The organism is Actinotignum vesiculae (assembly GCF_051267215.1).
GTDB classification, from domain to species: domain Bacteria; phylum Actinomycetota; class Actinomycetes; order Actinomycetales; family Actinomycetaceae; genus Actinotignum; species Actinotignum schaalii.
The window spans coordinates 1-57671 of sequence record NZ_JBOZGG010000004.1; the positions used below are offsets into that span (position 1 = coordinate 1).

Genomic DNA, 57671 nt, shown 5'->3' on the forward strand with positions numbered 1-57671 from the left:
CAGCGGTGCCAGCGGTGCCAGCGGTGCCAGCGGTGCCAGCGGTGCCAGCGGTGCCAGCGGTGCCAGCGGTGCCAGCGAGGATGTTATCCTCTCCACCCGCAACAATAGGGTTCGCGATGGGAGCTTTTTTCAGGGTTTGCATAGCGGCGGTATCTGGCTTTTTCATCGTTCTTCCGTTCCTGTGGTTGTTTCGTGGGTGTCTTTGATCTTGTCGAGGTGTTTGATCGTCCGTTCGAGTTGGGCGTAGGTTTCGTTGAGCGTGAAGTACAGATCAACGAGCTGCTGGTCGCTGCCGTGTTTGATGACATGGTTACCTGGCATTCTCCAGGGGTCGGAGTCCAGGCGCATTTCGAGCAGGCTGGCGTTTGATGCTGCTGCGTGCCAGAGCGTCACGGTGTCGTTTGCGATCATGTTCCGGAAGTTGATGTCGTGAGGGTTGGCTAGCAGGCGGAGCAAGGTTTTCTTCGTCATTTTCATGGCAGTCTCCTTTACAGGGCGTTGCTGGCATCGCTGGCGCGGCTGGCATTGCCAGCAGATACGGCCATGCCAGCCAATGCGTCATTGCCGGCAAGTGTGGCTTGTAGGGTCTTGAATGCTTCCTCGATCAAGGGATCGGCGTCGCCGATGGGCACGTGGTTGGTTGCGGTGTGGGGGAATGCTTCCCTGGCCGGCATATAGCGCGCGAGTAGGTAGTCTCCGTAGGTTGCTTCTAGCTCGGTGAGCCAACGCTTCGTGTCCAATCGTCCTTGTTGGTAGGAGTTCACGAGGATGCCAGCCAGCTCAAGAGCCGGGTTGTATAGGTTTTTGATGGTGGCGATCGTTGTGACCATTTCCGCGACGCCATCACATGCGGTTTCGCGTGCCGTGGTCACGATCAATGCCACATCGGCCGCGACCAATGCGCCGGTGGTCAGCATCCCCAAGCTTGGTGGGCAGTCCACGACGAGCATCTCGTAGGTATTGCGCAGGGGATCAAGAATGGCCTTGAGCCGGTATTCGCGCCCGAGTGCCGTGTCATTTTCCCGATCCCAGAGCGCCCGGTCAGCAGGGAGGAGATCAATACCCCAGGCAGGTACAGCCAGTATGGCTTGGCGTGCCGTTTCTGGCGGTGCGCCGGCGGCCGTCGCGGCGAGCGCGTCATTGAGGGTGAGCGTGGCGGTGTCTACTTCGATGCCGAGCGTGGTGGTTGCCGAGCCTTGCGGGTCAGCGTCCACCAGCAACACGCGGGAACCGGAGGTGCGGGCGATGCGGTGCGCGAGATTAGTGGCAATCGTCGTTTTACCAACGCCGCCTTTCTGGTTACAGATAGCAATGATCATGGGGGTCTTCTTTCTATAGTCCGGGGATGTGGGCTGGCGTTGCTGGCATTGCCGTATTGGCTGGCGTGGCTGTATCCGCTGGCAGCGGGCCAAAACTTTTGTACCGTTCTTGGCGTGCGCCGAGCATCGCAGCTCGCATTGCCTGGGCGTCGGAGCGCACGTAGCGTTGGGTTGTTGCTACGGATTCGTGCCCGAGGAGGTCTTTCACGGCCATGAGGTCGTGTCCCTCAATGTATGCGCGGGTCGCGAATCGGTGTCGAAGGGTGTGGAGAGTCCATCCGTCTCGGAGTTCCCGGCGTGCGAGTCTTCCGACCCACGCTGCCGAGAGGTGGCCCTCCTTGCTTCCTGGGAATAGCCAGGTTCCGGTCATGATGAGCCTTTCTTCCATCTCTAGATAGATATCTGTGGGAAGGGGAACCGTCCGGGTTTTTCCTCCTTTGCCGCACACTTGGAGGCAGTATCCAAGGAGGTCTTTTCCGAGGTGTTCTTTTCTTATCTGGGCAATTTCGTTGGCCCTTAGTCCGACCTCGCCTGCGAGGCGGAGAATGAGTTGGGTTCGGGGAGGCGCACCGTCGAGTGCATCCTCATACACGGCTTCGGGCGTTGGCCGTGCTGCGGCTCGTAATCGGTGCACCGGGCGCAGCACTTTTGCTGGATTATCGCCTTCTGAGAACCAGTCGAAGAACGCTCTTACCGCGATGTAATAACCGTGCCGGGTTTCGGGGGATATTTCTTTATTGCTCGCCCAGTCGATCACGTCTTTTTCGGTGACGTCGTTCGGCGGCTTATTTACCGCTCTTGCGAAGCTTCTTAGGGTTGCGATTCGGTATGCTCGAGAGCTTTTGCGGTGCCCTGCTAGGGTTTGAGTCTTTTCCCAATCGCAAAGTGCTTCTTCCCACCCGGCGGGAACGGTCCATTTTTCAAGTTTGTTCATGCGTACATTTTTCAGTTTCGCCTCAACGGCTAGACGGAAAGGCCGAACTTTTCTCCGCCTTATAGTTCACCTTTAGCGAACGGTTTGAAAATGTCGCATTATTTTAAAAAGGGTGGGGTGAGCCAGGTAAACCAAGGGTTGTGGGTTCGAATCCCACGGGGCCTACCATTTTCTCTTTCGCTCGTCGAGGGACACCACATTACAGTTTGTCCTAGTCGCGCAGCCGGTAGATGCCAGGCTCTTTATCTTCCCAAAATCCCGTGGATCCTAGCAGGAGCGCCTGACCATCAACGAGTTTGCCCGGAGCCGGAGCCGGATCGATATCATCAGGCAGGGCAAGCGTGATCAGGAATCCACAATCCACTTCGCAGCGCCACCATTTTTGACCGGTCAAGGCATTGGTGACCAGCTCCGCGGTACGGACCGTTCCACGCAGGATAATATCCGGAGTGAGGTTATCTACCTCGCCAGCCTCAAGTTCCTCACCATGTATCGCAAGACTCACACTGAGAATCAGCCGCTCGCCCACAAGAGGATCATCCTTCGCTAAAGGCCGCATGACGCCGTTATCGTTAACTTCGCGACCGCCGTTCCATTCCTCCCAGGAGGAATACACCGCCATCTTTTTGGCGACGGCACTCAACCGATAGTCCTCATACCCGGTATATTCTTCATCTTCACCACTCTCCCACCTGTCGTACATAAAGGGGTCATCCACATATGCAATGAGGGTGCGGGCCGGAATATCCGGAGAGTCGGGCGCGTAAAGCTCGAAGAGTGCTGTGGTGTCATCCACCAGCACCGCCGCCACATCATGCCCGGGAGTCCCGCGCAGAGCCGGGAAAGTGTAAGTGGCGCCGTCGTAATAGCGCGTGACGAGCACCCCTGCGCCTTCAGTATCCTGGTACAGACCTACGGCCGCAAAAGAACCCTCGCGAATGATCGTAGGGAAATGTGTATCAATAACCGCTCGAACAAGATCTTCCCACTCGGGGAAGTCAAAACCCAGCGAGTGCAAATCACGAGAAATCATGTGTTCATGATCTCACAATATGCCCCTGTTGCGGTACGGACCTGACACCTAGTTTTCCGGCCTCTTACCGCCACGCTCTTCACCCCGCTCCACCACCCGCAGCCCGACCACCGCGCCGACAACCCCGCACAGGAACAACACTTTCAGCACGCTGAGTTCCTCCACTCCCCGCGCGGCCGCAATTGCTACGGTGAGCACCGCGCCGATCCCCGTCCACACCGCGTAGGCCGTGCCAAGTGGAATTTCGCGCAGCGCCCGCGAAAGCCCCCACATGGATACAATGAGCGCCACGCCAAACACAAGCGCCGGCAGCGGGCGGCTGAGTCCGCGCGAATCGCCGAGCGCCGTCGCCCATATTGCTTCGAAAATACCGGAACCCACCAGAATCGCCCAGGCCATCAGCTCACCACCTTGAGACCCACCACCGAAGCAACGAGCACAATAAGCAGCAGCACGCGAGCGCGCGAGGTGCTTTCTTGGCCGCTCAGCCAGCCGTAGACCAGCGTGAGGCTCGCGCCCACGCCCACCCAGACCGCGTAGGCCGTGCCGGTGGGGATTTCGCGCATGGCCCAGGCCAGGCCGAGCAGGGAGAGTGTTTGCGCCAGGAGAAAGACCGCGACCGGCCCGCGCCGGGAAAAGTGTTCGGATTTTTCGAGGGCTGCTGCCCATACGGTTTCGAGTGCTCCGGAAAGGAGCAAAATAATCCACGCCATAAGAATTGTGGCCGTCTTTGCGCTGGGCGGGTACGGCTCCCTCGTCCGCGGCGGTTGGTGCGCCCGGGCCCAGGTTAGCACGGGCGCCGGGGAGTATCCTCGAAGCATGAATATCACCTCGCTCACCGTTTCCGGCCAGCCCGTTGCCGCGCTCGATATCACCCCTTCCGAGCAGGGTTTTTGCCTTGTTGCGATCACGCACGCGAACGGCTCGGAGCAGCGCCGTATTCTTTCCGACGACGCCGCCCTCGTGCTGTCCGCCACGCCTATGGATGCTTCCGCCGCCGGGGTCACAGCGCTTCTTTCCGAGCTGGGCGAGGGAGAGGCTGATGTGGCTGCGCTGGCCGGGCAGGTGGTGGCCCTGGGGACTGCCCGCTTCCGGGCGGGTGATCTCACCGACGGCCAGCTGAGGCTCACTCCGGTGGCTCCCGGGCGGGTGAGCGAGCGGGATACTCCGCGTATTGTGCCTGCTGAGATGCTTGAGGGGCGCGATCCGGCCGCGGTGTTCCCGCGTATTCCGGACGGTTTGCCCGATGCGTGGAGTACGCCGGTGGGGCGTTTCACTCCCGAATATGAGGAGCGCGCCCGGGTGGTGTGGGAGACTCTGGCCGCCGCCGGCTACAGTCCGGAGTTCTGGTGGGCGGGCAGCGAGGATGGCGAGGTCATCGCGGTGCCCTTCGGGGAATGCGGGGAGGCTTTCCTCGTCGGCATTGAGGAGCCCGATGAGCAGGTGGAGATCGATGCGCATATTGCCGCCGGTGAGCTCGCCGAGTGGCTGGAAAGCGAAATTGACCTGCTGCGGCCAAATGAGTAGCGCGGCAGAGAGGCGGCGTCGTCGTACCACCGCGCGCAGCGCGCCCGAGCGCGGCGCTGCATCGTAACGCGCCCGCGTACTAACGCCCGCACCGTAACGCGCCCGGCGCGGCACTGCACCGTAACGCGCCCGCGCACTAACGCCGGCACCGTAACGCGCCCGGCGCGGGCCGTTCTTCAGTAAGCTAAAGCTTGTGAAGGAATCAAAGAAGTCACCCTCCCTGATGGATCGGATTCGCTCGGCGGTGTCGCGGCGCGAACAGATTGAGCGCGTGGCCGAAGAGGCCGTGGAACGTTACGCGAAGGACCCGGCCGATAGCGGCGGGCGTTCGCAGCGCACCGTTGTGGAGATTCATCCGGCCGGGGTGCAGCCGGTTCTGGTGACGTGGGGCGTGAGCGCCTGGCTCCTCATCGGCGTGGTTATTGCCATTTGGGGAATTTTCCACATGGCGGCTTCGGTGCAGTGGGTGCTGGTGGCGGTGTTCCTCGGGCTGGTCATGACGTCGCTGCTGCATCCGATTGTCAATCTTTTGGATCGGATTATGCCGCGGGCGCTGGCGACGGCGCTGGCGCTGCTGGGTCTGTTCGCGGCGCTGGGCGGGATTATTTATTGGATTATTGATTCGGTGGCGAATCAGTGGTCGAGCCTGTCCGAGCAGATGCAGCGCGGCCTGGATGGCATTTTTAATTGGATTGCGAACGGGCCGATTCCGATTAATATTACGGTCGATGAGCTGCGCGAGGGCCTGAACGAGGGTATTGAACGTGCGGCTACGTACTTGCAGAATAACGCGGGAAATATTGCGTCGACGGCGCTTTCGCAGGCCGGCACGGTGGCTTTGGCTTTTACCTTGATCGCGCTGGCGCTTTTCTGCTCGATTTTCTTCCTGGCGGCCGGGAAAAATATGTGGCTGTGGTTTATTAATGTGCTCCCAGATCGGGCGCGGCGGCGCACTCACGCGGCGGCCACTGCCGGGTGGTACAGCTTCTCCGGCTACGCGCGCGGCACCATTCTTATTGCGCTATGCGATGGGGTGATGGCCGCGATTCTGCTGGTGGCGTGCGGGGTGCCGCTGGCCGCTCCCCTGGCGACGCTCGTGGTCATCGGTGCCTTTATTCCGCTGTTCGGTGCGCCGGCGGCCATGATTATTGCGGCGCTGGTGGCTCTGGCCACGAAGGGTGTGGTTATTTCCCTGGTGGTGCTGGTGGGTGTGGCGCTGATCGGCCAGTTCGAGGGGCATGTGCTCCAGCCGCTCATTATGGGCCATCAGGTCTCGCTCCACCCGGTGGTGATTGCGGTGGGCGTGACGGCCGGTACGTTCGTGGCCGGGCTGCTGGGTGCGATTATTGTGATTCCGCTGATTTCGATTGTGTGGGAAGTGTTTAAGGTGCTGCGCCGCACCCCGGATAAGCCGCTCACGGAGCTTCCCGAATTGGATCTGCGCGATTTGGCGGGGACCGCGGTGGCCAAGCAGCTCCTCGAATATAACGCGAAGGAGCTCAATACCCGCGCTGAGGAATCTCCCTCGCCGGTCACGGCGAGGGCGGCATCGCACACCCTGGGCGGGGAGGAACGCGTGGTCGATAACGCGGATATTAATTCGCCCACGCCCGCGGCTCCGGACCCGGATTATGCTTTCGACCAGCCGAATTTCGAGGTGGACGGGGAGGAACCCGGCCCGGATTACAACCCGGTCAAGGGCCAGTAGCCCGGAGCTCGCAGTCCAGTCGTAGCTCAGTCGTAGCCCGGAAGCGCGAGCGGCCTTATACCTTAAGGCGGCCTCATACCGAAGTCGCCCTTATACCGTTTGCGCGATGACGGTAATGAGGAGGATGACGAGGAGTGAACCGACCGTGGTGATGATGACGGCGTCGCGGGCCATGGTGACGCCGGAGCGGTAGCGGTGCGCGTAAACGAACACATTGTTGGCGGTGGGGAATGCCCCGATGATGGCGATGGCCATGAGGGCTTCGCCGCGCGCGCCCAGGAGGTAGCCGGCGCCGAAGGCGATGAGCGGCCCGAGGATGAGGCGGCAGAAGATGCCGAGCATGAGGGGTGCGCTTTCGCGCCCGAAGCGGGGTAGGCGTGCGCCGCGCAGGGACATTCCCATGGCCAGCAGAATGATGGGCACGTTCGCGCCTGCCATTTTTTCGAGGGGCGCGGAGATGAGTTCAGGGATGGGGATCTTGAGGAGGGCGACCATAAGTCCGGCGAAGACCGCAATGAGGAGCGGGTTTTTGAGGCGGGAGAGGATGGTGCGCCACAGTCCTTCGGTTTTCTTGCCGGTTTGGTTGTCGAGGATGGAGAAGAAGACCGGCACCATCACGAGGATTTGGAAGAGCAGGATGGGTGCGGCGGGGGTGGGGTCGCCGGTGATGGCCACGAGGAAGGCCACGCCCAGGTTGCCGATATTGGTGTAGCAGGCAACGAGCGCGCCAACGGTGAGTTCGGTTCCGCGGCTTTTGAGCAGGGTGGCGGCTAGGGCCGTGTAGATGAGTCCGGTTCCTACCGAGGAGATGATATTGGCGAGCCCGTTCACTCCGAAGAAGGATGCCGGGTTGGAGTTGGCGAGGGTGGTGAACATGAGCGCTGGCAACGTGGTGTAGAAGACCAGCTGAGTGAGGGTGCGGTCGCTTCCCGGGGGTACGATTTTGCAGCGCGCGACGAGGTAGCCGACGAGCATAATCGCGATAATCACCCAAAAGTTGAGCAGTACTGAGGCCATAACAGCACTAGTGTAGACAGAGTTGTTCGGGCGTGAGGGGGCGTCTCGAGCGCAGGTTCGCCATGACCGTGCAGCAGCAGGCGCGAACCTATTTCCAGACGGCGGTGGCGCGTAGTGCACGGTGGTCGGAGAGCGGCAGGAAGAGGTTTTCCGCGGCCCGCACCTCAACCCCGGTTCCAAGGATATGGTCGATTTGGCTTTCCGGCTCATCGGAGGGGTAGGTGAGGGCTTCGGCAGCAGCTTCGAATCCGGTGGCCGCGAGTGGCACTTCGCAGCCGCGGATATTGAGGTCCCCGATGATAAGCCGCGGGGCTTTCTCTAGCCCGTAGCGCTGGGCGAATCCGGCGAGAGCTCCGGTTACGGTGCGTAGTTGCGTCACGTTGAGGCGGTACGTGTACGTGAGGTGCGTTGCAGCGACGACGACGGACTGCCCTGGCGCCACCTTGATTTCGGCGAGGATGGCAACCCGGGGGATTTCACCGATCCCGATATTTGTCCGTAGAGTTTTCAGCCATGTTTCTTGCTGGTGGACGGGCAAGTTGATGACTTCGCGAGCGCCGATGGGGTAGACGGAGAGGAGCGCGGTACCTACCCCACGGGCTTCTCCTTTTTTGGTGGCGCGGAGCCGGCCGCGCTCGTTCTTAGTGGGCGCGAAGATGGCTTCGTGGTAGTTGCCAGCGGCGAGGAGGGGCGCGTAGAGGTCTCCGCCGGCGGTGGTGACTTTGACTTCTTGGAGGGCGAGGAGTTCCGGGCCGGCGGCGGTGATGAGCCGGATGGCTTTGCTGATGGATTCCCGCTGCCATGTCACTTTGTCCGTGCCCGGGCGCGGGCGCCGTGAGGGCTTACCTTGTTGGAGGTTGGCGGACATGACATGAAGGCTCGGCATGGTTTCTCCTTTGTCGCGACCCGGTGGACACCGCCGCCCGGGGATCTCCACTGGGGGCGGTGTGCAACACGGGTGATTCTACCGAATCTATGCGGTTGTGGACGTGTTTGCGGAATCGGATAGCGGCACGGGCGTGGGCTCGGTGTGGGAGCCGGGCGCGGGCTCGGTTTCGGGTTCGAAGGTGAGCGCGACGGAGTTCATGCAGTAGCGCTGGCCGGTGGGTGTGTGGGGTGCGTCGGGGAAGACGTGCCCGAGGTGGGAATCGCAGGTGGCGCACCGGACTTCGGTGCGGGGGTAGCCGAGTTTGTAATCGACGTCTGTGCGCACGGCGTCGCTGCGGGAGGGGTCATAGAAGCTGGGCCAGCCGCATCCGGCATCGAATTTGGTGGTGGAGCGGAAGAGTTCTGCCCCGCAGGCCCGGCATCGGTAGATTCCTTCGCGGTTTTCGTTCAGGAGTTCGCCGGTGAAGGGCGCTTCGGTTCCCGCTTGGCGCAGGACCGTAAATTCGGCCGGGGTGAGGACCCGGGCCCATTCTTCATCGCTTTGCGGGAGCATCCGTGCCATGGCTTTTCCTTTCTTCATTTTCCTCGCTATCGCTACTTTGTTGAGCTGCTTCAGGCTGCTTAGCGGTCTCGCTTTGCTTAGTTGCGCCAGCTTGCTTGGCGGCGTCAGATTGCTTGGCGGCATCGGATTCGCTTATTTCTCCGGGTACGGCCGGGAAGACGGCGGTAGGGGGCGCCGATGATTCTGAGGGGACTTTGCCGGCTTCGTGGATGGGTTCTTGTTGGCCGGTGCGACGCGCAGCATTGTGTTCCCGCTCTGCCAGGACGTCGGCACCCGGGCCAGAGAATTCTTGGCCGCGTTTTTCAGCTTGGATGGATCCGGTGAACAGTGAGGCTTCGTGGCCTTCCCGGATGCGAGTGGCCGGGCCTTCCGTGCCGGCGGGGCTTGCGGGACGGCTGGCTACCGGTACCCGCTCCGGGCGCACCGCTGCTTCAATATCGGATGCGGAGAGGATGCGGGTTTCTTGGTAGTCCTGCGGGTCGAACGCAGTATCCGGTTCGGTTTGTTCTTGAGCACCGATGGACGTGCGGGTGACTGGGCGAGCCGCCAGCTTGGCCTGCTTTTCAGATTTTGCACGCTTCTTAGATTTCGCGTGCGCCTTGGACTCTGCGTGCGCCTCGGACTCCGCGCGCTCCTCAGATTCGGCACGCTCACCAGAGTCCCCGGCCACCAATTTCTTGGATTCCTCGGATTCCCCCGCCTCAGCTTCGCGTGATTCACCAGCCGCTTCGCTTTCTGCCTGCTCCAAGTCAGCTCCCTGCTGCTCCGAGTCGCTTTCCCCGGTAAGGGCACCGGGGGCGGAAGAGGCTGCGTCGTCGTTATAAAAACGGGTGTGCGGGAAGGCATCCGGGGCGTTGTTCTGCAACCACACGATGAGCTTTTCGCGCACATGGTTACGCAAGTCGGTGAGTTCGCCGGGTGAGGAAGCGGAGACTATCGCGGAGACTTGCAGGCCGTTGGGGTTGGAGGCATCTCCCACCACGAGGATGCCGGTATCACCATCCCAGAGGTCAGTATTGGCGAGGATGCGGTCAAGTTCGGCACGTAGTTCTGCGATGGGGGCGCTCCAGTCCAGTTGGAGGACCACCGATCCCATAATGTCCAGATCGCGGCGGCTCCAGTTTTCGAACGTGGTGGAGGTGAGTTTATTGGAGGGCACGATGAGGCGCCGGCCGTCCCAAACTTTGAGGACCACGTAAGAGAGCGTGATTTCCTCAACCGTGCACATATTCCCGTCCCAAATGACGATGTCATTGACGCGGATGGAATCCGAGAAGGCCAGCTGCAGCCCGGCGAACAGCGTGCCCAGGGTGGATTGCGCGGCAATACCAACAACCAGGGAGATCACGCCCGCAGAGGCGAAAAGTGAGGCGCCGGCGGCTTTTGCACCCGGGTAGGTCATGAGCATGGCGGCCAGGCCGATCACGATAATGAGGGCTACCGCTAGCCGCCGCAGAATCTGCAGCTGCGTTTGCACCCGCCGATAGCGCGTTTCCGCTACCCGCTCCACGAATTTGAGGTAGGAGCGTGCTGCCCCGTTCACCACGCCGACAAGCAGCCAGGTCAGGCCCGCGATAATGAGGAGAAGCAGCAGGTGTTTGAGCACGGGCGACCAATTAGGCCGATCCTGTTCCGGGAAATTCTCCATATAGGAGAACAGCCCGAAGCGCGCACCCACCACCGCGAGCGTGAATTGCGCGGGTACCTGAATGCCGCGCACCACATCGATAAGCCCGGTATGGCGCCGGAAACCTGCCTTGACCACCGCCACGATTACCACGGCGATCACCCAGCCGATGAGGGCACCCAGCAGGCACACCCCGAGCAGCTGCGCGATATCAACCGTGGCAGCCACGGCCTGTTCGGCAACTTCATGCAGATCCGAGGTGGGGGTGGGTTCCGGCGTGGGCGCCTCACTTTCCGCCCGCAGCCAGGGCGCGAGCGAGAGCGTTTTCCAGGCGGCCGGGGCCACCGCGAGTACCGATGCGTTCATGTCTGAAAGCCTAGTAGGTGGCTACGACAGAAAAAGCGGTGTCGAACTTCTTTCGCCTCCGGCGTGAGATCACCGGGAAGCGCCCACAAGGCTCCTATCTGGTACGACGCCGCCCGCGTGCAGCGTGGTCACCTCCCTGAAAGGCGCGGATTACCGCGGAAAACTCGCTTGGTGATCGAGAACACCCTCGTTCAATTTGCTAAGACCTGGAATCCTACGTAAGCTTATACCCGTTCCCTCAGCGGGGACGCTTTGAGAACAACGTTCTTGAGCCCCCATCGTCTAGAGGCCTAGGACGCCGGACTTTCACTCCGGTAACACGGGTTCGAATCCCGTTGGGGGTACGCGATGGTTATTTGCCTAGCAAATGGCCCCGTAGCGCAGTTGGTTAGCGCGCCGCCCTGTCACGGCGGAGGTCGCGGGTTCAAGTCCCGTCGGGGTCGCGAAGGAAGAACGCCCGGGAAACCGGGTGTTTCTCTTTCGGCTCTGTAGCTCAGTTGGTAGAGCGTTCGACTGAAAATCGAAAGGTCACCGGATCGACGCCGGTCGGAGCCACCACCCCTTGCTACAATAGGATTTCCCTGCATTCATGTGTCCTTTTGCTTATTTACCCATTTTCACAGGAGGAAGGGCAAGCCAAGATGGGTGAGCAAACAACGACGCTTGACGAAACTGCTGTTGTCATGACCGGTGAAGAGATAGCTACCAGACAAAGTCATTGTAAGCGCGTGTGGCTATGGCGGAGCATAGCTATCACTGCGGCAATCATGGGGTTAATAGACAAAAAGTGGGTCTAATGACGGCGTGTCGTTGGCTTGGATCCGGATCAGATCCGTACGAATCGGGTACACAAACGAAGTGCGAGGGAGAGCACCGTTTGTCCCCGATTTCGTGTCTCTAACGCGCACTATGGCGCCTACACGGCCCAGAAAGCGGCTCTGACGCCTCTGCCCACCCCGTGGCTGTGGCGCATGGCAGCCCGGACGGAACGAGTTTTCCGTCAAGGCATGTCACGCAACGGATGTCAAGGAAGCAAGCTTATTGAGGTGCCCGACCTCAATAAGGCCGACTTTTCGTTGGTATGACAGGGCAAACTCCCGGTATAAGACCCACCATTTGTCTATTAGCCCCAATCATGTCTGGCGCCGGCGTTTACCTGGTACAACGAAGCAATAGCCTGGACGGAGCGCGCACCACCTACAGCAAAGCCGTCGCGGCTAACCAGCATTCCAGAACCGCACTACAAACCGCAGTTGACAGTGTCGGGTTCACGGCGCAGGAGTGCGAGGCTGACGGCGGTGTGCCCGCAGATTGTCGTACGCTCGCCCAGGCTGTCTCAGCTGCGCGGGTTACCCTCGGTGAGCCTCTCAACCCGGCCGCTGCGAAGAGTTTGGATGCGTCCACCGCGCGTTCCCAAGCTGAGAGCTTGCGTGCTTGTGCCATGCATTTCAAGGCACAAGCAGCCCAAATCACGGATGCGTCCGGGAAACTCAGCAAGCAATTCCAGGCCGCCACCACGGCATACCTAAACGGAGAGGCAGCAAACCTTGCGGCATCGTGTGAGTCGGACACAACTAGCGCCCGTGACATTGAGAGACTTGTCGGCGAAGCTGCTGCGTTGGCTGGGGACTGCAAGTCATTCAAAGATTCTGGGAAGAACGTACGGCTCTCCGTTCTCAAGGAAGAGGCCGCAATGATTCATGGTCGTGTCGAATCTCTGAATCGGAAAGTGACGGCCGCACAGGCTCCGGCACCTGCCCCAGCATTATTTGACGGCGGTTCGGAATCTGCTACCGCCGATTCGAACTCGGGCTACTCGGCAACGGAAAACGGGTCTTCGTGGCCGAGTGGACACTCGTACGAGGCACCAGCACCAGCTCCCGCAGCCCCTGCTCCTACCGACAACGGCGGATGGGTAGACACCTCGACCGGAGGGAATTTCTGCGCGGGCACAGATTCCAATGGCAATAGCTGGACTTACGAATGCCCCTAAAATTACTGGGGTTACGGTCTTAACGGAGGCGGCATCACTCTAAAAAACGTGGACCACTTCATTCAGTTCAACCTTACGCTTGATCCCTTTCGAGTTTATCGCGGTAAACCGGACGACAGGTCAGAACGTTTGCTCGGTCGGCTAGCGCAATTCACATTGCGCTAGCCGTGCAGATTTAACTTGCTCTAGGGAACAGGAGAGTCCTCCCATCCACATAATGACCCCAAAAACGTCACACCCAACAATAAGCGATTCGTGGAAGTTTAGGAGGTCGGCAGGAACGCCGTACACATAGGGTTTATCCGAACGGATCACGCTCTGGAAAGTTATATCGCACAGGGGGTAAAATCGCGCGATGCGATCAACGTCCACCCGACAATCACACCTACCTGGGAATACCTCATCGCAGATCGCTCTCCTAGTTTTCGGCCAATACCTCCCGCACGACAGCTTCCACCACGAAGTTCCGGGAGCTTCGAATGGGAGTCCGGAACGTGACATCCGGACAGTGCCCTTGGAGAACACCAACGAGACGAGCAAGATCGCTCGAGGTTTTACCCACCGGAAGCGTAACTACCATGAAAAAACCAATTGACGTGCCATGCCAGCCTTTAACCTGGCAGATCTCGCGTGTCCGACCAATCTTCCCACGATTACCTATACCAGCCACTAAGTTGATTTTCACCCATTGATGCTTGATACATTTGGCGACATTGAAAGACTCACGATCCCCGCGCAAGCCGCGAATTTTACCGGCACCCTCATGGACGAACCACTGATATCCCCGGAAAACGAGTCTAAGCAGGGCATAGATGACCCATAATAGGAGATTCATGTTCCCGCTAAAGAACATTGGCATCAAATCCTTCAACGCAGAAATGACCCTCAATAGGGCCTTCGTAACATTTTCCTTTTTGGTATTTGATGCAACCGTTTCGACAACGAGTTCTTCTACGATGTAAGACTTGCCAAAAGAGCGACGCACACCTCCCTCAGCCCCAAGAGCCTCCCAGCACTGACCTTTAGCGCGCAGGGGCGCACCTACAGGCCACGGCGCTTTAGGCGGCACGCACACCGCGACAGTAGAGTGCTCATCCACCCCTCCATTGCGAGAAACGACAACCACATCTACGACATATGTAGACATCCCATTAGGTGCGAGCACGAACTCGCCTTGCCGGTCAAGGTGAGGTGTAATTTCCGCGCCCAGCGCGACAATTGACGGCACCGGATTGCTAGCAATCGCATATTGCTTAACCATCACGTTCCTTTCTTCATTTATTGGAGAGCGCTTTGCCCCCTCACCCTTTCCGTGTGCGAAGAAATGGCTAGACCGCGAAGGAAAAGGAACCGAATAACAACACGAAAACCAAAAACCGCGGAAACAAGCCGAATTCAAAACTGCAAGCTTTTATAACTGTGTTGATTATCACTTTTGAAAAGTGAGAAACGCTAAAGAAAGTCGCGAATAACACATCCGATATGGATGTGCCAACTGTCATCCTTAAGGAGATTGTGGACACGTGGCCAATCCGGACATTGAACTCTACAAAGCTGCATGGAGCGTGACGTACATGCTAGTTTTGTGCCGTGACAAAACAACGAAAACGCCTTAAAGCACAACGCGACTCTGCTATACGCCAGGAGATCATCTCAGCCACTTCAGATATGCTCGGCCCAGCTATTTACACGCGCATAAAGAGACAAGCACGACTCGTCGCCGAACGGTATAAGCTTGAAGGAGCAGAAACCCTTATCGAGGTGGCTTTCGCGAGCGAGCTACGGCGCTTTTCCCGTGCACTTTCTGGAAGAATTGCCGCCCAAGCGCGATACGAAGGAGCCACCCTGCAAGAGATTGCTGACGCACTGCGCTACTCCTCTAACTCTCACGTAAAACGCGCCTGGCCCAATCTGGACGATATCGCTGACACCATCGGCAGACTTTCGGAAAACAACCCAGAAGAAAACGTGGAAATAGCCGGCTGGGACGTGAAACTTGAATACACGAGGCCAACACGCCACAAAGAAAGTTAATTGTTTTAGAACACAAGCAAGCTAATCCAACCATACGCACCGAACTCACCAAGCCCCGGCAGAACCGAAACGGCAATCCCACTGTGAGCCAATGCCACTCCTACCGACAGAACCACCATTTCTAAGCAACTTGATTCCGGGATCAAATCGAAATCCAGCCAGGCCCCAACACCCCGACATTGACGGCACCTCGGGATCAGTAACATCACCACGTCCAACCCGCCAGCGAAACTCCTGGCGAACTCAGGGACCTCCACCGGGGCCGCGGCGCTTATTGCTGGCGGATTGCTCGTGGCCGGTAGCGGCGTCGTCGCCAAAAAGACCAGAAAGAAGCGCGCCTAGCAGGCCGCAAGCACGTCCATTCCATAACCGAAGCAAAGAAGGGTGACTGGTGTTCACGCACCGGTCACCCTTCTTTCGCACCCACAAGCAATACGAACGCTAACCCTGCTCTGCAACAACCATCACCGAATACACACCTAGGACTAAAGTAGCGATCACCTCACCATCCGATCATGCATTTACAACAATAAATAAGATGATTACGACCGCGTCAGCTAGTGCAGAAACGGCCATATTTCGCGATATTTTTGCGACAGATCGCGAAGTTTAGAGACACTTTGGCGAGACTCTTGACACGCCTCACACACCTGGGACTAAAGTACTAACCGAGCCGGCGAAGTGGCCGGCGACTCACTACTAAAAGAGGTGATTTTTAATGGCGAAAATTCTGATGGTGCTGTACCCGGATCCCGTGGACGGCTTCCCGCCCAAGTACATTCGCGATTCCATTCCCACGATTGATTGCTACCCGGGCGGCTCCAGCACTCCTACGCCGTCGGGCATCGATTTCACCCCGGGCGAGATGGTGGCGTGCGTCTCCGGCGCCCTGGGCCTGAAGAAGTGGGCCGCGGATAACGGTCACGAACTCATCGTCACCTCCGATAAGGAAGGCGAGAACTCGGAATTCGAGAAGCACCTCCCCGATGCGGACGTGGTTATCTCCCAGCCGTTCTGGCCCGCCTACCTGGGCAAGGATCGCCTGGAGAAGGCCAAGAACCTCAAGCTGGCCATCACCGCCGGCGTGGGCTCCGATCACGTGGACCTCACCGAAGCAATGAAGCGCAATATCACGGTTGCTGAGGTCACCTACTCGAACTCGATTTCGGTGGCCGAACACGCGGCCATGACCATCCTCAATCTGGTGCGTAACTTCGTTCCCGCCCACCGCATCGTCACCGACGAAAAGGGCTGGAACATCGCCGATGCCGTGAAGTGGTCCTATGACCTGGAAGGCATGGACGTGGGCGTTATCGCCGCCGGCCGCATCGGCCGCGCCCTGCTCAAGCGCATGAAGCCCTTCGATGTGAACCTGCACTACTACGATCTGTACCGCCTCGATCCGAAGACGGAGAAGGAACTCGGCGCCACCTACCACGAGACCGTTGAGGACCTCATGCGTAGCGTGGACGTGGTGTCCATCCACTCCCCGCTCACCTCGGATACCTACCATATGGTGGACGAGAAGATGATCAACTCGATGCGCCGCGGTTCCTACATCGTGAACACCGCCCGCGCGGAGATCGTGGTGCGCGACGACATTGTCAAGGCCCTCGAATCCGGCCAGCTCGGCGGCTACGGCGGGGACGTGTGGTACCCGCAGCCCCCGGCCGAGGATCACCCGTGGCGCACCATGCCGCGCAACGCGATGACCCCTCACACCTCCGGTTCCTCGCTGTCCGCACAGACTCGCTACGCTGCCGGCACCCGCGAAATCCTCGAAGATTTCTTCGCTGGCCGCCAGCTGCGCGATTCCTACATTATCGTCCAGGGTGGGGCGCTCGCCGGAACCGGCGCGAAGTCCTACACCACCGACGGTAAGGCCAGCCCCGGATCCACCGGTAAGTAAAGGTAGAGCGTTCTCGCTCTATTTCTAGCTCTCGCAAGTCCTGAACTCTCCATTGGCGCCGCGTTGCGAACCGCGATTTCCCTCGGGAATCCGATTCGCTCCGCGGCGCCGGTGTCGTGTGCGGGTGTTTTCTATTCCGCCGCACGGCCGCCTTTGACGCGAGCCAGCTTCTTCCCACTATGCATCCGGCGTACGCCCAGGAACGGCCACTAACCTGCGCTCCGGGAATTATCCCTTTCACTTTCACGGTCGAAACAGAAAGAGACTCTTATGCGCACATCGGCACTCCTCATGACGGGGGCTCTGCTGGTCCCGCTCGCCGCCCAGGCCCTGCCGGCCCTCAGCCCCGCTCCCGCCGCCGCCAGCGACATCGCGCCAGGTAGTAATGCCGCAACCCGGCTCGCCGAGGCCCGCGCCCGACTCACCGCCGCGATTAAAGCCCGGGATGCCATCCTCGCGGAAATAAAAGCGAGCGGCGCAAGCCTCGCGGATATTCAGAGCGCCGCGCAGGCCTACGCGCGGGCAAACGCGCAGGTGGAGGCCGCGCAACAGGCTTATGATGCCGCGGTAGCGAAAGCTTCCGGTTTCGATTCCGCAAAGAAAGGGTACGACGACGCAGCTTCTGTCATGCCCCAACTCACCAAGAACGCTGAGTCCGCCCGGGCCCGCCGCGATGCCGCGCAAGCCGCCTACGATAAGGCAATCGCGCCCAATCCTGAAGCCGCCAAAGCCGCCCAGGAAAAAGTGGATGCCGCTCAGGCCAAGCTCGAAGAATCCAAAGCCGCAGCGAAGGCGCAGTGGGATCGGGGAGCCCTCGGGTTCTACGAAGCCCGCGGCGCCCAGAAGGCCCTCGAGGTTTTTACTACCGATAAGGACTACCGGGGTAAGCCACTGGCTTCCTATACCCACCCGGGCGCAGCCGATGATGCCACGAATCTGGACTCCATGGCAAAAACCCTGAGCCTCATCACGAAGATCAACGAGCTGCGCGCCGCGCACCAACTTGAGCCCCTCAAGGTCACGGACTACCTCATGGCGGTCGCCCAGCTCCAGGTCAATGCGCAATCCCGCACCAATAAAATGACGCATATCAATGCGTTCAACGTGGCGGAAAACCTTGCCTCCGCGAACTACCCCGGCGATGAGCTCTCCCTCAAGCTCTGGTATCACAACGAAAAAGCCCTCCACGATCAGGGCGTCACGGACTTCGCGAAAGTCGGGCATTACCTTAATATTGTCAATCCCAATTACACCGTGACGGGGATAGCTTTCGCACCTAATATCCAGGCAAATACTTTCGATCACACACCTCTGTACGGCGACCGCTCGGAAGCGCAAACGGTTGCGGACTACTCTGCCGCGCTGCAACGGTACATGAATGGTCTCAAGGATGAGATGGCCCAGGGATCCTCCGTGGCCCGCACGGCTCTGGCAGATGCCACGGCCGAACTCGAGGCGGCTACCAAGGGCGATCCCGAATCCTTGGAGGCTCAAATCGCGAAAACGCAACTAGAGACCGCTGCCCGAGAGTACGAAGAGGCTAAGGCCGCGCTCGATTCCGCGCAGGCCAAACTCACTGCCGCGACCGCAGCGTATGAGAGTGCGAAGGCCGCGAAGCAAGCCGTCCAGAAACTCGCCGAGCAGCTCACCGCCGCTCAGGGTGAGCGGGATCGCGCCGCCGCCCGCGCCGCGCAGCTCGGGGAATTCGGCGAGCGGCTCGCAGCCGCGGAAGCCGATGTGGCGCGCGCCCAGGCCGATGTAGATCGCCTCTCCCCCGCGCCGGCTCCGAAGCCCGCGCCGAATCCCACGCCGGACCAGCCCAAACCCGCGCCAAATCCCAACAACCCCGCCACCGGCAACGTCTTCTACGTCTCCAATGATTGGACCTCACGTGAGGCCGCCAGCGTATTTTCTTACGGGCGGGCCGGCGATGAGGTGCTCGTCGGCGATTGGGACGGCGATGGTAAGGATACGTTCGCGGTGCGCCGCGGCAATAAGATTTACGTCAAGAACAGCGTGGATGGCGGGGCCGCCGATGTGGAATTCGCCTACGGCCGCGCCGGCGATGAAATCCTCGTGGGCGATTTCGATGGTGACGGTAAGGATACCTTCGCGGTCCGGCGAGGCAATGCCTTCTACGTCCTCAATTCCTTGCACGGCGGGGAGGCCGACCGGGTGGTCCACTACGGGCGCGCGGACGATACCGTCCTCACCGGTGATTTCGACGGGGACGGTAAGGATACCTTCGCGGTGCGCCGCGGCAACCTGTACTACGTCAAGAACGCCATCGCGGGCGGCGCGGCGGATACCGTTTTTTCTTACGGCCGTGCCGGTGACGCCACAATTTTGGGCGATTTTAACGGCGACGGCGTAGATACGCTGGCGGTGCGCCGGGGCAATACCGTTTATGTGAAGAATTCGCTGGCCGCTGGTGAAGCAGACCAGGTTCTCACCTACGGGCGCACCTCCGACCAGCTCTTCGTGGGCGACTGGGACGGCAACGGCACCGACACCCCCGCCGTCCGCCGCTAAGGCGCCGACCCAGGAAATAGCACCATCCTGTAGCACCATCCTCGCGTATGTGCAGCTCTGCACTCACCTACCGCACCGAGGTGAGTGCAGAGCTTGTTTTCGCTGCACCTAAATGCGTATAGAAAGAACTCCTTACCAACTCTGGTAACCGCTACGCGCCATGTAGACCCCGTGACCCGTTTCCGCATTCCAACAGGTCATGGCGTAATTATGTGCCGCGCAGACATACGAGTCGGAATAAACAACCTCTCTCGGTTTCACAACCATGTGACCAAAGTTTTTGACCATATACGGTTGAATATCCTGAGTTTCGTGCGCTTCCGGAATTTCATCTCGCCACAGCGAGAAGGACCAACGGGGCAAACTACCACTGTTACCCGGGTGTGATGGATAGAGGTTATGCTCCTTATATGACTTCACCCCGCAGGTAGCACTGCCATTTGGCGGGTCATAAAACTGACATGTCACATTAGCGTCTTTATCAGTGATGGTTCGAACGTCCCGCTGGCTTTGTGGATCATAACCGCTGATCGGGATCTCAATCGCACCTTCAGGTACCGGACCGCCGGCCCCAATGTATGCGCCAGCAGGAACGCCCGGCCGATGGCCTTTGTCGACATACCGTGGTTTATCAAAGTGGTCCGAATTGGATGTTGTGAGCTGTTCTGCCCTCCGCGGGAGTTGACCCACGCGGACAATCTCCGTTTCAGCTTCGTTCATGGTAAAAATCGACGACGCTATACCACTTGCCGACGCCGAATCTTCATCAGCTTTAGCATAAAGATAGTTGATCTGAATTTCGTTTGGCGATATTCGTACGACGCTAGCCGGCATACCGAAAACGTCACTGCCTGTGGCTGGATACAGGTACTCACCGTGGCTATAAAGGATCTGGACACTCATGGGTATCCCCGAGGATTGGCTTGCCGCAACAGAAATGACAGAAAGGGGGGCACACGGATCGTAGCCATCGAGATCGGCATACTGAATGTCTTGTATCCAAGGAAGATCTGGCAAATGCGGCGCTCGCGCAATACCATCGGCAAAAGCCTCTTCCGCACCCATGCCGCATGTGGTAGCAGACCGAGAAGATCGTTCCGGAGAGGAGGTCACAGTGTCGAGAACTGTGCCGGAAACCCCTGACGGATCCACGGCGGAGGAGTCTGGTTGTTTTTGCGAACAACCGCCTAGTAGTAACACGACCAGTCCAGTTAAAACACCAACGCTCTTCTTCATAATGGCCCCTTTTTAGTCATTCGGAAAGCTTCAGGTTGATAATGCCGCCGCGCTAGCGCGCCACTTCGCCGCCGGAGATCTCCGCGATGGTGAGTTCTTCGCGGGTGGGCCCGCCTTCCCAATCGCCGATGGTGCCCACCGCGAAGGCCCCCAGGAGGTGCCCGCGATCCAGGCGCTCCGCGAAGGACAGCTCCTCGAGCCACCCGGAAAGATAACCGGCCACGAAGGCATCACCAGCCCCGATGGTATCCACAACGGTCACCCGCCGCCCGGGTCGTTCTACCGACTCGGTGGGGGTGGTCACGCGCGCCGTCGTCGAATCTTTCCACACCACTTCCGAAACGCCCCAGTCCAGCAGGCGCTGAGTCGCCGCGGCCACCTCGGATTCGCCGGTGAGCAGCTCCAGTTCCTCCGTGCCGCCGAAAACCACGTGTGCCCCGCGCGCGATTTGCGCGAGCACCGGCGCTGCATCCTGAGCATCCCACAGGCGCGAGCGGAAATTGACGTCGAACGACACCGGCACCCCGCGCTCCCCGGCCAGCTCCACGGCGAGCATCGTGGCGGCCCGCGCTTCCTCCCCGAGCGCCGGAGTGATGCCCGTCAGATGCACGATTTTTGGCTCCAGCTCAAACATGGCGCGGATCTGATCAGGGGTAATGAGGCGCCCCGCGGAAAACTTACGATGGTAATCCACCGCGAACGTCCCCAGCCCGGCGTGGCGCGAGACCAGCACCCCGGTGGGGGCGGTGGTGATCTGGCGGGCGTGATCCCAACGCACGCCCTCGCCGCGCAGGGTCCGCATAATCATGTAACCAAATAGGTCCTTGCCGACGCTCCCGACCCACGCGGTGGAATGCCCCAGTCGCGCCATCCCGATAGCCACATTCGTTTCCGCGCCGCCGAAGGACGCGCGCGGCCGCGCCCCGATCTGCGGGGATTCCGTAAAGGTCAGAGCCCCCATCGATTCGCCGAAAGTCACCAGATCCGTCATATTTTTCCTCCTTGATGACGACGCCGCCCGCGCCCCGCCGCCCCGGCCTCGAGTGCCGGGGTCGCGCGCGTGGCGGTCACCATAGCCATCATATCGAGGGGGAGTCCGCGCGTGAATCTCGGCACATCACGGCCCTCAGCACCGTACCTAACTAAAACATCGCCATAGTTTTACTGTACCTTTACTAATGGGAGTGGGTTCCACGCATCCCTCCCGCAAGCTTCGCGTGAATCGCGCGGGCCCGGGCAGATCGTAGACCGCGAGCGCCCGCGCCTCGCGCCAAGCGCAACTATCGCAACCGTAGGAGGGACGATGAACGCATATACGCCGTGGACCATGCTGGTTGACGCCGGAATGATTGGCCTGCTGCTCGCCATTGGGGTGTTTCTGCGCGCCCGGGTGAAGTGGCTGCAGAATATGCTGGTTCCCGCCTCGGTGATTGCCGGTGCGCTGGGGCTGGTGCTCGGTCCGAATGTGCTGGGGGCGGTGGCGGAAAGCCGCGGCTGGCATATCGGGTCGTGGCAGGTGACCGGGATTCCGTTCTCCGAGCATATGGGCACGTATGCCTCGATTCTTATTGTTATTGTGTTTGCCTGCATGGCCCTCACCGATGATTTCGATATTCGCAAAGTCAATAAAGCGGTGGGCGGTTTTGCTTCCTACGGGGTGCTTATGTACGGGGCGCAGGTGGCGCTCGGTATGGCTTTCGCGCTGCTGTTCCTCACCCCGGTGCTCGGTTCGCCGGACGTGCTGGGCATTATGCTGTTCACCGGCTGGGCGGGCGGTTTTGGTACCGCGGCGGCTGTGGGCAATATTTACGCTGAAAATGGGCAGCCGGAAGTGGCCTCGCTGGCTTTCACCTCGGCCACGGTGGGGCTGCTGGTCGGGGTGGTCGGCGGGATTATCCTCGCGAAATTCGGGGCGCGGCGCGGGCAGGCCAAGGCTTTCCGCGGCATGGATTCCCTGCCCGATGAACTCCTCACCGGGGTGCTTGACGCCAATAAGCGCCGCCCGGCCCTGGGGTACCACACCTTCTCCGGCGGCTCGATTGAGACGCTCTCCTTCGAGGTCGGGATTGTGAGCCTGGTGGCGGTGGCCGGCTACGGCATTGGCCAGCTCCTCAAGCACCTCTTCCCCGGTATTTCCTTCCCGCTTTTCGCCATCGCGTTCCTGGTGGGGATCGTGGTGCGGATTGTTATGAACGGGGTGGGGGCATCCCACCTGCTCGACGCGGGCACGCTGCGCTCGGTTTCCGGGCTGTGCACGGACATTCTGATTGTGTGCGGTATTGCTTCGATTCAGCCGGAATTTGTTTCCGACCACCTGCTGGCCCTCGGCTTGCTGTTCCTCTTCGGTCTTATTTTGTGCACGTTTTTGGGCCTGGTGGTGGCTCCGCGGCTTATGGGCGAGGGCTGGTTCGAACGTCAGCTCTTCACCTGGGGGTGGGCGACCGGCTCGGTTTCCACCGGCCTGGCGCTGCTGCGCATCGTGGATCCCAAACTCGAATCAGGCACCATTGAGCAATTCGGTTACGCCTACCTGCCGGTGGTTCCAGTGGAGATTTCCGCGGTGTCCTTCGTGCCGGTTATGGCGCTGGCTGGGATGGGCTGGGCCGTGGTGGGCGTCTGGGGCGCCATAGCGGTGCTCGGGTTGCTCGGCGGCTGGTGGGTGGTGCGCTCCGGGCACGCGAATACCCACGGCGAGCCCGGCCCGGTGGGCACCCTGGGAACCGGGTTTACGGGGTAGCGCGTTTCGGCTCGCGTGCGGTTCGCGTGCGGTTCGCCTGGGGTTCGCGTGCGGTTGCACGCGGTTGCACGGTTGCACGGTTCGCCCACCCACTCCAGTCCGTGCAACGCGGCCCGCTTCGCTACCATGGTGGCATGAACGACGACGCTGCCACCTCCCCGACCGCGAACTCTCTCACCCAGCGTTTCCTCTCCGCGGTGGAAGACCTCCGGGCTGAGCTCGATCATGCCACCGGCCTGGATTCGCGTGGTTTCGGGGATGCCTGGGCGAAGGCGTACGAAAAGCGGGTTCCCGCCGTCGTTCGCAATAACAACCTGGGCGAGGTACTGCGCAATCTGCGCAATACCATCGCGCATAACAACTACAAGAACGGCCAACCCATTGCCACCCCGCGCGCGGACCTGGTCGAAGCCGCCGAGCGGCTACTTTTCCAGGTGCGCAACGAACCGCAGATCCAAAACTTCATGATTCACGACGTCGCGACCGTCTCTCCCGTGGATACTTTCGCTACCGTCGCCGCTATTCTCGACGCGCACGGCTACGCCCAGCTTCCGGTGGTGGATGGCTCCACGATTATCGGGCTGCTCACCACCAATATGGTGGCCCGCTGGGTGTCCGGAATGGTGACTGCCGGGAAAGAATCCCAGCTGGCCAACGTGCCGGCCGGGGATATCCTCGCCCACAGCGGCACGCACGACGCTCCCCTCTACGCCAAACCTTCCGATAGGGCCATGGCAGTATGCACAGCCCTGACCGACCGCGGCCATCCCGCAGTGCTCATCACTCGCACCGGGGATGCCACCGGGGTGCTTATCGGGCTGGTGGCCCGCGCGGATGTGGGGCGGATTTTCAGGGACATCGCCATCGCAAGGTAAGCGGGCGGGGTGAAAGGCTGCGGCGTCGTCGTACTATTCCGTGGTGCGGCGGCGCGCACGCATCAGCACTGCTACATGCACGCATAAGCGCTGCGCCCTCGCTCAGGAAGAAATTTCGGCTTTCCCGTTTCTATTTAAAGCTTTCTGCGGCACACTAGAATGTATCTATCGCCACGTTATTGGCTGACGCAAAGGGGATGTGATGGCGCAAAAAGATGTTGAGAACGCACGGGCAAGCACCACCGGGCCGCTTCCGGGCTCCGGCTACGTGGCGTCCTCCTCCGAAGAAGCGCGGGCAGCCGCGGCGCGCGAACCGAACCGCCGGACCGTGGGCGAATTGTTTTCCTCCGCCACGGCGCAATTCTCCACCCTGGTCCGCGACGAAATTCAGTACACCCAGGCCAGTCTCAAGCATAAGGTCCTCAACCTCGGGATGGGCGGGGTGCTCCTCGCGGTGGCCGGGGTGCTGGCCCTGTTCATGCTCGGGTTCCTGCTGCACGCGGCGGCGGCCTTCTTCACGGTCGTCTTCGGCGGGCGCTGGTGGGCCGGCTACCTGACGGTTGCCGGAATTCTGCTCCTTATTATTGCGGTGCTCGCGCTGCTGGGGCTGCGCAAACTCAAGAAATCCGGAAAGTATCCAACTAATCTTGTTGGCGGCCTGAGCAAGGACGTCGACGCCGTGAAGAAAGGCCTGTCGAAGTGAGCGCTTCCGATAACCGTAAACCTGAGGACATTCAGCGCGATATCGAGCGCACCCGCGCGGAACTGACCGCCACCGTCAATGAGCTGGTGGATCGCCTGGATCCGCGCACGAATATCAAGAACGCGACCGACGCCGCGAAGGACAAGGTGGCCACCACCACGGCCACGCTCAAGGACAAGGCCTCCGCTTTTGCCGAGGCGGCGAAGGATAAGGCTGCGGCTTTCGCGGATAATGCGAAGAGCACCGCGGCGGACGCCTCCGCCAAAGCCTCTGCGAAAGCCTCGGATTTCGCGCAGACCGCGAAGGCGAAGGTGAACGACCTGGCCGATTCCGCGAAGGAACACCTCGCGAGCGCGGGCTTGGGCGGCGGCACTGATGGGGCTGGTGCTTACGGCGCTGACGGTGCCGATTTCGGCGGCCCGTGTGGCTGCGGTTGCGCGGATGCTGATGTTGAAGCGGTTGTTGAAGACGCAGCGTGCGGTGGCGGTGGCGGTTGCGGCGGGGCTTGCGGTGGCGCGCATCATTACGACGACGCCGCCACCGGCCACGGGTGCTCGGGCCATTGTTCCGCTGGCCATTCCTTTGCCGGAATTCCCTCGGCCTCGCAGGTAGCCCAGGATGTTATTGACGATGCTCGACGCGGGGAACAAACCGGGCTCGCCGTGGTGGCTGGCCTCGGGATCGCCGCTCTGGGTGCGGTCACACTGCTGGGCAGCGCCCTCTTCGGGCGCGGGCGCCGGCGCAAGTAACCGCGTGGCGGGCTGGTCAGCGATTAGCCGACTGCCTCGCAGGGATGGTTCACCGGCGGCGCATTGCGTCGTCGCGTGATGCGAAGATTTCTGCGGGCTGGCCTGTGCGGGGAGTCGAGCGTGGCGCGCGACACCTGTCGCACGACTTATGGCCCGCAACGGGCCATCTACCTGGGAAAGGTGAGGAGCGCCGTACTCTTTCCGCGTATGTCACATAGCCATATATAGGCCATAGCGGCTAATATAGGTCACGAAATAGTAAACCGGGCCAGATGAGCCCAGATGAGATGAAGGGGGTCGAGCTCATGGGGCGCGGCCGTCAGAAGGCTAAGCAGCGTAAGGTAGCCCGGAATCTCAAGTACTTTACACCGGATACTGATTACGCCGCTCTCGAGCGTGAGCTGGGTATTAATCGTGATGAGCGCCAGGAATCCCACTACGATTCCTCGGATGATCCGTATGCTCGTTACGCCGACTACGCAGATTACGACGAGTCAGATGACAATGACGATGACTGGGCGGATGATTACGATCCGAACAATATTCCACCAGCCACCAAATAGGTACTCATTCCTGTAACGAACGTGCCGGCGGCCCCAGGGCTGCCGGCACAATTGTTTCCAAAGAACTGGGCAAGCGTATGGACATCGGCCGAAGCAACAAAAAGCAACGGCAACTACATTAACTTTCCCAAATCGTGCGCTGGTGTTGCTTTCTGTAAGCTCACGTCTCGAGGCGTTGCATTCTGAAGAGAGCCCTCGCCGGAAGGTTGCTTTTTGCGAGAGTGCGTGTCGAGGCGTTGCTTTTTACACCCATTCGGGTTGGGATGCTGCTTTCTGTTTGCCACCGCGGCAGGGCGTTGCTTTTTGCGACGCCAGCGGCGACACTGACCGCTCTCAATCACGCCGGATCACAAAGTGGTACTGGAGCTACAGCCAAGACCCGATTTTCTGTCGTGCAGTACCACTCTGTCAGGCCCGCTGTTCTCCAGTACCACTTTGTCTCTGCATCGCGGACCTGGTGGCTAGTCACCACCCGGAGCTGATCTGACATCTGGCGGCCCGGGCCCGTCCAGCCCGGGCGAGTCCAGCCCAACCCCGAAAACATAGTGCGCGTAAGAGCACCGTTTTGGAGTGATGTCGTGTCTCTTACGCGCACTTGACGAGGATGATGGTCCGAAATGCACGTTTTGCGGCCTTGAAGCTTGAATCTGACCCATTCCACCTGCCCCGCGCCGGCGGGAGTCGGGTGTGTTTTTCCGAGATGTACTTCGCATGTACGACATATGCACTACAGCTCGGACAACACATGCCACCCCCGCGGGGACGCGTGTGACTATTGAGACTCTAGAGGCTTGTGTGACTGATGGGATTCCCGCCGTCAGCCCCCACGCACCCTCGGCTCAGTGATCCGCACCGGCCACATGCACCAGGGGGAGAAACTCGGAGAGGTTCGCGCGGGTTCCGGAGGCGTCCACCCGCCCGGAAGCCACGGCATCATCCCAGTTCAGAGTACCCACGCACAATCCCAAGAACGTGCCCGCATCGCATTCGACCACATTCGGCGGGGTACCGCGCCGGTGGCGCACCCCGGCAACCGCCTGCACCGCGCCAACATATGGAACCCGGATTTCCACCGCGTGCCCGGGATGCCGAGCAGCCAATTCCTCGAGCAAAAACCGCACAGCCGTGCGCGACTCACTCGCGCCGAGCTCCTCACCTGCGCGAAAGCGGGCGAGGAGGGGCAGCGCGTCCGTGCTATCGATTTTTCGTGTCACAGATCCACTCTACGACGCCTTGGATGACAACGGCACCTAAGGTACGACGGCGCCACCGCGAGCGCGCCCGCCCGGCGAAGTAGGCAATCCGCCCGGCGCACGCCGCCCCTAGATCACCCCCTGGGCGATCATCGCCTCGGCGACCATCTCGAAGCCCGCGGCATTGGCGCCGACCACGTAGTTGCCTTCGTGGCCGTAGCGGGCGGCGGCATCCAGGGAGGTGTCGTGGATATCGCGCATGATGTCGTGCAGTTTGGCATCTACCTTCTCGAAGCTCCAGCTTTGCCGCGCGGAATTCTGCTGCATTTCCAGCGCGGAGGTGGCCACCCCGCCGGCGTTCGCGGCCTTGCCGGGGGCGAAAAGTACCCCGTTTTCCTGGAGCAGGTGGGTGGCTTCCAAAGTGGTGGGCATATTCGCGCCTTCCACCACCGCGCACACTCCCCCGTTGAGAAGCTGGCGCGCATCGGCCTCGTTGAGCTCGTTCTGGGTGGCGCACGGGAAAGCGATATCCGCGCGAATCCCCAGCTCAGCCAGGTCCCACACCTTCGCACCGGCCTGGTAACACGCGCCGGGGCGCTGCGCCGCGTAATCAGAGACCCGCCCGCGCAGATCTTCCTTAATATGGCGAAGCAGCTCGACGTCGATGCCGGCGTCGTCGTACACCATCCCGGAAGAATCCGAGGCCGTGACCACGCGCGCGCCCATCTGCTGCGCCTTCGCGATCGCGTACAGGGCGACGTTCCCGGAACCGGAGACGATCACGGTGCGCCCGTCCAAGCTCTCCCCGCGCGCGGCGAGCATAGCGTCCGCGAAATAGACCGCGCCGTAGCCGGTGGCTTCGGTGCGGGCGAGCGAGCCGCCGAAGCCGAGGCCCTTGCCGGTGAGCACGCCGGCATCGAAGGTATCGCGGATGCGGCGGTACTGGCCGAACAGGTAGCCGATTTCGCGCCCGCCCACGCCGATGTCGCCGGCGGGCACGTCGATATCGGGGCCGATGTGGCGTTGCAGTTCGGTCATGAAGGACTGGCAGAAGCGCATCACTTCGTTATCGCTTTTGCCTTTGGGGTCGAAATTCGCGCCGCCTTTGGCGCCGCCGATGTGTTGGCGGGTCAGCGCGTTTTTGAAGATTTGCTCGAAGCCGAGGAATTTGAGCATGCCCAGGTAGACGGTGGGGTGGAAACGCAAGCCGCCTTTGTACGGGCCGAGCGCGGAGTTGAATTGCACCCGGTAGCCTTTATTGACGCGAATTTTGCCGGCGTCATCGACCCACGGCACGCGGAAGGCGATGATACGTTCGGGTTCGACCAGCCGCTCCAGGATGGCTTGGTCGGCGTACTCGGGGTGAGCCGCGAGGACCGGGGCGATGGAATCGAAAACTTCGCGCACGGCCTGATGGAATTCGGGTTCGCCCGGATTGGCGGCGACGACCTGATCGTAAACTTTATTCGCGTAATGCATATCAAAATGGTAAAACGTCCGGGTGCTTTCGCGGTATGATTTCGAAGCTCGAACACCACTCCGCGGTGCACGTCACATTGAGGTGCGGTACGTGCGGGGTTCGTGCAGAACGACGACGGCGCCACCGGGCAGCCGCCACCCCGCCACACTTAGTGCCCGGGCCAGCGCTCCCCGGTGAGCATTTCGCATACCCGCAGGTAGCGCTCGCGAATATCGGCCACCACAGCGGCGGGGAGGGCCGGCGGCTGGGTGCCTTGCTCCGCCATTCCACCCGGATTGCGCGGACATGAGCCAGACCTGGGCGGCGTCTTTATCGAAGGGGCGCAGCGCTTCCGGGGTGGGCGGCACCTCCCCCGCTTTCACCGCGCGGTAGTCGGTGGAGAGCCAGTAGTGGGCGGTATCCGGGGTGAAGGCTTCGTCGGCCAGGATGAGGCGGCTGGAGCCGGCATCCATATCCGTGCCGAATTCCAGTTTGGCGTCCGCGAGCACCAGCCCGCGGGCCAGCGCGATGGCGTGGGCGTGCCGGTAGAGGTTGAGGGCCAGCACGCGCACCCGTTCCGCGGTGCTCTCCCCCACTCGCCGCATGAATTCATCCCATGGAATGGGGATATCCGGGCAGCCGGGCCGGCGCTTTTCCGCGATTCCGACCCACGGTAGTTCCAGCTTGGCGCCGAGCTCAATGGCGCCGTCGTACCGCATAGCATCGAGGGTGCCGAGGCTTTCGAGTGAGCGCACCGCGCCGGCGGTCAGATAACCGCGCACCAGCACTTCGTACGGGAGCATGCGCAGGGCTCGCACTAGGATGCCGCGCGCGGCGATATCCCGCGGGACGCCGCCGGGTAGGTAGTGGCTTTCCGCGATGTCCCCGGTGCGGTCGAACCACCAGCGGGCGATCCGGGTGAGGATTTCGCCTTTGTCCGGAATGAATGTGGGAACAACGTGGTCGAATGCCGCGATGCGATCCGAGGCCACAATGAGATAGGTATCCATCCCGGCCATCGCGCCCCCGGGCACGGGCCGGTACAAATCGTGCACCTTCCCGGAATAGGTGCGTTGCCATCCCCGAATGGGGACAAGGCTACCTGTGGTGTATGTAGACATTCCCGCCCCTCAATCTCTTCACGCGGGAGGCTCCTTCGCGTTCCCGCTCCGGTGCTGCGCGAGGGGCCACCGCCGGTTCCGTACCGCGCATCGCGGCACTATTCGCAACCGCGGCCCGCGGCTCATAACGAACTCACGGCCCGAGGTGACCCTCCCCACACAACCTTCTTTTCCTTATAGTAAAGGAATTCTTACCACCTGTCCTGGGAGCTAAGTCACGCACGGCGCATTAGCGCAGGTCAAACGGGGTAAAGTACGACGGCGCAGTTGCCCGCCGGGCAGCTGGCGGCGCGGCCGCGCGGGCGCTTTCACTAGCACGGAGCTGCCGCGAGCCGCCACGCCGGGGCCTGCGCCACGTCACGCCGCACGCACAGGCGCGCCCGCGCCCGGCCGCCCGCGCCGCTCAACTTAGCCAAGCAGATCGTGGAGCACGATGGTTTGCTCGCGATCCGGACCCACCCCGATCAGCGAGAAGCGGCAGCCGGCCATCTCCTCCAGCCAGCGCACGTAGCTTTGGGCGTTGGCGGGCAGGTCCGCGAAGTCGCGCACCGTGGAGATGTCCTCCGTCCAGCCCGGGTGGTATTCGTAAATAGGCTTGGCATTGGCGAAATCCCAGGTGTCGATGGGGAATTCGTGCACCCGCTGACCGTCGATCTCATAGCCCACGCACACCGGGATCTGCTCCACGCCGGTAAGCACATCCAGCTTCGTGAGGACCAGGTCGGTCAGGCCATTGACCCGCACCGCGTAACGGGTGACCGGGGCGTCATACCAGCCGCAGCGGCGCGGGCGCCCGGTGGTGACCCCATATTCGCCGCCCGCTTCGCGCAGCCAATCACCCTTGTCCCCGTGCAATTCGGTGGGGAATGGCCCTTCGCCCACGCGGGTGGCATAGGCCTTGACGATGCCCACCACCCGGTCGATGCGGGTGGGACCCACCCCGCTACCGGTGACCGCCCCGCCGGCCGTGGCATTCGAGGAGGTCACATAGGGGTAGTTGCCGTGGTCGATATCCAGGAGGGTGGATTGCCCGCCTTCGAAAACAACCGTCTTGCCTTCATCGAGGGCCTGATTGAGTTCGCGGGAGGCGCTAATCATCATGGGCGCGAGACGTTCCCCATAGGCGAGCAGCTCGGTGAGCACGTCGTCGACATTAATCTCCTCACGCCCCAGGGCCCGCAACACCAAGTTTTTCTGCGCCACCGCGGTCTCGACCTGCCCGCGCAGGCGCCGCGGGTGCACGAGGTCGACGATGCGAATCCCCACGCGATTGGCTTTATCCGCGTACGTGGGGCCGATGCCGCGGCCGGTGGTGCCGATTTTGCCGTCGCCGAGGACTTCTTCGTTGAGGCGGTCGAACATTTTTGTGTACGAGGTGATGACGTGCGCGTTTCCGGCGATGCGGAGGTTATTCGTGGAGACGCCGCGCGATTCCAGCTCCGCCATTTCCGCGAAAAGCGCTTCGGGATCAACGACGACGCCGTTGCCAATCACCGAGATGCAATCTGAATTGAGAATTCCGGACGGGAGGAGGTGGAGAGCGAATTTTTGGCCATCCACGCTGACCGTGTGGCCGGCATTATTACCCCCGTTAAATTTCACAACATAGTCGGCATGCTGGCCGAGCTGGTCAGTTGCCTTGCCTTTTCCTTCGTCGCCCCACTGGACGCCGAGAATAATGACCGCGGGCATAGTATCTAATCTCCTCGTTATATCAAACAGGTGTAAAGAGCTCCGCCGCCCGTGCCGCTGTGCGGCTACCGTGCCGCCACCATTGGACAGCCGGCTGCCGACCGTAGGTCACCGGGCGACCGCCGTATGGCCGCGCCCCGTTGAGCCTCAGGCCCCGGGCTAACGTCCCGCTTTACTACACAATAATAACCGCCACAGCCCGGCGCGGGCATCTTTGCACATTTTCAGAAAGTTTCTCAGCTAAGGTAGAGGAGGCACGTGCCCGAATACTTTCGAGGAGCAAAATGTCTGAACTGACTCAACCACTCGGGGCTTTTACCCGTTCGGTATCCGGTGTTTCGACCTCCGGATCCTCCCTGCGCGATTACTGGGAGGGGCTGTCCGAGCTCACCATGAGCCGGCTGGCCGATAACTGGGAAGCTACCACTAAAAAATACCGGGAGGGTCAGCGCGCCAGCTACTTCTCCGCGGAATTCCTCATGGGGCGCGCACTCCTGAATAATCTCGTCAACCTTGGTCTGGTGGAAGATGCCCGCACGGCCCTGGAAGATTACGGCCTCAACCTCACCGATGTGCTCGATGAAGAACCCGATGCCGCGCTCGGTAACGGTGGGCTGGGGCGCTTGGCCGCCTGTTTCATGGATTCGTGCGCAACCCTGAATTTCCCCGTGGTCGGCTACGGGATCCTCTACCGCTACGGCCTGTTCAAGCAGAGCTTCGTGGATGGTTTCCAGAAGGAAGAACCCGATCCGTGGATGGAAAACGGTTCGCCTTTCGTGGTGCGCCGGGATAGTGAATCCAAGCACGTGAAATTCGCGGATATGGATGTGCGGGCGGTTCCTTATGATATGCCGATCACCGGCTACGGCACCGCGAATGTCAATACCCTGCGCCTGTGGAAGGCGGAGCCCCTCGAAGAATTCGATTACGATGCCTTCAATTCTCAGCGTTTCACCGATGCGATTGTGGAACGCGAGCGCGTGAACGACCTGTGCCGGGTGCTCTACCCGAACGACACCACCTACGAAGGCAAGGTGCTGCGGGTGCGCCAGCAGTACTTCTTCTGCTCGGCTTCCCTCCAGTGCCTCATTGCCGAACATAAGGAAGCGCACGGGGATATTCGTTCCTTCGGGGAATATAACTCGATTCAGCTCAATGACACCCACCCGGTGCTCGCCATTCCGGAGCTCATGCGCCTGCTCATGGATGAGGAGGGCCTGGGCTGGGAGGATGCCTGGAAGATCGTGTCCCAGACCTTCGCCTACACCAACCACACGGTGCTGGCCGAGGCGCTGGAAACCTGGGAAACGTCGATTTTCACCAAGCTTTTCCCGCGTATTTATGACATTGTGGCGGAAATGGATCGGCGTTTCCGCGCGGAGCTGGCGGAGGCCGGTTTCCACCCGGGCAAGATTGAGTACATGGCACCGCTCTCCGGCGGGCTGGTCCATATGGCGTGGATCGCCTGCTATGCCTCCTTCTCCATTAACGGGGTGGCCGCGATTCACAGTGAGATCCTCAAGCGCGATACCCTCCACGACTGGTACGACATCTGGCCCGAGCGTTTCAATAACAAGACGAATGGCGTGACCCCGCGCCGCTGGCTGCATAATTGCAATCCGCGCCTGGCCGCGCTGCTGACCGAGGTGCTCGGGGATGATTCCTGGGTGACGGATCTGGATAAACTGGCCACCATCGAGGAACGCGGGAATGCGGATATTTACCGGCGTCTCATGGAGATCAAGGCGGAAAATAAGCGTGATTTCGCGCGCTGGATTAAGCGCCGCGACGGCATCGATATTCCTACCGATGCTATTTACGACACGATTATTAAGCGCCTGCACGAATACAAGCGCCAGCTCATGAACGCGCTGTATATCCTCGATCTGTACTTCCGGATTAAGGACAATCCCAGCATGGAGGTCCCGCCGCGGGTCTTTATTTTCGGGGCGAAGGCCGCGCCGGGCTACAAGCGCGCCAAGGCGATTATCAAGTTCATTAACGAAGTGGCGAAGCTGGTGAATAATGATGCGGATACCCGCGGCAAGATCACCGTGCTCTTCGTGGAGAACTACAATGTGTCGCCGGCCGAGCATATTATTCCGGCCACCGATATTTCCGAGCAGATTTCCCTGGCCGGGAAGGAAGCTTCGGGTACCGGCAATATGAAGTTCATGATGAACGGCGCGCTGACGCTGGGCACCATGGACGGCGCTACCGTGGAAATCGTGGACGCCGTGGGCGAAGAAAATGCCTATATTTTCGGGGCGCGCGAAGAGGAGCTGCCGGAATTGCGGGCGCACTACAACCCGCGCGAACGGTACGAAACCGTGCCCGGGCTCAAGCGGGTGCTCGACACCCTGGTGGACGGCACCGTGAGCGACGGCGGGACCGGCGAATTCCACGATCTCCTCGGGTCTTTGCTGGACGGGTCCTCGTGGGAGACCCCGGACGTGTACTACGTGCTCGGCGATTTCGCTGATTACCGGGCCACCCGCGACCGCATGGCCGCGGATTACGCCAACCAGGAAGAGTGGGGCCGCAAGGCGTGGATCAATATCTGCCGCTCGGGCCGCTTCTCCTCCGACCGCACCATCGCGGATTACGGCCGCGATATCTGGGGCGTGAAGGCAACGCCGATTAAGTAGCTGCGGTTACCCAAACTAAGCGGGCGGCTGCGCGACGCTACGCGAACCGCGGGGGGCTACGCGAACCGCGGGCGGCTACGCGTAAGGCGCACGCAAACTAAGCGGGCGGCGGGTGTGTGATTCTTGCACATCCCGCCGCCCGCGCTTGTTTTGTTTCGCCGCCCGGCCTACCCACCGCGAACGTTCATGCGCCGTCGTCCTCTCATTTTTAAGAACGACGACGCCGCACCTATCGGCCAGCCGGGACCCGGATAGCGACCGTGACCCGCGCGGCGAGCTGGTCACGCTGCGGTCGGTGTGGCAGTTTTGCTTTCCGAGCCGGCGTTTCGGGTGAAGAAGAGGAGCACTGCGATGAGTGCGTACACCGCGGCGGACAGCATAATCGCTTTATCCAAGCCGCAGGCCAGCCCGATTGCCGCGACTGCCGGGGCGAATAATGCCGTGACGATGGAGTCGGCCAGGGAGATCACCGATAGGGCACTTGCTCGCACGCTATCGGAGATTCGGGTGTGGTAACGCCCGGAGACCTGGATGATCAAGATTGTTTGCATGGCCACGTGGAGGGCGAACGTTATCCACACAAAGAACTGCTGCTGGGCAAGCGCGAAGAGCGCCGCGGCCAGAATATTGGCGACCGCCACAGCCCAGGCCCACCGCGAAGGAATATTGAGTTTCTCCTGGAGGGTGGCCGCGCCCAAACCACCCAGGCACATGGCAGCGTAACCAGCTGCCACCAGCCAGAGTGAGGCCTGGCCGAACTTGATTTGCCAGAGCATGAACGGCCCGAGCGCTGCCGAATTAACGAGGATTAAGGCGAGTGCCTGGTGTGACCACACCGCGGTTTTCAGATTTGCGCCGAGTTCCCGCCAGGTATATTCGGCAGCTTCCCGCGAATCAGGAACCGTCCAGGAGACCATCGCTGCACCAACAAGCGCCGCGATGCCAAGCAGCCAGATCGCCGGCGGCCAGATCGCATAAACCGCCACTCCAGCCAAGCCACCCAGGAGGGAGGTACCCGACCGCACGAACTGCATGACCGTCAATGTTTTGCTTGATTTTTCGGCGGTCGAGGTATCGACCTGGTTCATCACCAGCGCCTCAAGAGTGCCACTCATAGCGGCACTGGCGATTCCTGCGAGGAACTGACCGGTCAATAGGACGCCGTCGTTCACCGCCCAGAAAAATGCCGCGAAAGCGACGATGCGTACCACGATGCCCGCAAGAAGAACCGCGCGCTGCGAGTAGCGGTCAAAGAGTACGGAAAACGGAAGTTCCGCCAGAGAAACGGTGACATTGAAAACCGACACCATGACACCGAGGAAAACCAGGTCTCGCCCGAGGAACTGCGTGAAGTACAGGTTATCGACCGCACTGAAGCAGGCAACCGCCAGGGTGCAGAGACCTAAGAGGGCTAAAGCTTTACGCATTTCATAAGGGTACATCCTCAATTCCGAAATTCCGAGAGTTACACAAGGGCCAGGCGTCCGCACCCCCGGGGAGGTGGTAGGTGTTTTCCGAGCTGTAGTGCAGATGTCGTACACGCGAAGTACATCTCGGAAAAAGCACCCCGCCTTCGGGCCGGGCGAGTAGCAGCTCGAGCCAACACCCTTGCATTCCGTGGACCAACTTCCCGCGGAGCGGGGTCGGTGGAGTGGATGATCATTTTCAAGTTTCAGGGCTGCAAAACGTGCATTTCGGACTGTTAGGGGCGCAGAGTGTACGCCACGGACATTAAATCGCGGAAAAACTGTCACCTACGTAATTTTGTTAGCCGGGCTGGTCTCTCCTCTCCTCAGAGTGCGCATTTCGAACCGTCACCCCCGTCAAGTGCGCGTTAGAGACAGGAAATCGCCCCGAAACGGTGCTCTTACGCGCACTTCATTTCGGGGCCGCCGGGGCTAACCCGCTGCCACCTCCTGCTGCCCAACAAAGTGGTACTCCACGACAGCGGAACGCACAGAGTGGTACTGCACGACAGAAATTCAGGGTTTGGCTGTAGCTCCAGTACCACTTTGTTTCCGGGCCGGGAATGGCGGGCCGCTGTCCGGGGGGATGCCGAGAGGCTGGCAGCTGCCGGCGCTGCGGGCTAACCTTCGGCTTCGGCGAGGAGAGCATCGAGGACCGGGCGTTGCAGCCAAGCCGTGAGGTAGAGCGGGACGCTCAGCCCGACCAGCGCCAATGCCCAGAAAATGGCCAAGCGCGATACCGGCGCATAAAGCCAGGCCAGCGGGAGCGCCACTGCGGCCGCTACGCACGCGGCCGTGCGTAGCGGCCGGGTGATGGCGAGGAGCACCGAGTTACCTAGGTGTTCCAGGAAGGCGTTGGAGAAGAATGCCTGGAGCGTCACCAGCCAGACCAGCACTGCCAGCACAAGCAGGAGGGCCACGATAATAAGGCCGGAGAGGATACCGGCCAGCCGTGGATCCGCGGCGATTGCGGGGTCAGTAGTGAGCGCCGCGGCGGAGTCAACGGCGGGGAGACCGGCGAGGGCAGAATCGGCCGCGGGGGCGGCGAGGCCGGAGACCCAGCGGTTTTCCCACCAGGCCAGGCCGAGGAGCCCGAGGGTGGGCAGCCACCAGGCCAGCGAAGGCAGCAGAGCAGCGCGGAAATGCTGCCACCACAGGCGCCAGGGCCGGGGCGCTTCGCCGCGAAGCAGCTGGGCGCTCACCCGCGCCGAGGCCACCAGGCTGGCTCCCCCGCTCACCACCGGGAGCAGCCCGAGCAGGGTAATAATATTGAGCTCCACCAGGATGACGGCGTCGGAAAGTCCGCGCTGGAAAGGTGAGTCAGGATCGAAAATCCGGCGCATACATCTCCTTCAGTTCGTGGCGCGCCCGCGGGTGGAAGCGCTACGGGCTTGTGCGGCAAGCGAAGCCCCGCGGACCGGCGCCCGCCGACCAGCGCCTCACGGCTCAAGCCCCTCGTGGCTGAGCTACGGCGCCGCGCGCCCGGTTTCGGGTGCGCGGCGCCGCGTCGTCGTCGTACTTCTTAACCCTTGACGGAACCCGCCGCAACGCCTTCCACAATATAGCGCTGCGCAAAGAGATAGAAAATAATAATCGGGATAATGGCGAGCACCAGCACCGCCATTTGCGCACCCAGATCCTTATTTCCATTCGAGCCCACCAGGAATTGGATCACCACCGGGACAGTCCGGTAGGCCTCCTCGCGCCCGATCACGAGGTTCGGGAGGAGGAAGTCGTTCCAAATCCACATGGTGTTGAGGATCGCGACCGTGACCGCCGTGGGCTTGAGCATCGGCATGACCACCTGGAAGTAGGTCTTGAAGGGCCCGGCGCCGTCGATGGACGCCGCCTCCTCGATTTCGCCGGGAATCGACCGCACGAAGCCCGCGAAAATAAATACCGAAAGCCCCGCCCCGAAGCCCAGGTACAGCACCACTAGGCCCCACGGCGAGGACAGCCCCAGCTTGTCCGCGATTTTCACGGTCGGGAACATGACCATCTGGAAGGGCGCCACCATGGAGAATACCAGCAGGTAGTACAGCAGCGAGGTCCACCAGCTCCGCACCCGCGCCAGGTAGTACGCCGTCATCGCGCAGAAGAATACAATGACCAGCACGGACGCCACCGTCACGAAGAACGACCAGCCCAGGGCCCGCATAAAACCGGACAGGCTCAGCGCGGTCTGGTAATTATCCATCCCCGCGAAGGTTTCGCCGGCCGGCAGGCTGAAGGGGTCGTCCGAAATGAAGAAGCGGCCCTTGAAAGAATTGACGAGGATGAAGAGCAGCGGCACCACGTAAATCACGGACAGAATCCCGAGGAAAACCACCGCCGCCCAGCGCCCGGGGGTCATGCGCACCCGGTGGCGCGGAGCCTTGAGCTTCGGTTTCGCCGTGGGAACGGTGCCGCGCGCTTCCGCGCGTGTAGAATCGCGCGCTTCCGTACGCGTTTCCGCGGGTACGACGGCGCCCTGGGACTCAGCGGCGACCGCGCGTTTGCCAGTTTCGGTACTCACAGGTCCACCTCCTTCGTGCGGGTGGCGCGCAGCTGGATGAGCGCAATCGAGGAGACGATGAGGAAGAAGATCACGGCCTTGGCCTGCGATACTCCCTGCTGCCCGACCTGCTCATACATGCTCTTGACGATATTAAGCGCCGCCATTTCGGTTTCCCGCATGGGGGCGCCGTTCGTGAGCGCCAGGTTTTGGTCGTAAATCTTGAAGGTATTCGCCAGCGTCAGGAAGAGGCAGATCGTAATCGAGGGCATCATCATCGGGATGGTGACCGAGCGCAGGGTGCGCCAGCGGCTGGCGCCGTCGATCTGCGCGGCTTCGTTGAGTTCGGCGGGAACATTCTGGAAGCCGGCGATGTAGATGATCATCATGTAGCCGATCATCTGCCAATTAACCAGCAAGATAAGGCCGATGAAACCGTATTTCGAATCATTGACCAGCGTGGTGCCGTAATTGGAAAGAACCGCGTTGAGGAGGGACTGCCAGGTGTAGCCCAGCACGATCCCGCCGATGAGATTCGGCATAAAGAAGATCGTGCGATAGAAATTCGTGGCGGGTAGCTTCTGCGTAAGCAGATACGCCAGGAAGAACGCGATGATATTGACGCTGATAATGGATACGATCGCCACCGAAGCCGTGAAGATCAAAGCCCCAACGTAGTTTTGTTGCTCCGTGAAGGCATTGACGTAATTCTGCACGCCCACCCAGGTGGCATCATCCAGCGTGGTGAAATTCGTGAACGAAAGATAAATACCGATAAAGAACGGGGCGAGGAATGCGATCCCGAACGCCACGTACGTGGGCCCCACGAAGGCAAGCCCGTGTTTTTTCAATGTTTTCATGAGAAACCCCCTGTGAGAGGCGGGGCCCACCGCGATGGTGAGCCCCGCGCCTCACCTCAGGCAAGGCAGGTGTGGTAGCAGTAGGTGCGGGCGCTGCGTGGCGCGCTTATTGACTTGCGTTCCGCGCCGCGCACCCGCGCGTGGCGCCCGCACCGCCCAGCTACTTCACCCCGGCAGCTGCCTTCTCAGTGTTCCACTGGGTGACGAAGTAGTCCTTCACCTGATCCCAGCTTTCCTTACCGACGGCGTACTGGCTCAGGTGCTGGCCCAGCCCGTTCTTGAAGTCCATGGACGGAGCCACCTGGAAGTCCCAGGCCACGTTGTAGTGCTCGGTATCCTTCATGTACTTGATGACTTCCTTACCGAGCGGGTCGGTGGGCGAGAGGCTGGCATATTCCTTGAAGGGGGCGATGAAGCCGAGGTCCTCCGCGCAGAGCTTGGCGCCGGTGGGATCATTGAGCATCCAGTTGAGGAAGTCCATCGACGCCTTCTTATCGGCATCCGAGGCCTTGTTGTTGATGGTCAGGTAAGCTTCGGTACCCACCGAGATACCGGCCTTTTCTTCACCCTTGACACCCATGTAGATGGGCAGGAAGTGGATATCTTCCGCCTTGACGGTATTGCCATCCACCCCATCAATCTGCGACCAGGCCCAGTTACCGTTCTGCACGAAAGCCACCTGGCCGAGCGCGAATTCCGCCATGGAATCGGTGACCGCCTTCGCGGTGGTTTGCGAGGGATCCACCGTGGAATCGGTGAGGTACAGGTCGAAGATCTTCTTCATATTATCCAGGTAGGTACCTTCGATACTCCCGGTGTCCTGCACGCCCTTATCCCGCAGTTCGTAGAAGAGCGGCCAGTTCATGAGGTGGGTCTGCCAGCGCCAATCCTCATTCGGGGAGAGCGAGGTGACCGCGAAGGCGCCCTTGATGCCGAGCTCGTCCTTCTTGGCCTGCATATCGTCCGCGACTTCCTTGAGCTTGTCAAAGTTCTTGATCTCATCCACGGACTTCGCCTTGGCACCCGGCAGCGCGAAGTACTTCTGCAAAATCGCATCGTTGTAAATGATGCCGTAGCCTTCCACCGCGTGGGGGACGCCGTAAATCTTGCCGTCATCTCCCTTGAGGGCCATATCCTTATCCGTCATGGCCTCAATGAAAGGAGCATCGGAAATATCGCTGGCGTACTGCTTCCATTTGGCCAGGCCGATGGGGCCGTCCACGCGGAAAATAGTGGGGCCATCCGCGCGCCCGAGCTCATTGGCGAGGGTGGGCTCATACGAACCACCGGTCGCGGATACGATCTTAATATCCACCCCGGTTTGTTCGTGGTATTTCTTCGCCAATTCTTGGAAGGCCTGGTCCGATTCCGGCTTGTAGTTGAGGAAGTAGACCTTGCCGGCCCCGCCTTCGCTTCCTCCGCCACTATCGGAATTGGATACGCAGCCACCCAATCCCGCGATGGCCACCAACCCAGCTGCGGCGAGGGCCGCAATCTTCTTCACTGAATGCATCGTTACGTCTCCTATGATCGTCAATGCCAGCAAGAAAGCCGCAACCGCGACAGCACCGTAGCGCCCGGCTCCCTTGCCTGTGTGGTGGTACTAGTTTACACCACAGTGTGACTTATCTTGCGTTCTACAGTTCTAATTTAATATCACCTTCGCGTGTGCGTCCGGGGGTTGCGACGGGCACGCCCATGGTGGCCGCGCCCGTTGTGGCGGGCGCACCATTGGGGCGACGACGCCGCCAGCCGCGCCATCAGCATCCCTCCTCGGTATCCGTGCTGAAAGGCACCAGGTAGACCGTGGTATCGGGCGGGAGCACCCCTTCTTCCAACGGCGCGGAGCTGAGGAGCACCGCCCAGCCTTCGGGCAGGGGTAGGGGCTCGGCAAAGGCCGTCATAATCAAGAGGTCCCCGCGTGAAGTGGCGGCGTCGTCGCCTTGCGCAGCCTCGCCGCCAGCGGACGTGGCGCTCGCGGAAATGGCGGCGTCGTCGCCCGCAAAATTGATGAGCGCGACGCCGCTGCCGGCATACTCGGGCGCGCGGCGCAATCCGCCCAGGCCCAGGTCGTATCGGGCCCGCAGGTGCAGCAGCTCCGTGTAGTAGGCGAGCGCGGATTCCGGATCGGCTTCCTGCGCGTCCACCGCGAAACGGCGCCAGTCCGCGGGTTGGGGCAGCCAGCTTTGCCCCTCGGGTGAGAATCCGAAGGCCGGGGCGTCCGCACGCCAGGGGATGGGCACCCGGCAGCCGTCGCGGCCCAGCTCCGCGCCGCCGGTGCGCGCGAAGGTGGGATCTTCGCGGGATTCGGGCGGCAGCTGGGTGGCTTCGGGCAGTTCGAGCTCTTCGCCCTGGTAGAGGTAGTAGGACCCGGGCAGCGCCGCCGTGAGGGTGTGCCAGGCACGGGCCCGGCGCGCCCCCAGCTCCGCATCGGGCTGCGGGTCAGCGGGGCCGATGCCGCTCGGGCCGTTCCCGCACCAGCCGGTGGTCACGCCCTCCAGGCCCAGGCGCGAGGTGGCGCGCAGGGTGTCGTGATTGGAGAGCACCCAGGTGGTGGGGGCGCCCACGGCGTCGGTGGCCCGCAGCGAGGATTCGATGAGCGCATTAATGCGGTCCGCACGCCAGGGCGCAGAAAGGTATTCGAAGTTGAAAGCCTGTTGCATTTCGTCGCTGCGCACGTAGCGAGCCAGGTCTTCCTCGGTATCCACCCAGGCTTCGGCCACCATCATGCGATCGCGCCCGTATTCATCCAGGATCGCGCGCCATTCGCGGTAAATATCGTGGACGGCGGGCTGGTTGGCCATGGGGGCGGGCGGCACGTTCACGTCCGGGTTGTAGCGCACGTCCTCCACCTTGTAGGGCCAGTCCGGGAGGGCCGGGTCTTTGGCCAGGCCGTGGGCCACATCCACCCGCAGGCCGTCCACGCCGCGATCCATCCAGAAACGAATGGTGTGAGCAAATTCATCATGAATAGCTGGGCTTTCCCAGTTGACATCCGGCTGCGAACGGTCAAACAGATGCAGGTACCAGGTTTCTTCGTGCTCCTGCGGGGTGCCTTTCACCCAGGGAATGTCCTTGACCTGCGACCAGGCCGGCCCGCCGAAGGAGGACAGCCAATCCGTGGGCGGCTCGCTTCCGTCCTCCCCGCGCCCGGGCCGAAACCAGAAATTATCGCGCTGCGGGGCACCCGCGCCGGCCAGCACCGCTTCCCGGAAAAGCTTGTGATCCCAGGAGGTGTGGTTCGGGACGATATCCACAATGATTTTCATGCCGTGCGCGTGGGCAGCCTCGATAAGCCGCTCGGCATCGGCGAGGGTGCCGAAGCGCGGATCGACGTCGCGATAATCGGCCACGTCGTACCCGGCATCGAATTGCGGGGATACATAAAAGGGCGAAAGCCACACCGCATCCACCCCGAGCTTCTCCAAATAATCGAATTTTTCGGTGATGCCGGGCAGGGTGCCGAGCGGCCCGCCGCTCGACGCATAAGACCGCGGATAAATCTGGTAAATAACGGCATCGCGCCACCACTGGTCGCGCTGCTGGGGCGGGTGGATAACAGTGCCGGGGTGTTGTGCTGTCACGATCAACCTCTTCGTTGCCGGGAACCGGTGCCGGTTAGCACCGCACTTCCAAGCTTACGTGATAGGTACGACGACGCAGGCAGCTAGGCGAGCGCTCCCCCGGCAGCGAGAAGTTTGCGGCGGAATTCTTCCAGATCCCGGGCCGGGCCGGCCCGGAGTTCCCCGCCCTGTGCCGCGGCCTGTGCCGCAGCGGCTTCGAGCGCCGCGATGGCGGCCTGCCAAGCCTCGCGCGCGGCGTTCATATCCCGCGTTTCGGCATGTAGATCACCGAGCAGCCCGCGGCAGTGGGCGGCGGAGAGTTCCTCGCCCAGCCCTGCGTAGATCGTGGCAGCTGTGCGCATGGCGGGAACGCCCTGCGCGGGCGCGCCGTTTTTGGCCTGGGCCACCGCAACGTGATGCCAGGACATGGCGGCGACTTCCCAGGCAGCGAGCTCGGCTTCGGTGGCGGTGGTGCTTGGCTCGGGCACACCCGCCGCATCGGCACGCTCGCCAGCCGGCTTCCCGCCGGCCAGCTCCGTGGCGCGCGCCGCTACCTCCGCGAAATGCGCCGCGGCGGCCGGGTAGTCCCCGCTTCCGAGCACCGCGCGGGCTCGCCCGAAAGCGCAATCAATCGCATTAAATTCCTGGCCGGGGAGCGCCGCGAAAGCATCCTCCGCCGCCCGGTAATCGCGCGCGGCCGCCGCGAACTGCCCGGCATCCAAGCGCGCCGCGGCGAGGGTGGCCCGGATAGCCACCCGCCCCAGATCCACCTCCGGCAGCGCACCCGCGGGCAGCAACGCCGCTTCCAAAGCCGCGATAGCAGCGGCTAAGTCACCGGCTTCCGCGTAAGAGATTCCAGCGTTATACAGCGCATTGGCCTGCTGGGCTTCGTGCCCGCCCAGGGCTGCGTACACGCCAGCCGCCTCCCGCATGGCCTGAGCGGCTGCGGCGTCGCCCCCGCCGTCGTGCAAAAAATATCCGTACGTTTCCCAGGCGCGCGCAGCCCGCAAGGACGCCGGCGCCGCGCGATACGCCTCCACGGCGCGGCGCGCGAGGCCGAGGGGGTTCTCCCCCAGCTGCCCGGTGGCCAGCGCCGCGAAATACAGGGCATCCGGGTCGCTCACCCGGGCAAAAAGTTCAGGCGCGGAAGTGCCTGGAAGTGCGGAATCGGAAAGGGCGCCGCTCGAATGGGCGGCAGCGGGAAGGGTGCCGCCCGCGAGAATGCCGCCGGCGCCCCGGCCACCCGCGGCGCAGCGCTCGGTTTCCCGCGCCTCCACGAAACGGGCGCGGGCCTCATCTTCATTGTGGCGCTCGAGGGCGGCGAGCCCGGCGCGCAGCAGCTCGGTAACGGTGGCGTGCATAGACATCGTTGAAATTGATGAGTCGGCCTAGATAGACCGCAGTTTTTGGAGGACTTCGATCTGGAGCTCCTGGGTATTCGGCGCGGTGCGGTAGGCCGAATACGCCTGGTTGTAGGAAATGCGGGCGGCGTCGAAATCGCCGGCTTCCTCGTTGATCTCCCCGATATGCCAGAAGCAATTGCCCATGCTCACAGCGGCATCGCCATTTTCCGGGAACTGCTGGAAGAGCGAAATGGCACGGCCGAGCCGATCCGCCGCCTCGTCCATCTCCCCCACGGCCTTGAGGGAAATGCCCAGCTGGCCGTTGGTGACGGCGCGCTCGAGGTAGAGCTCCGGGTCGCGCTCGAAGGCATCCGCGGCGGCGCGGTAGAGCTCGATGGCATCCTTAATATTGCCGGCACTGAAGGCCTGCTGGGCATCGTTGAAATAGGCAAGGCCCGCACGCTTGCCCTCGTGCGGATCGCGGGCGGCAGGCTCCGGATGCGCGGGAGTGACTGGTGTTTGCGTCATGTGCGGGCTTCTTTCTGACTTGTTCGGTTACGTGAGAGCGGCCGCCGGCGCGAGGCCGTGGCCTGGACCACTGACCATTCTATAACTTGTGAGCGGAAACACAAACCCGGGGAAGGTGTACCTGACGTGGGTACCCGAAGCGTCGCAGCGGTTCCCGCGCACCGTGCCGCGCACCGCGCACCGTGCCGACGCTCGGGCGGGCACGCGAAAGGCGGGAGGCCGGGCGCTCTCACGCTCGGCTCTCCCGCCTGATCGCTACGCGGCTGCGGATGTACCGCCGCGGTTATTCACCCGGCGGCGCTATCCGCCCCGCCGCCACGCCGCCACTATTCTCCACGACGGCGCAGCACCAACACCCCGCTGGCTAGCAGCGCGAGGACCGCTCCCGCGGCTCCCAGCACTCCCGCACCGGTGTGCGGCAGGCGCGGGCCGGAGCCAGCCTGCGCGGGCGGAGTTGGGTTCGCACTCGGGGTCGACGACGCCGCCGGCCCGTCCCTGCTTGCGCTGGGCTGGGGCGCGGGCGCCGTGGTGCTCGCCGTAGGCACCGGGGTGCTCGGGACCGGCGTTGTTGCTTCCGGAGCGCTCGGCTCCGGCGAGCTCGGCGCGGGCACCGTCGGTTCCGGAGTTGTGGGCTCGGGCGATGTCGGCTGCGGCCCGGGTGCCGGCGCCGTGGTTGTTGGCACGGGTTCCGGCGTGGTGGGCTGCGGCTCCGGCGCGGGCGGAGCCGGCTCCGTCGTTGTCACGCTCGGCGTGGGCTCCGGATCGGGCTGCGCGCGATCCGTCGTCGGCTGCGGCGCGGGCGCCGTGGTCGTCGGCGAAGGAGCCGGCGCGGGCGTGGTCGGTTCCGGAGTCGTGGGCTCGGGTGCCGGCGGCACCGGAGGCTCCGGCGGTACCGGGGGCTGGGGCGGCACAGGCGGGACCGGCGCCACGTAGTGGAAGCCGAAATCGGCATCCAGCACATCGGCGGTGCTCAGGGTGATTTCCCCGGAGCTGGCCTTGTCCTTATCTCCCGAGCCTTCCCGGACATGGGTCGTTTCCCAGGTCCCCTCGCGCTTCGGGAGGGTCGCGCGATCAACCACAACCGAGTACGTGCCAGGTTCCAGGCCTCGCACAAGGTACTTGCCGCTGGCGTCCGTCGTCGTCGTTATAAATGGTTCCGTATCGCCGGGGCGGAACACCTTCACGGTCACGCCTGCCAGGCCCGGCTCGCCCGGATCGTCCGCGCCGTTATTATTCGTATCCTCAAAGATGCGGTCCCCCAGGTTCACGCCCACGGTCAGGCAGGCATTCGCCTTCGTGCCCGCGAACTTCTGGCCCTTCGAATCGAGGCGATCCTTGGCCGGGGTGAGGGCCTCGTTGCAGACCTGCTGGGAGCGCGCGGTTTCATCAACCACCGCGTACAGGTGCAGCACCTCTTCGCCGCCCGGGGCGATCCCGCGTTCGTGAGTGAAGCGCAGGTAGGCATCATCGGTGGCGCTCGGGTCCGCGCCCTCCACCGGGTCGCCGGTGCTCGGATCCACAACTTCGGTCACCGTGTCATTAATGCGCCAGGTGCCGGTGGCGGCATCGTATCCGCCGTTGGTGCTCCAGTAGCCCACGTAGGTGACGCCCTTGGGGAGCATATCGGTGATTTCCACGCCAGTGGCGAAGCCGGGGCCGGCGTTCTTGGCGCGCACCACGTACTCCACCACGGAGCCGGTGGCCCAACGCTCGGTTTCGTTCTGCTTCTCGATATCGGCGAGCTGCACGCCCTCGGCCAGGCCGGCGTGCGCGGGATCGGCGGTAACCTTCTCACTCAGCACGCCGAGATCAGCGGATTTCGCGTGAATATTTTCCTTGGTGAGGTCCAGGTCAAAGGGCATGGTCAGCCCCACCTTGGCCGGTTCGGTCGGCATCACGGGCGCGCCGGTTTCGGCGTTCTTGCCGGTCACCGCGTAGCTATTCCAGGCGATGCCGCGGGCGGCGGCCGGGGCCGTCACATTGGCGTTGATCGTCCAGGTATCCGCGCGGGTGAGCTTGGCATCCTGCGGGAATTCCACCCGGAAAGCGCGCACCTGGGAGAAGTCCCCGCCCAGTTCCTCGGCGGTCTTCCACGTGCCCGGCTCGCAATTCTGCGGGCTGGAATCCTGGGCGGCGCCCAGCTCCATGACTTCGCCGCGGCACGGGTTAATCGAGGTGGAGTACAGCACCGAGGTGGGCTGCGGGGTGCCTTCCCCGAAGGTCAGCGAACCGTTGAGGCGCGGGCGCCACGTGGAGCCACGCTCATTTTCGGGGGTATTGGCGCCGCTCACGCCGTGATCACCCGGGTAGGGCAGCACATCGTAGGCCACCACCCCGGAGACCCCCGCATTGCCGTTATTGACCAGGTCCAGCTTGAGTTCGGCATTGGAGGCCGGCGAAACGGTCCCGTAATTCGGGTTGGCCTGGAACTCGGTATCGACGTCGCCCTTCACGTAATTCTTGCCCGCGAGCGCCGGCAAGCCCGCCACGTTGAACTTCGTGGAGGTGGTGCAGCCGCGCGCTTCGGGGCGGTTGAGGCCGTCGAGGTTATCGGTGAGTTTGCGGCTGTCCGTGCGTGCCCACCAATTGCGGATGCACTGGTTCGGGGCGACGGCGGTGCCCAGGTTCGGGCGCTTGGCATCCGCGAGGATCATGTCGTTGGTGTTTTCGCCGGGCTCGGTGGCCGCGGTGATTTTCGCGCCGAAGTAGAGCACCATTTCCGAGGAGTTGGAGCGGCTTTGATCGCCGGTGCTGGGCGGGGCGAAGTAGTCGCCCGCGCCGTCGGGTGTGCCCGCGGCGCCGTTAGCGTCGTCGTTCGGCCAGGTGAAACGCACCAGTTGGCGCTGCTTGCCGTCCACGGTTTTCATTTCGGTTTCCACCCGCATTTTGTCGAGCGGGAGGGTGGCCGGCCAGTTCGCGGAGGTGGTGATCTTCTGCGTGGGATCGTATTCCATGCCGGGGGCGAGCAGGTCCATGATCACCGGGTAGAGTTTGGCGCCCTTGCCGGTGTAGAAGCCCAGCCCGAAGGTGTAGGTCTGGCCGGTTTGGAAGAGCTCACCGGGCTTGGTGTCGAGGTTGCCGACCATCTGGCCGCCCAGGTGCGAGGTTTTCGACACCCCGTAGGTGGGGTAGCCGTCCACAATCGCGACCTGCGCCGCGGCTTCCCGCGTGGTAATCTTCGCGGGCAGGTCCGGGGTCGGGTTGCCGGCAAAATCGAGGGATTGCGCGGTTACGACGGCGCGATTTTCCAGCGTGGGGACCTCGTAGCGCGGGGCGGAGCTGTAGGTGGCGCCGTCGGGCGCGGTGGTGCCGTTATGCACATCGGCCGGGAAGTCCGCCACCACGGTTCCGCGGATTTCCAGCGTAATATCGCTCCGTTCACCGTTGACCACGTCCACGTCCAGGACGATGGAGGTGATCTCTTCGCCCTCGGGAACGGTGAGCGGGAAATCGCGTGTGGTAGTTGGGTCGACGACGACGCTCAGCTGCTTCCCACTCGTGGTGGTGTAGGTGACTTTCGCCGGGACATTCTTACGGAGCGGGCGGACCAGGCCGGCCTTGACATTGCGCAGGGCCGGGGTGGCGCAGGCACCGGGCGTTTCCGGGGAGACGTAGCGGCAGGGCAGGTTATCAGCCACGTGCATACGCAGGGGAACATTCCCGGTATTCGACCAGGAAATATCCCAGCTGGCTTCCCCGTCGCGCTGGGTCACGGCCTTATTGGCGGTTTTGCGGAAATTGCCTTCGGCACGCAGGTTTTGCAGCTGGCGGGTCACGGAATCGGTGGCGGTGACGTCCGCGTGCTTGGGATCGAGCGGGGTGCCGGTGGCTTGCACGTTGTTGGTGGCGCTGGCGCCTTCGGCGAAGGTGCCGGCGGGGAAGGCTACCGTGACGCGGTAATCTTCGATGGCGCGTACGACGGGTGAGCCGGGAACCACCCAGGTGACGGTGCGGGTGGCCGGGTCGTAGGTGCCGTCATGGGTGGCGCGCACAAATTCCGCGCCTTCGGGCAGGGTATCGACCAGGCGGATTTCGGTGAGGCCCATGAGGCCGGGAGTGCCGGTGCCCGGGTCCTTGAATTTGTTCTCGTTGGTATTGAAGGCGCCTTCGTAACCGGCGGTAATGGTGTAGGTGTACTGGCCGCCGATGGCCGGCTGGGATTCGGGAGCGAATTTACGGACCGCGATGGTGGGGGTGGCATGCACCGGGGTGGCCAGTTCCACCGGGTCAGCTACCAGGCCGTTTGTTTCGCCGGCAACCTTCGGGTGGATCGCTTCGCCTTCGGGCCAGCGCAGGTTCTCCGGGCGTACCTGCACGCGCATGGCGCCGGTGGTTCCCACCGGCACGGTGCCCAGGTTCCAGGTGTAGGTATCGCCTTCGCGCACCGGGACTGCGGATTGATCGTGGGAAGAATTGGTGGCGCTCACGTGGGTGAGAGGGAGCTTGTCGGTATCCGAGATGGAATCAACCAGGCCGGGGATGGTCACGCTGAGAGTGGTGTTCTCGCATTGACCTTGCACGCCGGCGCAGGACCATTGCACGTCGTAGCTGGCCAGGGCGCCGGATTTCACGCCGTTGGCTTTCTGCTCGGCGGGTTCGGCCACCGCGACTTCCAGGCGGGCCGAGGCTGCTTCCGCGGCGCGCTCGGCGTTTTCGGAGTTTTCAGTGTTGTTGCCGGTGGTGTTGGTGTTGTCGCCGGTGGTGTTTGCGGCGTTGTCACCATTCGTTGTGACTCGCACATTCGCGGCCATGGCCGGCGCGGTCAGCGGAATCGCTCCGCCCACCGCGACGACGGCGGCAATAAGCGCCGCCACCGCACCCGTGATCAACCGGTGCGCCGCGACTCGCGAACGCGCCGCTCCCGTTCTTAATTTTTGCATTCTTAGATCCCTTATTAGTTACCCGTTTTTACCGGATTCCACGCCCCGGCGGCGCGGTGAGACGCCCCCAAACACATGGCTCAGCTGCGGAAACACCTTGATGACTCGAGGTACTCCTGGCGCCCCGCGATTATAAACCGTTTGGAAGGTGTTCAAGCACGACTTAAATAACTATGTGGTAAATCTTATCTTCCGAGGTAACTGTCTCAGAGTATGACCATTTGCGCTGGTGGCGGCGGTGTGGTGGCGGCGGTGTGGTGGCGGCGTCGATGTCGCGGCGCGGCGGCCTCGTGGTGGCGGTGGCGGCGGTGTGGTGGCGGCGTCGATGTCGCGGCGCGGCGGCCTCGTGGTGGCGGTGGTGGCGGTGGTGGCGGCGGCGCACCAATATTGGCTACGGCACCGCGGTACCGCGGAAGGCCGCCCGCGCCGGAGCGCCATCGCTCGAATGCTGTCGCTCGGCACCACATAATGCAAATCCAGGACCGCGCACGCCACGTAGTGCAACCTGGTGACAGAAAAATCGCCAAAACCGTGCGCCAATTTGCACTACGTTTTTCGCGCCGACGTGGGAGCTGATCGTGGAAATCACACAAGTCACACGAACCACAATCGGCGCACTAGCCCCTGCGGGCGTGGTAGGTGTTGTCAGAGCTGTAGTGCAGATGTCGTACATGCGAAGTACACCTCAGAAAAACACACCCGCCTCCCGCCGGCGCGGGATCGGTGGAATGGGTCATTTTCAGCTTCAAGGCTGCGAAGTGCGCGTTCTGGACATCGACCCCCGCGAAGTGCGCGTAAGGAACACGAAATCGCTCCGAAACGGTGCTCTTATACACACTTCGTTTCCGGGGCGGGCTAGATCGGGCCCGGGCGGCCAGATGCCAGATCGCCTCCGGGTGGTGGCTGGCCACCAGGCCCGTGCTGCAGTGACAAAGCAGCACAAAGGGCCGGTAGCCCAAAAATGAGCTACCGGCCCTTGTTGCCGCTATTACCGCTGTTACGGCTCATGCGCGGAGCCACGAAAGGCTCGCGCACTTGCGAAAGCTAAGCGCGGCGCGTCTACTTCACGCACGAACACGCCCGCTTCGCGAGCGGCCCGAAAGCACCGCCCTTACTTCATGCGGGTGCCGGTGGAGCCGAGGCGCTCGCACGCTTCGACAACGCGGGCGGCCATGCCGGCTTCGGCGGCCTTGCCCCACGAGCGCGGGTCGTACTGCTTCTTGTTGCCCACTTCGCCGTCGATCTTGAGAACGCCGGAGTAGTTGGTCATCATCCAGTCGGCCACCGGGCGGGTGTAGGCGTACTGGGTGTCCGTGTCCACGTTCATCTTGATGACGCCGTTTTCCACCGCGGTGCGGATTTCTTCGGCGGTGGAGCCGGAGCCACCGTGCATGACCAGATCGAAGGGCGATTCCTTGCCAACCTTGGCACCGACTTCCTTCTGGATCTCACCGAGGATTTCGGGGCGCAGCTTGACGTGGCCGGGCTTGTACACGCCGTGCACGTTCCCGAAGGTCAGCGCGGTGATGTAGCGGCCGTTTTCGCCCAGGCCCAGCGCTTCAACCGTCTTGAGGCCGTCCTCAGCGGTGGTGTACAGCTTCTCGTTGATTTCGCCGACGACGCCATCTTCTTCGCCACCCACAACACCGATCTCAATTTCGAGAATGGTATTGGCCTTCTGGGAGAGCGCCAGCAGCTCCTTGGCGATTTCCAGGTTCTCATCCAGCGGCACGGCCGAGCCGTCCCACATGTGGGAGTTGAAGTAGGTCTGCTTGCCGGCCTTGTGCTGCTCAGCTTCGAGCTCCATAAGCGGGCGGATCCAGGAATCGATGTTCTGCTTGGCGCAGTGATCGGTGTGCAGGGCGATGGTCACATCGTAGTTCTTGGCGACGGCGCGCACGTACTCCACCAGGGCGATGGAACCGGCCACGCGGTCCTTGACGGTGGAGCCGGAGAGGTATTCGGCGCCGCCCACGGACACCTGGATGATGCCGTCCGATTCGGCTTCCGCGAAACCGCGCAGGGCAGCGGTGGCCGTCTGGGACGAGGTGACATTGATGGCCGGGTAGGCAAACTTATTTGCCTTGGCGCGGTTGAGCATTTCGTCGTACTGTTCGCGGGTTGCAACAGCCACTGAGATCTCCTTTATTCGGCGTTCCTCGAACCATCTGTCCGAGAGGTTTTCTGTGTGAGCACGCGAACCACCGCGATGTGGCGAAGGCTCCGTGCGAGTGCCGCGACCGACACTCTTTGAGGGTTCCTCAAACAGATTTTATTATCCCACGTTTGACCCCGCCGTGGCCGGACCTTTGCCCTGAGGCGAAAGATTCACCCCGCCGCGCATTCGGGATACGATGAGCGAGGAAGCGGCATGCCGGCCCGGTGCACGCACGCGCGCCCGCATGGGACCGATCCGCACCGGCCGCCGCACCGCCCGAACCACCGGAGCCAGCACGAGGGAGTCACCATGATCACCAGCGACACCACCGAGGCCGCTTGCGAACTAGCCGAGCTCATGGCCGGGCGCACCACCGTAGTTATCGCGGGGGCGGGCGTCTCCACGGCGTCCGGCATTCCCGATTACCGCGGCACCGGCTCCTCCGATACCCCCTCCATTGATTACGACGCTTTCGTTTCGGATCCGGTATGGCAGCGCTGGGTGTGGCAACGTAATCAGGAGACGTGGCGCGCGCTGAGCGGCGTCGTCGCCAATAATGCCCACACGGCACTGGCGCGTTTCGAAAAAGCGGGCCTTATTAATGGTGTCGCTACTCAAAATGTCGATAATCTCCACCAGAAAGCCGGTTCCACCAAGCTCGCGGAACTGCACGGGAATTTTTTGCGGGTCGTATGCGTGGAGTGCGGGGCGGAGTTCCCGCGCGCGGAGATTGCGGCGCAGCTCGACGCGCTCAACCCGGGCTGGCCCGAGGATCCCGATCCGGCGCACGTGGCGATTTTGGCTTCCGCGGATCGTGCCGGGGCGGAGGCCTCCACGTTCCGGGTGGCGCCGTGCCCGCGCTGCGGCGGTCTACTCAAACCCGCGGTGGTATTTTTCGGCGAGGCCTTGCCGCGCGACGCGATGGAGCAGTCTTTTGCGTGGGCGCGCGAGGCGGATGTGGCGCTGGTGGTGGGCACGTCGCTCGCGGTGCTGACCGGTTCGTGGGTGCTGGGCGAGGCGCTCCAGCACGGCGCGGCGTGCGCAATTATTAATATCGGCCCCACTACCGCGGATCGTTACGCCGATCTGCGCGTGGAGGGGGACGTGGGGACGGTGCTCGCGGGCGCCGCGGATCTTTTAGGAGCGTGAGTCCATGCGTGGTTCAGCTTTTAGCGACGACGACGGCGCACGCGGCTGGTTCAAACGCCGCCGCCAACGTAAACGCGCCCAGGACCTGGCCGAATGGCAAACCCGCGCGCACCGTTCGGCGTTTTCGGAAAGCCCGCCGCGCGCAGGCTCCGGCTCGGCTTTCTCGGAGCCGGAAAGCGAGCGCCGGCCGGTGGTGGCGCGGGCGAAGGAAGGTTCGCGGGGTGGCGCGGGTTCGCGGGGCAAAGAGCGCTCGCGCACTCGCCAAAGCTCCCGCACGAAACCGCATCCGCGCGATGAGCGGGCGATGCGCCAGGCTTACGCAAGTTCGGCGCAACTGCTGCCCACCGTCCCGCCGGCCCCCTATCCCGCGAGTGCGAGTGCGCAGCAGGCCGGCGGCGCAACCGGGCCCCACGGCGCAATCGGGATCTACGGGGCAACGCAGGCCGGCGGCACAACCGGTTCCTACGGTGCAGCGCGGGTCAATACCGCGCCGCCACCCGAGGAGCCGAAGAAAAAGAAGGACCGCGGCCTTTTCTGGTGGCTCATCATTGTTTTCGTGTGCTTCCCGGCCGGGTTTTTCCTTGCCGATATGGAAGATGAGGTGAGAGATCCACCGGCCGAGGTGGGGAGCGCGCAGAACGCTGGAGATTCTGGCGGCGCAGATTCCGGCGATGCCGGGGGCGCTGCGGCTGCCGCGGCTCCCGAGGCTGGCGCGCAGCCGCTGGTGAGTTACGCACCCGTCCCGCAGAATCTTGCAGAAACGCAGGCGGTGCGTACGGACTCGCATGTTCCGTCATTCATGGATCGGCCTTTCGTTATCCCCGCCGGGCACGTTTTCGGCGGCTACAACGCCAAGGCGAATTCCACGAGCTTTTATGACACGGAAACCGGGCAGCTGCGCTACACGCTGCCCGGGGAGCTCAGCTGTGCCCCCGCTGGTGACACCACGAATATGTGGTGCAAGCCGAATTCCTGGGGGAACCCTTACGCCAGCTCGTATATTTCGGACCTACCCGCCACCCTGCGCGCCGCAGCGGATGGCGCCGTGATCTGGGAAAGCGGAGAGGACGCGCAGGGCTTCGCGCCCGGGGTGCTACTCTCCCGGGCTGATATTGGCGAAGAACGCTTCTCTTGGCTGTCCCCCACGGATGGCACGGTGTTGGCCGAGCTGACCGTCCCTGCCTCGCTCGGGAATTTTCACGTGGCGCCGAGCGGGGAGCTGCTGCTTTTTGATCGGGAGGGCACCACGGTCAACTGGACTGTTTTCGATTCCGGAGGCCGCACGCGGGGTTCTGGTTCGGTGGAGGCCGAGGATGTGGAAAGCGCCTCGGTCATGCCAACCGCGGATGGCTGGTTCATCCCGGAGGCCAATCTGGCTATCACGCTGGAGGGGAAGGTGAGCACCGGGGCGCCGTTGCCTGGAGAAGTGTCGGTGCGGGAGGCTAGCTGCCCGGCTCCGCAAGCGAGTAACGCGCAGCTGCGGGAGAATCTGGAGAAGCTGCTCGGGCAGCAGCCGGCGGGTTCTGCCGCGCGGTATCAGGTGGCGATCTCCGCCTGCGTGCCGGGCGGGGTGGCGTATCTTTCTAGCTTGACCGGATCTACCACCACGGTAGTGGCGGCGGGTCAGCTGCGCGAGATTCCGCTCGCGAGCGCTAGCTTGGATTTTGTGGTGCTCGGTAACGGGATCGTGCTGACGGGTTACCGCGAGGATTCCCGTGATGCCACCTTTGCTTTCGACTGGAACCAGGGCGAAGCCCCGGTCTGGTCAGTGCCCGCCACCATAACCGATGCCGTGCCTGGCTACGGCTTCGTCGGCACCGACTATTCCGCCGCTGACCCCAAGCCCGTCTACTACGCTTTCCGGGCGAAGTAGATCTTGAACAGCAGCCGCGCTCTTGAGCCGTCGCCTCAGCCTTGAGCCCTTGCCGCGGCATTGCTAGAGTTTATTCACCAGTACCGGCCCGCCCACTCGCTTTGCTGAATGGGTCAGGGCCGGGCTTCACGTACCAATCATTTCTCTTCTGAACCCGCGCCAACCTGCGGCACCGGGTGCCGCTTGTCGATATACGCGCTGCACCCCATCGAGGTCACCAGCATCCACACCACCAGCAGGAACGACGGCCACCGAATCGATTCGTACGCGTACTGAAACACCAGGAAGGACAGCCCGGCAATGATTCCGTAGCCGGCGTCGAGGAGGTACCCGAAGCGCCGCGGCGTCCGCCCCACCGCGCGCGTCATGTAGAAACTGGCGATGCTAAAAAGAATAAGTACGACGACGAAGCTCCATAGCGGGAAGGAATGCCGGCCAGCAAGGAAAACCACCAACAGGGCAAGCCCGAAGCCGACGAGGAGGATGATCAGAAAGCTTGCGATCTTACCGATGGGGACTTTCCTGCTCGGCTGCCGATGCTGCGGTGCGTCTGCCATAGTCCGTTCCCTTCGCCGTTGAATATCGGCCATAATTATCCTATGAACGAGGATGTCACACAAGAACCTAGGCAGCAGCCCACCGACACCACGCAAGCACCCGCCGATTCCGCGCAGGCACCCGCAAGCTCCACACGCGCATCTGCAGATTCCACACACGCACCCAAGAACCGTGAGAAATCCATCGAGAGGGCGTACCGCTACCGCAAGGGCGCTACTTTGCTCATCGTGGTCGTTGCCGGGTTGGCTGCGGCGATACTCCTATTCTGGGCCACCGGTGATCCGGAGGTGAAGATGTGGATGTTCTGGACTTCCACCCTCGTGTACCTGGCGGCGAGCGTGCTTCTCACCATAGCCGCGGCAGCGCTACGCCGAGCGCGTGGCGTGCGAAGCCCGTGGGGCTATGCCTTGGATGCCGTCTACGGTGCTTTCTTCGGCATTTCGTTCATCATCGCGACCGAGCTGCCCCGCATCACGCTCTTCGGCGGCCTCAACTGGTACTCTGCCCTGGCCTGGCTCTGGATCCTCGCCTTCGCGGTGTTCTTCAGCACCTACCTAGCCCAGCGGCATCCTCAAGAGTAAAATGCCCTGATCGAACAGTCCACAGACCCCTCTTCATATAGAAGACACCACTCCAAATACCGTCAGTCGAAACAGCACCCATTCCACGCACTTCTCGATAGCTACTTCGAGGGAGATCACACCCTCTACCGTTTGGTAGTATCGTCAGTGTGGCTGATAATTTGATTCCTCTAGAAGTGATACCTGAACATTCCAGCCAGGCGCGCCCGTTACTCAAATGGGCTGGGGGAAAAACTCAGCTACTTCCGGAGCTGCTGGAACGAATGCCGACAGACTACGGTAAGTATATCGAACCGTTTTTTGGTGGCGGAGCACTCTTTTTCGCTTCACGACCCCAAAGAGCCATAATCGGAGACATAAATCCGGAGTTAATCAACCTGTACACCGCAGTTAAGGATGACGTACATTCCGTAATAGAAGCTTTAAAGCTTCATCGTAACGATGAGGACTATTTTTATACTGTTCGTGCGCAAAACTGGGAGGAACTACCCTCGACAGTTGCGGCAGCACGGACAATTTTCCTCAATCGTACATGTTTTAATGGATTGTACCGGGTCAATCGTTCTGGACAGTTCAATGTACCTTACGGCCGGTACAAAAACCCTAAGATCGTTGATGAACATAACCTTTACGAAGTATCATCCGCACTGCAGAGCGCTGAAATAATTCAAGGCACCTACGAAGATATACTTCAGGCGAACGCCGAGCCAGGCGATTTCGTCTTCCTCGATCCTCCATACTTACCGACAAGTAAGTATTCCGACTTTAAGCGTTACACCAAAGAGCAGTTTTACGAGGAAGATCATCTCCAGCTAGCCCAGGAGATTAAGCGCCTACACGAACTCGGATGTTTCGTAATTTTAACAAATTCCAACCATCCGCTTGTTCACCAACTATTCGACGGTTTCCACATTGACGTAGTTCAAACAAAGCGGTCGATTAGTGCAAAAGCCTCCAGCAGGTATGGAGAGGACGTCATTGTAACAATTCCCCCGAAACGTAAAGTGAATCTAGAAGCCTGCCGTGAACCCCTCGATAAACAAACACTCGCCTTCCCATCAACTCGATACATGGGATCCAAAAAGAAATTACTGTCGGATATCTGGGCTGTGGCCGAGCAGTTTGACTACGAAAACGTTGTAGATCTATTTTCCGGTTCCGGAGTGGTTTCATACATGTTCAAAGCGAAAGGAAAGAGCGTTCTCGCCAACGACTACATGGCTTTTAGTGCAAATTCGGCTAAGGCACTCATTGAGAACTCGGAAGTTATTCTACCTTTAGACAAAGCATGCCGCCTCGTTGAGACCGATTTTAAAACTGATGGGTTCGTCTCCGAGACTTTCCACGACTTATACTACTCAGACGAAGATAACGCTTTCATCGATTCTATGAGGGCGGGCATTAAAACGATCAAGAATCCATACGAACGCTCGATCGCAATGGCGGCGCTAATACGAGCGTGTCTAAAAAAACGCCCGCGCGGAATTTTCACTTATGTCGGAATGCGCTACGATGACGGCAGAAAAGATTTACAGATGTCTTTTCAAGAACATTTCCTCAGAGCTGTCCAAGAAATAAATAGTGCAATTTTCGATAACGGCAAGCAATCGCTTTCGAGGAAAGGGGACGCGATGACTGTGCGTGCCGTACCGAACTCTCTCACCTACATCGACCCGCCGTACTATTCCCTCCGCTCAGACAACGAGTACGTGCGCCGTTACCACTTTGTTGAGGGACTTGCGCGCGACTGGAAGGGAGTCGAAATTCAAGAATCCACTCAAACAAAGAAATTC

Annotated in this window: 44 protein-coding genes and 3 tRNA genes (1 of these 47 running past the window's edge); 19 read left to right on the forward strand and 28 right to left on the reverse strand. The window is 61.7% G+C overall.

The genetic code is table 11. From position 1 onward, the window contains the following. Positions 1–162: 162 nt before the first annotated feature. The 6 genes from ACRQHG_RS03165 to ACRQHG_RS03190 all read right to left on the reverse strand — a co-directional run bounded on the left by ACRQHG_RS03165 (position 163) and on the right by ACRQHG_RS03190 (position 3999). Positions 163–477, reverse strand: a complete 315-nt coding sequence (locus tag ACRQHG_RS03165; RefSeq protein WP_016442217.1) for a hypothetical protein — start codon at positions 475–477, stop codon at positions 163–165. 11 nt (positions 478–488) lie between these two features. Next, entirely contained in the window at positions 489–1319 is an 831-nt protein-coding gene (locus tag ACRQHG_RS03170; protein WP_016442216.1) for a ParA family protein, read from the reverse strand. A gap of 13 nt (positions 1320–1332) precedes the next feature. Next, positions 1333–2253 carry a tyrosine-type recombinase/integrase gene (locus tag ACRQHG_RS03175; protein WP_279058572.1) on the reverse strand — a complete coding sequence of 307 codons (921 nt, stop codon included), beginning with the start codon at positions 2251–2253 and terminating at the stop codon, positions 1333–1335. Positions 2254–2464: 211 nt separating this feature from the next. After that, positions 2465–3286, reverse strand: coding sequence for a hypothetical protein (locus ACRQHG_RS03180; protein WP_435713545.1), 822 nt, complete (start codon positions 3284–3286; stop codon positions 2465–2467). A gap of 48 nt (positions 3287–3334) precedes the next feature. Beyond that, positions 3335–3685 (reverse strand): DMT family transporter, encoded by a 351-nt coding sequence (locus ACRQHG_RS03185; RefSeq protein ID WP_435713546.1) that lies wholly within the window; start codon positions 3683–3685, stop codon positions 3335–3337. After that, positions 3685–3999 (reverse strand): DMT family transporter, encoded by a 315-nt coding sequence (locus ACRQHG_RS03190; RefSeq protein ID WP_284904744.1) that lies wholly within the window; start codon positions 3997–3999, stop codon positions 3685–3687. The genes ACRQHG_RS03185 and ACRQHG_RS03190 overlap by 1 nt, the downstream gene beginning before the upstream one ends. Before the next feature lie 106 nt (positions 4000–4105). Between ACRQHG_RS03190 and ACRQHG_RS03195 the strand changes: the two genes are divergently transcribed. Both ACRQHG_RS03195 and ACRQHG_RS03200 read left to right on the forward strand, forming a co-directional pair. Next, positions 4106–4813: a hypothetical protein gene (locus tag ACRQHG_RS03195; RefSeq protein WP_435713547.1), complete on the forward strand. Its 708-nt coding sequence runs from the start codon at positions 4106–4108 to the stop codon at positions 4811–4813. A 193-nt stretch (positions 4814–5006) separates the two neighbouring features. Further along, on the forward strand, positions 5007–6521 hold the full coding sequence (locus tag ACRQHG_RS03200; RefSeq protein ID WP_435713548.1) for an AI-2E family transporter: 1515 nt from the start codon (positions 5007–5009) through the stop codon (positions 6519–6521). Between the two features lie 90 nt (positions 6522–6611). On the opposite strand, the gene ACRQHG_RS03205 is transcribed toward ACRQHG_RS03200, so the two are convergent. The 4 genes from ACRQHG_RS03205 to ACRQHG_RS03220 form a co-directional block, all read right to left on the reverse strand. Continuing rightward, positions 6612–7538: an AEC family transporter gene (locus ACRQHG_RS03205; RefSeq protein ID WP_435713549.1), complete on the reverse strand. Its 927-nt coding sequence runs from the start codon at positions 7536–7538 to the stop codon at positions 6612–6614. 88 nt (positions 7539–7626) lie between these two features. Next, positions 7627–8424: an endonuclease/exonuclease/phosphatase family protein gene (locus ACRQHG_RS03210; RefSeq protein ID WP_435713550.1), complete on the reverse strand. Its 798-nt coding sequence runs from the start codon at positions 8422–8424 to the stop codon at positions 7627–7629. 87 nt (positions 8425–8511) lie between these two features. Then, positions 8512–8988, reverse strand: a complete 477-nt coding sequence (gene msrB / locus ACRQHG_RS03215) for a peptide-methionine (R)-S-oxide reductase MsrB (protein WP_435713551.1) — start codon at positions 8986–8988, stop codon at positions 8512–8514. Continuing rightward, a complete protein-coding gene (locus tag ACRQHG_RS03220; protein WP_435713552.1) occupies positions 8960–10981 on the reverse strand; it encodes a mechanosensitive ion channel family protein in 2022 nt (673 codons plus the stop codon). Before ACRQHG_RS03220 ends, msrB begins: the two co-directional genes overlap by 29 nt. A gap of 271 nt (positions 10982–11252) precedes the next feature. Here ACRQHG_RS03220 and ACRQHG_RS03225 point away from each other — a divergent pair. From ACRQHG_RS03225 to ACRQHG_RS03235, 3 genes are all read left to right on the forward strand, one after another. Continuing rightward, a tRNA-Glu gene (locus tag ACRQHG_RS03225) sits at positions 11253–11325 on the forward strand. A 25-nt stretch (positions 11326–11350) separates the two neighbouring features. After that, positions 11351–11424: transfer RNA gene (locus tag ACRQHG_RS03230), tRNA-Asp, on the forward strand. Positions 11425–11463: 39 nt separating this feature from the next. Continuing rightward, positions 11464–11539, forward strand: a tRNA-Phe gene (locus ACRQHG_RS03235). A 1853-nt stretch (positions 11540–13392) separates the two neighbouring features. Here the strand turns inward: ACRQHG_RS03235 and ACRQHG_RS03240 are convergent. After that, entirely contained in the window at positions 13393–14235 is an 843-nt protein-coding gene (locus ACRQHG_RS03240) for a hypothetical protein (protein ID WP_435713391.1), read from the reverse strand. 329 nt (positions 14236–14564) lie between these two features. Between ACRQHG_RS03240 and ACRQHG_RS03245 the strand changes: the two genes are divergently transcribed. The 4 genes from ACRQHG_RS03245 to ACRQHG_RS03260 all read left to right on the forward strand — a co-directional run bounded on the left by ACRQHG_RS03245 (position 14565) and on the right by ACRQHG_RS03260 (position 19449). Beyond that, on the forward strand, positions 14565–15008 hold the full coding sequence (locus ACRQHG_RS03245; protein ID WP_435713390.1) for a hypothetical protein: 444 nt from the start codon (positions 14565–14567) through the stop codon (positions 15006–15008). 234 nt (positions 15009–15242) lie between these two features. Continuing rightward, positions 15243–15350, forward strand: coding sequence for an LPXTG cell wall anchor domain-containing protein (locus ACRQHG_RS03250; protein ID WP_435719584.1), 108 nt, complete (start codon positions 15243–15245; stop codon positions 15348–15350). A 376-nt stretch (positions 15351–15726) separates the two neighbouring features. Continuing rightward, on the forward strand, positions 15727–16917 hold the full coding sequence (locus ACRQHG_RS03255) for an NAD-dependent formate dehydrogenase (RefSeq protein ID WP_026428718.1): 1191 nt from the start codon (positions 15727–15729) through the stop codon (positions 16915–16917). A 270-nt stretch (positions 16918–17187) separates the two neighbouring features. Then, on the forward strand, positions 17188–19449 hold the full coding sequence (locus tag ACRQHG_RS03260) for a CAP domain-containing protein (protein WP_435713389.1): 2262 nt from the start codon (positions 17188–17190) through the stop codon (positions 19447–19449). 132 nt (positions 19450–19581) lie between these two features. On the opposite strand, the gene ACRQHG_RS03265 is transcribed toward ACRQHG_RS03260, so the two are convergent. After that, a complete protein-coding gene (locus ACRQHG_RS03265) occupies positions 19582–20685 on the reverse strand; it encodes an LppP/LprE family lipoprotein (protein WP_435713388.1) in 1104 nt (367 codons plus the stop codon). A 52-nt stretch (positions 20686–20737) separates the two neighbouring features. Next, a complete protein-coding gene (locus ACRQHG_RS03270) occupies positions 20738–21676 on the reverse strand; it encodes a sugar kinase (RefSeq protein ID WP_435713387.1) in 939 nt (312 codons plus the stop codon). A gap of 312 nt (positions 21677–21988) precedes the next feature. On the opposite strand from ACRQHG_RS03270, the gene ACRQHG_RS03275 reads away from it, so the two are divergent. The 5 genes from ACRQHG_RS03275 (at position 21989) to ACRQHG_RS03295 (ending at position 26312) form a co-directional block, all read left to right on the forward strand. Further along, a complete protein-coding gene (locus ACRQHG_RS03275; RefSeq protein WP_284890401.1) occupies positions 21989–23422 on the forward strand; it encodes a sodium/glutamate symporter in 1434 nt (477 codons plus the stop codon). Positions 23423–23556: 134 nt separating this feature from the next. Continuing rightward, positions 23557–24297 (forward strand): CBS domain-containing protein, encoded by a 741-nt coding sequence (locus ACRQHG_RS03280; RefSeq protein WP_435713386.1) that lies wholly within the window; start codon positions 23557–23559, stop codon positions 24295–24297. Between the two features lie 202 nt (positions 24298–24499). Continuing rightward, positions 24500–25000, forward strand: a complete 501-nt coding sequence (locus ACRQHG_RS03285) for a phage holin family protein (RefSeq protein ID WP_284890402.1) — start codon at positions 24500–24502, stop codon at positions 24998–25000. Next, complete coding sequence (locus tag ACRQHG_RS03290; protein ID WP_435713385.1) at positions 24997–25749, forward strand: DUF3618 domain-containing protein; 753 nt, start codon at positions 24997–24999, stop codon at positions 25747–25749. The genes ACRQHG_RS03285 and ACRQHG_RS03290 overlap by 4 nt, the downstream gene beginning before the upstream one ends. A 287-nt stretch (positions 25750–26036) precedes the next feature. Then, the gene (locus ACRQHG_RS03295; protein ID WP_236624486.1) at positions 26037–26312 is read left to right on the forward strand and encodes a DUF3073 domain-containing protein; all 276 of its coding nucleotides are present in this window, start codon (positions 26037–26039) and stop codon (positions 26310–26312) included. An 839-nt stretch (positions 26313–27151) separates the two neighbouring features. Here ACRQHG_RS03295 and ACRQHG_RS03300 read toward each other — a convergent pair. The 4 genes from ACRQHG_RS03300 to ACRQHG_RS03315 all read right to left on the reverse strand — a co-directional run bounded on the left by ACRQHG_RS03300 (position 27152) and on the right by ACRQHG_RS03315 (position 31777). Then, the gene (locus tag ACRQHG_RS03300) at positions 27152–27526 is read right to left on the reverse strand and encodes a sterol carrier family protein (RefSeq protein ID WP_435713384.1); all 375 of its coding nucleotides are present in this window, start codon (positions 27524–27526) and stop codon (positions 27152–27154) included. A gap of 108 nt (positions 27527–27634) precedes the next feature. Then, positions 27635–28984 carry an NADP-specific glutamate dehydrogenase gene (gdhA, locus tag ACRQHG_RS03305; protein WP_435713383.1) on the reverse strand — a complete coding sequence of 450 codons (1350 nt, stop codon included), beginning with the start codon at positions 28982–28984 and terminating at the stop codon, positions 27635–27637. 72 nt (positions 28985–29056) lie between these two features. Then, the gene (locus tag ACRQHG_RS03310; protein ID WP_435719485.1) at positions 29057–30085 is read right to left on the reverse strand and encodes a phosphoribosylaminoimidazolesuccinocarboxamide synthase; all 1029 of its coding nucleotides are present in this window, start codon (positions 30083–30085) and stop codon (positions 29057–29059) included. Positions 30086–30493: 408 nt separating this feature from the next. Next, on the reverse strand, positions 30494–31777 hold the full coding sequence (locus ACRQHG_RS03315; protein ID WP_435719486.1) for an adenylosuccinate synthase: 1284 nt from the start codon (positions 31775–31777) through the stop codon (positions 30494–30496). Positions 31778–32061: 284 nt separating this feature from the next. On the opposite strand from ACRQHG_RS03315, the gene ACRQHG_RS03320 reads away from it, so the two are divergent. Then, on the forward strand, positions 32062–34425 hold the full coding sequence (locus tag ACRQHG_RS03320; RefSeq protein ID WP_435719487.1) for a glycogen/starch/alpha-glucan phosphorylase: 2364 nt from the start codon (positions 32062–32064) through the stop codon (positions 34423–34425). 281 nt (positions 34426–34706) lie between these two features. On the opposite strand, the gene ACRQHG_RS03325 is transcribed toward ACRQHG_RS03320, so the two are convergent. The 10 genes from ACRQHG_RS03325 to fbaA form a co-directional block, all read right to left on the reverse strand. Beyond that, positions 34707–35852 carry an MFS transporter gene (locus ACRQHG_RS03325; protein ID WP_435719488.1) on the reverse strand — a complete coding sequence of 382 codons (1146 nt, stop codon included), beginning with the start codon at positions 35850–35852 and terminating at the stop codon, positions 34707–34709. 659 nt (positions 35853–36511) lie between these two features. Beyond that, positions 36512–37234, reverse strand: a complete 723-nt coding sequence (locus ACRQHG_RS03330) for a hypothetical protein (RefSeq protein ID WP_435719490.1) — start codon at positions 37232–37234, stop codon at positions 36512–36514. Positions 37235–37413: 179 nt separating this feature from the next. Continuing rightward, positions 37414–38244: a carbohydrate ABC transporter permease gene (locus ACRQHG_RS03335; protein ID WP_435719586.1), complete on the reverse strand. Its 831-nt coding sequence runs from the start codon at positions 38242–38244 to the stop codon at positions 37414–37416. Between the two features lie 158 nt (positions 38245–38402). Further along, entirely contained in the window at positions 38403–39245 is an 843-nt protein-coding gene (locus ACRQHG_RS03340) for a carbohydrate ABC transporter permease (RefSeq protein ID WP_101595492.1), read from the reverse strand. Between the two features lie 160 nt (positions 39246–39405). Further along, positions 39406–40758, reverse strand: a complete 1353-nt coding sequence (locus ACRQHG_RS03345; protein ID WP_435719491.1) for an ABC transporter substrate-binding protein — start codon at positions 40756–40758, stop codon at positions 39406–39408. Positions 40759–41005: 247 nt separating this feature from the next. Next, positions 41006–42829, reverse strand: a complete 1824-nt coding sequence (locus ACRQHG_RS03350) for a glycoside hydrolase family 13 protein (protein ID WP_435719493.1) — start codon at positions 42827–42829, stop codon at positions 41006–41008. An 83-nt stretch (positions 42830–42912) separates the two neighbouring features. Further along, complete coding sequence (locus tag ACRQHG_RS03355) at positions 42913–44175, reverse strand: hypothetical protein (RefSeq protein WP_435719494.1); 1263 nt, start codon at positions 44173–44175, stop codon at positions 42913–42915. A 21-nt stretch (positions 44176–44196) separates the two neighbouring features. Next, positions 44197–44679, reverse strand: coding sequence for a tetratricopeptide repeat protein (locus tag ACRQHG_RS03360; protein WP_026428701.1), 483 nt, complete (start codon positions 44677–44679; stop codon positions 44197–44199). A 326-nt stretch (positions 44680–45005) separates the two neighbouring features. Next, positions 45006–49559, reverse strand: coding sequence for an SdrD B-like domain-containing protein (locus ACRQHG_RS03365; RefSeq protein WP_435719496.1), 4554 nt, complete (start codon positions 49557–49559; stop codon positions 45006–45008). Positions 49560–50670: 1111 nt separating this feature from the next. Then, positions 50671–51699, reverse strand: a complete 1029-nt coding sequence (gene fbaA / locus ACRQHG_RS03370) for a class II fructose-bisphosphate aldolase (protein ID WP_284890454.1) — start codon at positions 51697–51699, stop codon at positions 50671–50673. A 327-nt stretch (positions 51700–52026) separates the two neighbouring features. Between fbaA and ACRQHG_RS03375 the strand changes: the two genes are divergently transcribed. Together ACRQHG_RS03375 and ACRQHG_RS03380 are read left to right on the forward strand one after the other, a co-directional pair. Next, positions 52027–52866, forward strand: coding sequence for a Sir2 family NAD-dependent protein deacetylase (locus ACRQHG_RS03375; RefSeq protein WP_435719497.1), 840 nt, complete (start codon positions 52027–52029; stop codon positions 52864–52866). A 4-nt stretch (positions 52867–52870) separates the two neighbouring features. Next, positions 52871–54739: a hypothetical protein gene (locus ACRQHG_RS03380; protein ID WP_435719498.1), complete on the forward strand. Its 1869-nt coding sequence runs from the start codon at positions 52871–52873 to the stop codon at positions 54737–54739. 137 nt (positions 54740–54876) lie between these two features. On the opposite strand, the gene ACRQHG_RS03385 is transcribed toward ACRQHG_RS03380, so the two are convergent. Then, positions 54877–55296 (reverse strand): hypothetical protein, encoded by a 420-nt coding sequence (locus ACRQHG_RS03385; protein ID WP_435719499.1) that lies wholly within the window; start codon positions 55294–55296, stop codon positions 54877–54879. Positions 55297–55338: 42 nt separating this feature from the next. On the opposite strand from ACRQHG_RS03385, the gene ACRQHG_RS03390 reads away from it, so the two are divergent. After that, on the forward strand, positions 55339–55878 hold the full coding sequence (locus tag ACRQHG_RS03390; RefSeq protein ID WP_435719500.1) for a hypothetical protein: 540 nt from the start codon (positions 55339–55341) through the stop codon (positions 55876–55878). A gap of 149 nt (positions 55879–56027) precedes the next feature. Next, a protein-coding gene (locus ACRQHG_RS03395) for a Dam family site-specific DNA-(adenine-N6)-methyltransferase (RefSeq protein WP_435719501.1) crosses the window boundary here: on the forward strand, positions 56028–57671 show its 5' portion. 267 nt of this gene lie beyond the right edge of the window; only the first 1644 of its 1911 coding nucleotides appear in the window; the start codon lies at positions 56028–56030; the stop codon falls past the right edge of the window.

Coding starts and splice junctions, on each gene's coding strand:
- ACRQHG_RS03165 (WP_016442217.1), bottom strand. CDS start 477: ATGAAAATGACGAAGAAAACCTTGCTCCGCCTGCTAGCCAACCCTCAC.
- ACRQHG_RS03170 (WP_016442216.1), bottom strand. CDS start 1,319: ATGATCATTGCTATCTGTAACCAGAAAGGCGGCGTTGGTAAAACGACG.
- ACRQHG_RS03175 (WP_279058572.1), bottom strand. CDS start 2,253: ATGAACAAACTTGAAAAATGGACCGTTCCCGCCGGGTGGGAAGAAGCA.
- ACRQHG_RS03180 (WP_435713545.1), bottom strand. CDS start 3,286: ATGATTTCTCGTGATTTGCACTCGCTGGGTTTTGACTTCCCCGAGTGG.
- ACRQHG_RS03185 (WP_435713546.1), bottom strand. CDS start 3,685: ATGGCCTGGGCGATTCTGGTGGGTTCCGGTATTTTCGAAGCAATATGG.
- ACRQHG_RS03190 (WP_284904744.1), bottom strand. CDS start 3,999: ATGGCGTGGATTATTTTGCTCCTTTCCGGAGCACTCGAAACCGTATGG.
- ACRQHG_RS03195 (WP_435713547.1), top strand. CDS start 4,106: ATGAATATCACCTCGCTCACCGTTTCCGGCCAGCCCGTTGCCGCGCTC.
- ACRQHG_RS03205 (WP_435713549.1), bottom strand. CDS start 7,538: ATGGCCTCAGTACTGCTCAACTTTTGGGTGATTATCGCGATTATGCTC.
- ACRQHG_RS03210 (WP_435713550.1), bottom strand. CDS start 8,424: ATGCCGAGCCTTCATGTCATGTCCGCCAACCTCCAACAAGGTAAGCCC.
- msrB (WP_435713551.1), bottom strand. CDS start 8,988: ATGGCACGGATGCTCCCGCAAAGCGATGAAGAATGGGCCCGGGTCCTC.
- ACRQHG_RS03220 (WP_435713552.1), bottom strand. CDS start 10,981: ATGAACGCATCGGTACTCGCGGTGGCCCCGGCCGCCTGGAAAACGCTC.
- ACRQHG_RS03240 (WP_435713391.1), bottom strand. CDS start 14,235: ATGGTTAAGCAATATGCGATTGCTAGCAATCCGGTGCCGTCAATTGTC.
- ACRQHG_RS03255 (WP_026428718.1), top strand. CDS start 15,727: ATGGCGAAAATTCTGATGGTGCTGTACCCGGATCCCGTGGACGGCTTC.
- ACRQHG_RS03260 (WP_435713389.1), top strand. CDS start 17,188: ATGCGCACATCGGCACTCCTCATGACGGGGGCTCTGCTGGTCCCGCTC.
- ACRQHG_RS03265 (WP_435713388.1), bottom strand. CDS start 20,685: ATGAAGAAGAGCGTTGGTGTTTTAACTGGACTGGTCGTGTTACTACTA.
- ACRQHG_RS03270 (WP_435713387.1), bottom strand. CDS start 21,676: ATGACGGATCTGGTGACTTTCGGCGAATCGATGGGGGCTCTGACCTTT.
- ACRQHG_RS03275 (WP_284890401.1), top strand. CDS start 21,989: ATGAACGCATATACGCCGTGGACCATGCTGGTTGACGCCGGAATGATT.
- ACRQHG_RS03280 (WP_435713386.1), top strand. CDS start 23,557: ATGAACGACGACGCTGCCACCTCCCCGACCGCGAACTCTCTCACCCAG.
- ACRQHG_RS03285 (WP_284890402.1), top strand. CDS start 24,500: ATGGCGCAAAAAGATGTTGAGAACGCACGGGCAAGCACCACCGGGCCG.
- ACRQHG_RS03295 (WP_236624486.1), top strand. CDS start 26,037: ATGAAGGGGGTCGAGCTCATGGGGCGCGGCCGTCAGAAGGCTAAGCAG.
- gdhA (WP_435713383.1), bottom strand. CDS start 28,984: ATGCATTACGCGAATAAAGTTTACGATCAGGTCGTCGCCGCCAATCCG.
- ACRQHG_RS03310 (WP_435719485.1), bottom strand. CDS start 30,085: ATGTCTACATACACCACAGGTAGCCTTGTCCCCATTCGGGGATGGCAA.
- ACRQHG_RS03315 (WP_435719486.1), bottom strand. CDS start 31,777: ATGCCCGCGGTCATTATTCTCGGCGTCCAGTGGGGCGACGAAGGAAAA.
- ACRQHG_RS03320 (WP_435719487.1), top strand. CDS start 32,062: ATGTCTGAACTGACTCAACCACTCGGGGCTTTTACCCGTTCGGTATCC.
- ACRQHG_RS03325 (WP_435719488.1), bottom strand. CDS start 35,852: ATGCGTAAAGCTTTAGCCCTCTTAGGTCTCTGCACCCTGGCGGTTGCC.
- ACRQHG_RS03330 (WP_435719490.1), bottom strand. CDS start 37,234: ATGCGCCGGATTTTCGATCCTGACTCACCTTTCCAGCGCGGACTTTCC.
- ACRQHG_RS03335 (WP_435719586.1), bottom strand. CDS start 38,244: ATGACCCCCGGGCGCTGGGCGGCGGTGGTTTTCCTCGGGATTCTGTCC.
- ACRQHG_RS03340 (WP_101595492.1), bottom strand. CDS start 39,245: ATGAAAACATTGAAAAAACACGGGCTTGCCTTCGTGGGGCCCACGTAC.
- ACRQHG_RS03345 (WP_435719491.1), bottom strand. CDS start 40,758: ATGCATTCAGTGAAGAAGATTGCGGCCCTCGCCGCAGCTGGGTTGGTG.
- ACRQHG_RS03355 (WP_435719494.1), bottom strand. CDS start 44,175: ATGTCTATGCACGCCACCGTTACCGAGCTGCTGCGCGCCGGGCTCGCC.
- ACRQHG_RS03360 (WP_026428701.1), bottom strand. CDS start 44,679: ATGACGCAAACACCAGTCACTCCCGCGCATCCGGAGCCTGCCGCCCGC.
- ACRQHG_RS03365 (WP_435719496.1), bottom strand. CDS start 49,559: ATGCAAAAATTAAGAACGGGAGCGGCGCGTTCGCGAGTCGCGGCGCAC.
- ACRQHG_RS03375 (WP_435719497.1), top strand. CDS start 52,027: ATGATCACCAGCGACACCACCGAGGCCGCTTGCGAACTAGCCGAGCTC.
- ACRQHG_RS03380 (WP_435719498.1), top strand. CDS start 52,871: ATGCGTGGTTCAGCTTTTAGCGACGACGACGGCGCACGCGGCTGGTTC.
- ACRQHG_RS03385 (WP_435719499.1), bottom strand. CDS start 55,296: ATGGCAGACGCACCGCAGCATCGGCAGCCGAGCAGGAAAGTCCCCATC.
- ACRQHG_RS03390 (WP_435719500.1), top strand. CDS start 55,339: ATGAACGAGGATGTCACACAAGAACCTAGGCAGCAGCCCACCGACACC.